Below are 55,778 nucleotides of genomic sequence, written 5' to 3' on the forward strand. Positions count from 1 at the left end.
GGCCAGCGGCCAAAGTACCAACCTCAATGAGCCGGAAATCTCTACTTCTGATCCGGACTAATTCGGGGTTAGGGTCATGAGCCGGAAATCTCTACTTCTGATCCGGACTAATTCGGGGTTAGGGTCACTCACTCCTTGAGAATTTCATTGAGCGGTACTAAAAACACACATATACATTGCTAGTGGCGTTCACACACTCGACGACACTCCATTGGGTGGGAGGCTCTAGTGCCCTCCTCAGCCCGCCCTTCGGGCGAATTCAACTCACAAGCACCGATTCCGCTGTTACCCGCAGCGGCATACCTTCGCACGTCTACTAGTCATCAACGCTACTCCCTTGTGAGTCAGGCAGCAGCGATCAGCACCTATGCGAAAGCGCACGGAATGCTTATCATCAAGATCTTCGTGGATGAAGGCAAAAGCGGGTTGGATGTGAAGGGACGTGGCGGCCTGCGGGATCTTCTGCAGGTAGTTCAAAGCGGTGACGCCGAATTTCAGACTATTCTTGTACATGACGTCAGTCGCTGGGGCAGATTTCAGAACATCGATGAGGGTGCGTACTATGAACATTTGTGCACGCTCGCGGGCATCAATGTAGTCTACTGTCAAGAACCCTTCCAAAACGACAGTTCACCGCTGACAGGCCTATTCAGAAGCGTCAAGCGCGCAATGGCCAGCGAGTCTAGCCGTGAACTTTCAGCGAAAATCTTTGCCGGGCAATGCCACTTGGTCAAACTTGGCTACCGTCAAGGTGGTACGGCAGGATACGGTCTACGGCGAGTACTCATCAACCGTCATCACGAGGTTAAAGCTACGCTCCACCCCGGTGAACGCAAGAGTCTACTAACCGATCGGGTGATCCTCGCACCAGGCCCTCCGGATGAAATTTCCGTTGTCGAGAGGATCTACCGTGACTTCGTCGAACGGCGCTTGTCTGAGTCCGAAATCGCTACAGTTCTAACAATGGAAGGCAGGGTAACTGATCTGAATCGACCCTGGACGCGTGGCACGGTTCATCAAGTTTTGACCAACGAGAAGTACATAGGCAACAACGTCTATAACCGGACCTCTTCCAAGTTGCGGCAACGGGCTCGATGCAATAGCCCCGACGAATGGATCCGATGTGATCACGCGTTTCGAGAGATAGTTCCAACACCTTTATTCATGGCCGCCCGCGCCATCATCCAGGAGCGTTCATTACGCTTAAGCGACGCAGAGATGCTGAGTCTCTTGAGAAAACTCCTTACCCGCGTTGGCACGCTGTCAGGTCTGCTCATTGATGAACAAGAGAGCATGCCTTCGAGTTCTAGCTATCAAAGCCGTTTCGGAGGATTGCTCAGAGCCTATGAGTTGGTTGGTTACAAGCCAGAGCGCGACTACCGCTTTGTCGCGGTAAACAGAGCGCTTCGCGCGTGGCGCCCAACGGTTGTAGAGGATATTGCCAACCGGCTAAGGAGTGTGGGAGCCGACGTTTTTCATGATAAGCCCACAGGAATGCTCACAGTAAACGGCGAGTGGACTGCATCGGTGATCATTGCACGTTGCATTCATATCAGCCCCAACTGTTCTCGATGGCGATTACGCTTCGAAGCTCAACGCATCACAGACCTTGTGATAGCCGTTCGCATGGACAGAGAGAATGCAATTGCACACGACTACTATATCTTCCCAAAGATAGATATAGGTGCTTGGCCACGCCAATTAGCGGATGAAAATGTGCCGTTAATTGACAGCTACCGATTTGAAACGTTGAAGGTCCTGGAAGACTTAGCCGAGCGTGCGCTCATCAAGGAGGCCGCCTGATGAAAGATGAAACAGAGAACCTAGAGGTTCAAATCGTCCCAATATCGGCGATTCATATTCTTAATCCGCGATCGCGCAACAAGCGGGTGCACGCGGACTTGATCGACAACATCAAATTGGTAGGGCTGAAACGTCCCATCACCGTAAGTAAGAAAGCACGATCCATTGATGGACAAATTTACGACCTAGTATGTGGACAAGGACGCATCGAAGCATATCTTGCCCTCGGACAGACGGAAATCCCCGCCCATGTTATTTCCGCATCGGAGGAGGACAGCCTGGTCATGAGCCTAGTGGAAAATGTCGCACGTCGTCAGCACCGACCAATAGACCTAATGAGAGAAGTGGGCCGCCTAAGAGAACGGGGTCACACTGACGGCGAGATCGCCTCGCGAATCGGTGTTACAGCCTCATGGATCAACATGATCGGTGGCCTGCTCGAGCGCGGCGAGGAAAAACTTCTGGCCGCAGTCGAGACTGGATTGATCCCGCTGAGTCTCGCAACCGATATAGCACGCAGTAGTGAGACCGAAATTCAGGCACTGCTGACAGAAGCGTATGAGCTAGGGTTCCGAGGCAAAAAACTCAGCACCCTTCGTCGACTGCTTGAGGCCAGAGCCAAACGCGACCGCTTGGTACGAACGAACCCGATGGGAACCGCTCGCTCCAAAAAGAAAAAACTCACTATGTTGGAGATGCGGCAGCTCTTCGAACAAGAAGCCGAAAAACACCGGCTAATGGTCAAGCAAGCGGCATTCGTACATGAACGCCTTACAGTGGCAACCCAAGCACTGAAAGAACTTTTGATACTGCCAGAGTTTGGAACAATTCTTCGGGAGCAAAAACTCAATGCTCTACCAAAGGTGCTTGCTAGCCGTGTGTATGAGAGGTCATTGCCATGAACTCCTCGCCACAAGAGCGATCACCCTTCCCGGAATCCGGTAATTCCGTGAAAAAGGCCTTCGCCGATAGGTGCGTGCTGCTCGACCTATCACGAATCCTTCCGCTGAAGAAGTCCAGAAGCACCGTCAAGCAGAGCTTCAAGTATCAACAAATCGCAGCCTCCATTCGAGAAGTTGGCATAGTGGAGCCTCTAATCGTGACCCCCGCGCCGGGGAAATCAGGGGAGTATCTGCTTTTAGACGGCCATCTGCGTATAGAAGCGTTAAAAGATCTCGGAGAGAGTACAGCTAAGTGCTTGGTGGCAACCGACGACGACACCTACACCTACAACAAGCGAATCAATCGTCTTTCTGCCGTACAAGACCATAAGATGATAGTACGAGCAATGGAGCGAGGAGTCTCAGCAGAGCGGTTGGCTTCGACGTTCAATCTATCTCCAAATACTATTCGACATCGTTTCCGTTTACTGAATGGCATATGTGAGGAAGCAGTGGAACTGCTCGCCGACACGCCTGCGCCCGCAAAAGTATTTGGGATTCTGCGCCAAATGAAGCCCCTCAGGCAAATCGAGGCGGCCGAACTCATGGTGGGCAACAAGAACTTCTCTGTCATGTTCGCAACCGCGTTGCTGGTGGCAACTCCGGCTTCCCAATTGACGAACGATGCTCGGGCACAGGAAAAAGAAGGAGCATCCTCGGAATCTATGGCAAGGATGGAACGTGAATTAGCAGCGCTACAAATGCAAAGCAATGCCGTGCGAGACTCGTATGGCCCCGACGTATTACAGCTTTCCATCATTCAACGATATCTAGCCGCGCTGCTCTCTAATGCGGCCATCGTACAGTGGTTGACGCAACAACACCCTGAATATCTAAAGGAATTCCAGGAAATTGTAGATCGCGCCGAGATTCCGTCCGGTCTTGACCCGTCCCGAATCGACGTGTCTTAACTTCCAAGGACGACAGACTCTAGACCTTATAGGCAATGCGATCCCGGCCCTAGTCGATAGGGATGCAACATCCATTAGTTTTTGACTTGAGGAACCGGTTCATGCTTCGAACGCGAAATCAAACTGCGCTAGGTCGAGCCTTCCGGGCTCTCACAGGCGCAAGAAATATTTGAAGGAGGTGTCCCATGGGCACATCCAAGCCCGACGGCCAGAAGAACCGCACTAAGCGCCAGTACTATAGCCCCGAGTTAAAAATAAAGGTGGTGCGTGAGTTGGAGCGAGGCCAAATGACTTGCGCTCAATTGGCGCTCGTTCTAGGGGTGACTCGGTCCAATCTCTACCGTTGGAGGAGAGAACTGGCCATTGATACGCCACGCATTCCCCCTCCGGATCACCGCAAGATGCACGTCACTGCACGGGGCGAGGTACAACGTCTGAAGCGCGCGTTGGCTCAAGCCATCGAAGAAAGAGATATTTTAAAAAAAGCGGCTATGTATTTTGTACTGGAGCTGTCGCAAGGCACACCGTTATATGAGCTCTCCAACAGGAGAGTACGGTGACCGGCAATACAAGAAACGAGACAAATCTATATGCTCTAGGGAATGTTCAGCGATACGCAATTTTGACCGCACTCACCCGCCAGCATAGCTCTCGCGAGCCTTTGTTTAATGACTCTTGCAACAGGATCACAGGCACAGCTCTGCAATTCCAAGCCCCCTTCCCGTCAGATCCACACGTCATTCGGCGCCGTCCGCTCGCCGCCCTGGTCGCCGGTATTGACGACGCCTCGCGGCTCGATCAGCAGCATCTGCACTTCCTGCGCCGCATAGGGCTTGTGTTCCACGCCCTTGGGCACAACGTACATCTCGCCGGGATTGACCAGCACGTGGCCGTCGCGGAAATCGATGCGCAACTGCCCATGCAGCACGATGAATGTTTCGTCGGTGTCGGCATGCGAATGCATGACGAAATCACCCGCGATCTTCACCAGCTTGAACTGGTAGTCGTTCATCTCGGCGACGACGCGCGGCTGCCAATGGTCGGCGATCAGGGAGAGCTTCTGCCCGAAGTTGATCGGGTGCGGGGCGCGTTGCGCGCAGGCAGCGGATTGATGGGTCGGCATGATCGGTTCCTTGTGCGGGCGAATGCATATAGTGTCCCGCGAATCCTCCCGCAAGGTCTTGTACGATCGTGCAAGGTCAAGCGGCGTTGGGCGCGCCCTTCAAGGCGCGCAGCCAGCGGCCCGGGGAATGCCCGTAAGCCCGGCGGAAATGCCGCGTCATATGGCTTTGGTCGGTGAAGCCGGCCCATACCGCGGCCTGGGCCAGGGACTGGCCCGCCGCGGCCAGGCGGCGCACCTGCTCCAGCCGCCGCATCGTCAGGTAGCGGTAGGGGCTGGTTCCATACAGCGCGCGAAAGTCCCGCGACAGGCGCCAGCGATCGCGCGCGCTGGCCCGTTCCAGCTCGCTGAGCGTGACGGGATGCTCCAGCCGGTCCAGCAGGCAGGCCCGCGCCAGTTCGGCCGCGCGGTAGTCCACGGACTGCCGCGCGCGCCGGACGCCGGCCGCGGCGGCCAGCGCATGCGCAAGCTCGTAGATCGCATCGTCTTCCTCCAGCGGATCCGGGCTGTCCAGGGAGCGCAGCAAGGCGTCGGAGACCGCGTAGAGGCGCGGGTCCGCCGACACGCCGCCCGGGATGAAGGGCAGCGGTTTGCCGCCCAGGACGCGCTGGATGAGCGCGGGCTCGATGTAGGCCATGCGGTAGCGGAAGCCCGCGTCCGTCCCGGCATGTCCGTCGTGGGGCTCGTCGGGGTACAGGACGATCGTGCCGCCGGGCTGGCTATGCGCCATGCCGCTGCGGTAGTGGAAGCTCTGCACGCCGGCCAGGGTACGGCCGATGCCGTAGGTATCGTGCCGGTGCATATCGTAGCCATGCCCGCCGAAATAGGCCTCGATGCGCTCCACGTTCCGGGCGGAAGATGCGCGCTGCACCCAGTCGTGCTTGCCGGGCAATTCGATATCGGGTTTTTCCATGCCGCCGGGATAAAGTGTGAGACTACAATTCCGCTCGAAAATTCTAGCCTGATATTTTCTTCAAAGAATATTGAGCATCTCTACAAGGACGCGATGATGCGAAACGATCGCAGCACTATCACGATGTATCCGCTTGTCTGGCATTGGGCAGGAAGAGCGCTGATATATCTGATACTCCTCCTGGTGCCTGCTTTCGCCATTCAATGGCTGATCGAACAACTGCCCAAGAATGCCCAGTCGACGACCGCGATAGTGGCAAACGCCGTCGTCCTGCCGCTGATTTATATGGCGATCTATCTTGGCCTTCGCAAAATCGGCGCTCGCTCCCAGAAGTTCATTTACTTCGTCATCCTGCTCTTCATCGCACTGGGCTATGCAGAAGGAAAAAGAGCCTTCACAACTGGCCAGTTCCAGAGCTGGGCGGGTTTAGTGATGTCGATTTTCTATGTCGGCGCATTTTCGTGGATCGCCTTTCGCGGGGCGAAAGCAAACCGGAACGACACCATCGCTGCCTATGACGCTGCGCGAGAGGAACAGATTTCCATCCAGGCCGAAGCCATACTGCGCGCCCAACAACTGCAACAGCAACGGGCGGCCAGTGGGAAATAAGCGTGTGAGGCTACGATTTCGTTCGAAAATTGTAGCCTCACGCTTTAATTCACCCGCCTGGGCAACACGGCCCGCATCCAGCGCGAAAGCAAGGGCCGGATGCGCTGGTTGTGCAAGAGCACCGCGCCCAGGGCGCCGATGAACGCGCCGGTGACCGTATCCAGGAATCGCGCTTCGATGACGGCCGCGGGGTAGCCCTGCCCCAGATGCGGGGCTTCGGCGAGGAAGATCGTCAGGGGCGTGATCAGCACGACGGCGCTGGCATAGTGCCGCACGACCAGTGTTTCTATCCCGAACGACAGCGCCATCATCACCAGGCTCAGGGTCCAGACGTTCAACGGCAGGCTGAGCAAGGCCCACGCCACGACCAGGCCCACGGCCGTGCCCAGGATGCGGTGCATCTGCCGGCTCCAGGCCGCCCGCAGGCTCGCGCCCTGAATGATCGCCAGGCAACTGACGGGCACCCAGTAGGGACGCTGCAATTGCAGCAGTTCCGCCACCAGCAGAGACACGCCCACGAACAGGCCGATGATCACGGAGTCATAGACGACAAAATCGAAAGTGGGCTTGGGCAGCTGGGTTTCAGGCGGAGGCGGCGCCACCCGCGTCATGTGCAGCGAATACGCAAAAGCGACCAGACAGGCCACCAGGGCCCCCAATGCCACCATGCCCACGCGCAGGGGAACATCCTCCACGCGGCCCGGCGTATAGGCCGCGATCGCCGTCGCCATGATGAAGAACAGGCTGCCCGGCGGGCCCAGCCGGTAGCATCGGCAGATCATGTTCACCACCATGGCGATCAGGGTGAGCGCGGCGATCATCACGGCTGGCCAGAACTGCGTCAGCGCGCCCACGGCATAACACGCGACCATGCCGAAGGAGGCCGCCAGCAGCATCATCATCCGATGCTGCAACGAAGAATTGGGCAGGCTCAGAAACACCATGCCGCCCAGGCTGGACATCAGCCCGTAGTCCATGCGCCCGAAATAAGCGCCCACCATTAAAGGCAGGCCCGACGACAGGGCGGCGGCCAGGGGCATTTCCCAGGGCCGGTCGCTGGCATTGACGCGAATCAGGTCTCGCCATACCGCCAGCAGCCGGCTTTTTGCGAAGGCGAGCGAATACCATGGCTCATGGCTGCCGCCGCCGCTATTCGAGTCGTCATCTTTTTTCATGATTCCACTTTGCAGGCGGTTTCGCCCTTTGCGCCAGGTAAATTCCGATGGGCGAATTTAACGGGAATTCCCTGATATTCCCACCCATGGCCGATGGCTACCATTCCGCGCACCTACGCCTACCGGCCGACGGACACCCCACAGTATTGCGCCGATCGCGCGGAGACATCATGAAAGCACTGAAACTTGTTGCGGCAGGCACCGCGTTATTCATTTCGTCATGGGCCGCCAACGCCGGCGTGACGTTCGATAGCGTCAAGAGCAAAGGCTTCGTCCAGTGCGGCGTGTCCACTGGCGTCGCGGGATTCTCGGTGAACGACAGCAAGGGCGGCTGGATGGGCCTGGATGTGGACCTGTGCCGCGCGCTGGCTGTCACCATGTTCGGCGACGCTTCCAAAGCCAAGATCATGGCCATCAGCGCCTTGCAGCGCTTCACCGCCCTGCAATCGGGCGAAGTCGACGTGCTTCCCCGCAATACGACGCTCACGCTGACGCGCGACACCACCCTGGGCCTCATCGGCGTGGGAGTGAACTACTACGACAGCCAGGGCATCATGGTGAACAAGTCCCTGAACATCAAAAGCGCCAAGGAACTGGACGGCGCCACGGTCTGCGTCCAGCCCGGCACCACCACGGAGCTGAACCTCGCGGACTGGTTCCGTTCGAACAACATCACCTTCAAGCCCATCGTCGTCGACCGCATGGACGAAATCATCCGCGCCTTCGCCGTCGGCCGCTGCGACGCCTTCACCGGCGACAAGTCGCAGCTGGCCGCCGCCCGCAGCGGCCTGGAGAATCCGGAAAAGTACGACATCCTGCCGGAGGATTTCTCCAAGGAACCGCTGGGCCCGATGGTCCGCCAGGGCGACGAACAATGGTTCAACGTGGTCCGCTGGACGCTGAACGTCATGCTGGAAGCCGAGGAATACGGCATTACGTCCAAAAACGTCGATGAAATGCTCAAGAGCACCAACCCCAACATCCAGCGCATCCTGGGCACGACCCCGGGCATGGGCAAGAACCTGGGCGTGGACGACAAATGGGCCTACAACATCATCAAGCAGATCGGCAATTACGGCGAAAGCTTCGAGAAGAACCTGGGCCCCAGCAGCCCGCTGAAGCTGCCCCGCGGCCTGAACGCCTCGTATCGCGATGGCGGGCTGATGTACGGCTGGCCGGTGCGGTAAACAGTGCCCGGGCAGGTGGGTGCGCGCTGCCCACCTGTTCTGAAAATGACGATCACGGGCGCCCATTGGGTGAAAACGCCCGAATCAACCTCGATTGCGCTCACTCTTCCAATACTCTCCGGCCCATCGATGGCCCGGGACGTGCCATTCCCCTCACACGATTTTGACGTCCAACAATCGATCTAGGACGGAGTAACATGTGTCCCTGAGATCAATATAGGACTGAGGGAAGGCCGTGGCAGAGTCGAGTGAACAAAAACCAGACGAACCCCTGATTGACATCACGCGGCTTTGCGCTGAGCAAGACAAGTTCGCCCGGGAACGCGACTGGGAGCAATTCCACTCCCCCAAGAATCTGGTCATGGCACTGACTGGCGAAGTCGGCGAGTTGTCCGAGATCTTCCAATGGATGACAGAAGCGGACTCCAAAAACGCTGGAAGCGATCCGGCTACATCGCAAGCTGTCAAGGATGAACTCGCGGACGTCCTCCTTTATCTGGTCAGGCTGTCCTCCACCCTAGGCGTGGATCTGAATGAAGCCGTCGCCCAGAAACTCTTGAAAAACGCCCGGAAGTATCCAGCGGAGAAAGTCAAAGGCAAGTCCAAGAAGTATTCGGACTATTGACCCATGCGCCAGATTTTCATTTTTACGGCCGGCGACAAGAAAGCCCGCGCGCATTTGGACGAGTCCATCCTCAACCCCGTCCCCTTCGCGCGGATGCAGGAAGCGCTGGGCCATTCCCAAACCGAGTACTACCGCTCGCTTATTCCGGACGAAGAAGGCTTCCACGCATGGGGAGCCGTGCCTGGCCCCGTCAATCAGCGAACGTGGAATGCGATGCAAGTGGGAGACTTGGTGCTCACGGTATATGGCAACCAATACCACTTTCTCTCTTCTGTAATCGGCAAATTGGACAACCCGGGTCTTGCCAGTCGGATATGGGGTCAAGACGAAGATGGCAATACCTGGCAGTACATGTATCTGCTAAGCAGGCCGCAGCGGGTTGCCATCGATGTGATGCGTGAACCCGTAGTCAATTATCTGAATAAGGGCTATCGCGGCTTTACCCGCATCTCGGATGAAAAAGTACAAGCGATCCTGAAAGCCTACGGCAGTCTGGATCGCTTCGTTCAACAGGTGTTCGAGGCCAGTTTTCCTCAAACCCATGTCGAACGCGAGTTGGCACAGGCCGAGAAAGACGCCGACTCGACCGTAACCTTCGACCCCAAGGACATGCCCGATGGCCGCAGGAAAGTTATCCAGGAAATCGTACGTCGCCAAGGGCAACCAAAATTCCGGAAGGCCCTTCTCGCCGCCTATGCTGGAAAATGTGCCGTGACCGGGTGTGATGTTGGAGCCGTGCTTGAAGCGGCGCATATTGCACCCTACCTGGGAACGGACTCGAATGCTATACAGAACGGCCTGCTCCTGCGCGCCGACATTCATACGCTATTCGATCTCGGTCAGCTAAAAATAACCCCAGATAGGGAAATCCAGCTTCACGAAAGCCTGTTTGGCACCGTGTACGAACAATACCAAGGGCTTCTCCTTCGTCTTCCGTACGACAGGACTTGTTGGCCCAGCAGGGATGCCTTGGTACTGAAGTACAACCTGGTTCTCTGACGCTCATGACAGCGCTGGCGACGTTCTCCATCCAGGAATTCTGTGCGCGCGCAAACGATACCGAGCTGCCCGCCTGGCTTGAGCGGCGTTTTCGAGAAATCGTCGAAGCAGGGGAAATTTCCACTCAGGAAAGAATGTCCTGGGCAAACTCCCTTCCCGCGCTTGCTTCACTGCTGAGTACCCTGCCGATAGACGGCCATATCCTCCTCGAGTACGCCATGCCCCTGGGAAATCGGCGTGCCGATTGCGTGCTCATCGGGGTTGATGCCGCTGGCCAGACACACATCATCGTGGTTGAACTCAAACAATGGTCGCAAGGCAATATCCTACTGAACCACGAGTTCGATATGGGATGGCTGACTGTCCAAGCGCAAGAGCCCTATAGCGTCGACCACCCATGTGAACAGGCAAACGTGTATCGCACGGCGCTCGAACATCTTCTCGATTTTGGCGATGACGCCCCTCAAATCCACGCGTTGGCCTATCTGCACAGATATCGGGAAACGAGCAGTGAACTGCTCAGGCTTCCTCAATTCCGAGATCATCTTCGTAGCGCATATCTTCTCACCCTCAACAACGGTCTTGAAGAAGCCTCCCAGTTGCTTCGAAAGCTGCAATCGAAGGTTCCTGGTCCGATACTTGAGCGTCTCCAATCGCCCAAGTTGAAATACTCGGATTCGTTCATCGCCAATTTCAGCAATAAGCTCAACTGCAGCGCCCTCTTTGAACCGACAAAAGGGCAGTCGAATACCTTCAGGTCGATCGCTTCCGCCCTGGACAAGATATCCAAACCCAGTTGTGTAATCGTCAGAGGCATTGTTGGCACGGGAAAGACCGTGCTCGCCATGCTGCTCGTCAGGCATCTCATGGAGCGAGGAAAGCAGCCCAAATACCATGTCCGGTCTGCCGCCATCAGAGACTGCCTAAAGCAACTCGACTTTTGTTCTGGCGGCATGGCTGCTACCGAATATCTGATCGTCGACGAAGCACATCGCTTTCGCGCGGATCAGCTGCCCAGACTATTGAAAGGAAAGCGCCTCGCCGTCTTCTTCATCGACGACAATCAATGGCTTCATCCGGACGAAACGTGCCGCAGCCGTCATATCGAAGAAGCCTCTCGCCATCTGGGAATGCATGTCATCGAACATACACTTACGGAACAGTTGCGCTGCCGAGACGCAGCTGCATACATATCCTGGGTAGATGCTTTTCTGCATCATGGCGGTTTGAGCAAACTGGAGTCGGCAGACCGCTTTGAAGTCGGACTTGTTGAATCTCCTGAAGAAATGGTCCAGCTTCTTGATGCTCGGGCTCAAGGCGCGACTTGCCGCGTAGTCGCTGGATACTGCTGGGAGTGGCCAACGGCCAAAACACCTTCTGCGGCACACGACATTGCCATCGACGGCTGGCGGGCGCGATGGAACGCCCCTTCCTCCTATGCAAAATGGAACAAGAAACCAGGCCTGCATGAGGAAGTCGGAGCCATCTATACCGTGCAGGGTTTTGAATACGACTATGTCGGCGTACTGATAGGCACGGACCTCGTATTCACGGAGAAAGGGCTTGCCGTCCGGCCCTCCGCGCAGCAATATCCGCAGCTGAGGAACTCCTTGAACAGACCCGATGTGCCCAAAGAACGGAAGCTGAAAGAATTCTCGCTTGCCATTCGCAATATCTACTACGTGCTATTGACACGGGCCCGGAAAGGAGTATTCATCTACGCAGCCCATCCCGGCCTGCAGCAGGCGCTAAGGGGTATTCTTCCGAGAGCAGGCGCCGTCGTCCCCTTGCATGCCCATCAACCCAATAGTGCGTCAATCGCGCCCATAAGCAAGGCCGATCAAACGAGCACTAATTAATCGGCTCTATGCATCCTTCCTATACGCTGAAAGCGCTCATTCCCCTTGGAACAACGGCGACGCCTGGATCCGCGCCAGCATGCCGCGCACCGCGCTGGTCAGCGGCCGGTTGGCCCGCACGATCAGGCGCGTCTGCGCCGCCTCGAAGATGGGATTGGTGGTGCGCAGCGCCACCAGTTCGCCCCGGGCGACCTCCTTCACCACGGAATTCGCGGACGTGAAGGTCAGCCCCAGACGGCTCTCCACATAGCGCTTGAGCGTCAACACCGAGTTGGCGACGAAGCTGGGGGCCAGCACGATGTTCTCCGACAGCTCCGCCATTTCTATCAGCTGGCGCAGGCCGAAACCGGGCCCCATCAGCGCGACCGGGTAGCGCGCCACGTCCTTCAGCGCGGGGCGCTTGCGCTGCCGCGCCAGCGGGTGGTCGGGCCAGGCGATCACGCATAGCGGATGCGTGCGCCCGTGGACCACCTGTATGCCCGGATCCGCGGGCGCGCCGAACACCACGCCGATGTGCGCGTCGTCGTGCACCACGGCGCGCACCGCATCGGAAGCGCCGGCCACCTTCAGCGACACGCGGACGCCGGGGTGCCGCCGGCAGAATTCGTCCACCACGCCGCTCATCAGGATGTCCACAAAGCCTTCGCTGGCCACGATCTGGATATCGCCGCGCTGCAGGCCGTTCACTTCATCCAGCCGGGCCCGCAGGGCCTGTTCGCTGGCCTGGCGGTCACGGCAATGGTCCATGACGATGGCGGCCATGTCTGTGGGTACGATGCCCCGCCCCTTGCGCTCCAGCAGCGCCACGCCAAGTTCTTTTTCAAGCAGCTGGATCTGCCTGCTGACGATGGAGGGTTCGACGCCCAGGCGCTCGGCGGCCCCGCGCACCGATCCGGTCGTGACCGCTTCGAAGAAATACTGCAAGCGCCGCGCGCTCAACCCGCCGCCCATGCCCATTCCCATTTCCGATTTTCGTTATTTTTGAAAAATCGTTGCCTTTTAGGCAACAAAGTTCCCATGAGCTTACATTGATTTGAGGCCCGCCGATTGCGAATAATGCGCGTACTTCAAATCCGCTCGGTTGCGGTCGATGGCGGGATGCCGGCATCGGCGGCAATGCGAGGTAACGCCCATTTCGAGCCTTAAAGCATGAAACCCTTCGCTTCAATCCTCGCAGCCGCAACCCTGAGCGTATTCTGTCAACAGGCCGCGTTTGCCTCGCAAGACGCCGCCTACCCGAGCAAGCCGGTCAAGATCGTCGTCGGCTATGCGCCGGGCGGCTCGTCCGATGCCGTCGCCAGGCTGGTCGCCGGCCGCCTGTCGGAGAAGCTGGGCCAGACGTTCGTGGTCGAAAACCGCCCGGGCGCCGCCAGCAATATCGCGGCCGCCTCGGTGGCGCGCTCGCCCAATGATGGCTACACCATCCTGCTGGGCTCGAACGCCAGCGCCATCAATGTGTCGCTGTACAAGGAACTGTCCTTCGATTTTCAGAAGGACTTCGCGCCCGTGGCGCTACTGACGCGCTTCCCCAACATCATGGTGGTGAACAACACCGTGCCGGTGAAGTCGGTGCAGGAGTTCATCGGCTATGCCAAGGCCAATCCCAGGGGCATCTTCTTCGCGTCGTCCGGCGCCGGCTCGTCGACGCGTCTGTCGGCCGAACTGTTCAAGATGATGACGGGCGTGGACATGGAACATGTCCAGTACAAAGGCAGCGCGCCCGCCCTTACCGACCTGATGGCGGGCCGGATCCAGGTGATGTTCGATACCGCGCCGTCGGTCATGCCTCTCATCAAGGGCGACAAGCTGCGCGCGCTGGGCGTCACCAGCGCCAGCACGCAGCCCTTCGCGCCGGAGATCCCCACCATCGACGCCGGCGGGGTCAAGGGTTATGAGATGACGTCCTGGTACGCGCTGTTCGTGCCCGCCGGCACCCCGGCAGGCATCGTGGACAAGCTGAACAAGGAAGTCAACGCGATCCTGGAAGAGAAGGACACCCGGGAGAAACTCGCCGGCATGGTCGCGACGCCGGGCGGCGGCACGCCCGAAGAACTGCGCCAGCACGTGGCGGCGGAAATCACGAAGTACGCCGAAGTGGTCAAGGCCTCCGGCGCCACCGCGGACTAGGCGTTGACACCATGCGCGTTTTTACCGGTTCGCTGTCCACGGAAACCAATACTTTCGCTCCGCTGCCCACCTCGCTGGAAGATTTCGCCGACCGGGGCTACTACCCCGCCGGCACCCACCCTCCCGAGATGACGATCTTCAGCGGGCCGCTGTGGGCGGCGCGCCAACGCGGCGCGCAACACGGCTGGACCGTGATCGAAGGCATGGCCGCCGGCGCCCAGCCCAGCGGCATCACGACCCGCCACGCCTACGAAACCCTGCGCGACGAACTGCTGCGCGATCTGCGCCAGGCGCTGCCGGTGGATATGGTGGTCCTGGGCCTGCATGGCGCGATGGTGGCCGACGGCTACGAGGACTGCGAAGGCGACCTGCTCGGCCGCGTGCGCGGGATCGTCGGCCCCGATGTGGTGGTGGGCGCCGAACTAGACCCGCATTGCCATCTGTCGGACGCCATGGTGTCCCACGCCGACATGCTGGTGGCCTACAAGGAGTACCCCCACACCGACATCCGCGAGCGCGCGCTGGAACTGGTGGACTTCTGCGCGGCCGCGGCCGCGCGGCGCATCGCCCCGGTTGCGGCGGTGGTGGACTGCGAGATGGCGGTCACCATCCGCACGCCCCAAGAGCCGGCGCGCAGCTACATCGACCGGCTGAGCGCGCTGGAGGGCAGGGACGGCATCCTCTCCATCTCGGTGGTGCACGGTTTTCCCTGGGGCGACGTGCCCGACATGGGCACCAAGCTGCTGGTCTACGCGGATGGGGATGCGGTCGCCGCCCAGTCTCTCGCCCGGCGTCTCGCGGATGAGTTGATCGGCATGCGCGAGCGCCTCATGCCCGCCTGTCCGGATATGGACCAGGCCATCGACCAGGCGCTGGCCTGCGGCGTGACACCCGTGGTTATCGCGGACGCGGCCGACAACCCGGGCGGCGGCGGCGCGGGTGACGCCACCTTCATGCTGCGCCGCTTGCACGAACGCGGCATCCAGGACGCGGCGGTGGGTCCTCTGTGGGATCCCGTTGCCGTGCGCGTCGCTTTCAGCGCGGGCGTGGGCGCGCGCCTGCCGCTGCGCATCGGCGGCAAGATCGGACCCATGTCGGGCCAGCCCATCGATCTGCACTGCACCGTGAAGGCCCTGGTTCCGGACATGATCATGACAGGGCTTTCCGGTTCTCCCGCCGCCGTGGGAAATGCGGCGCTGGTCGAGGCGGACGGCATCGAAATCGTGCTGATCAGCGTGCGCGCGCAGGCCCTGCATACGGACGTGTTCACCCAACTGGGCTGCCTGCTGGATGAAAAGGCGTTGATCGTGGTCAAGTCCGCGCAGCACTTCCACGCGGCCTTTTCGCTGGTGGCCCGGCGCATCATCTACGCGGATGCGCCCGGCTCGGCGGCCCTCGATCTGCGCACCCTGCCCTACCGGCGCGCGCAACGGCCCAAATGGCCGATTGACGGCCGGGCAGGATAGGCGCGGGCTCCGGCCTGTATTGAAGGGATACGTAATAGTCGCCAGCGATCCGCCGGCCGCGGGTTACCCTAGCGGTTCCAGCGTCCGTCCGCTGAATGCGTTACTCTCCCCCTCCCCAAATCAAGTCAGCAAGGAGCCCCACATGGCACAAGCCTCCGCCCGTCACATCCTCGTCTCCACCGAAGCCAAGGCCAACGAACTCAAGACCGCCATCGAGAACGGCGCCGACTTCGCCCAACTGGCCAAGGAAAACTCCAGCTGCCCGTCCTCGCGCGACGGCGGCAATCTGGGTACGTTCGGCCCGGGCCAGATGGTCAAGGAATTCGACACCGTGGTGTTCAGCGCCCCGGTCGGCGTGGTTCAAGGCCCGGTGAAGACGCAGTTCGGCTACCACCTGGTCGAAGTGACCAGTCGCAAGGACTGAGTCCGCCGCCGGACATCCGAAGGCCGCCGCCAGGAAACTGGCGGCGGCCTTTTTCATGGGCCGTCGGCCTGCGCCGCGTTCCGCAGGCTCTCCACGAATGCGGTAAGTCCGGCGCTGTCGCGGCGGCCGCTGCGGGTGACGATGGCGTAGTCCAGCGCCACGCGGGGGACAAGCGCCCTGAGGTGCACGCGCCAACGCGCTCCTGTCAGCGCCGCGAACGAGGGAACGACCGCCTGGCCCAGGCCGGCCTCGACCATGGCCAGTATGGTTTCCAAATGGCTGTAGACGCGGCGCGGCGGGCTTGCCGCGCTGTCGGGCGGACGCGGGACGTGCCGGTCTATCAGTTGCTGGATAGGGTTGCTGGCCGGCAGAACGATAAGGCTGCCGGGATCCAGGCGCTGCCATGACAAGGGAGCGCGGCGGGTCTTGGCAGCATGTTCCGCCGATTGCGCCAACACGAGTTCGGCTGGGAACAAGCTGCGCCGGCGCAGGCCGGCGGCTTTCTGGAAGAAGGCGCCGAAGCCCGCGTCCAGCGAACCATCCTCCACGCCTTGCTGGATCAGGCTGCGGTCCATGTCCGCCACCTCGACACGCCATTCCGGCTGCGCCGCGGAACACGCGCGCAATACTTGCGGCAGGATGCTGCTGGCGATGAGCGGCGTAACACCTACACGGAGCACGGGCGCCTGCGGCGTGCTGGCGGCGGCCAGTTGGCGCAGGACGCCGCCCAGTTCGTCGACCATGCGCTGGGCTACGGGCAGCAAGCTGCGGCCCGCTTCCGTCAGGAGCACGGCCCGGGTGCTGCGTTCGAACAGACGGCTGCCGATGCTTTGCTCGAACTCCCGCACCATGGCGCTCAGCCCCGCCTGCGTCAGATGCAGCTGGGCGGCGGCTTTGGTGAAGCTGGCGTGCTCGGCGACGGCGAGGAAGCCGCGCAATTGGCGTAACGAGCAGTTCATACGGGACCTAGCAGAAAATTCATAACAAGTCTTTGTTAATGAACAAAATATCGTAGTTTTACTTGTTTATCCGTTTGCGTTGCAATTGCGGAATGCGCCGCCTTCCAAGCGAGAAGGCTCACAACAACAAGCGCACTTGCCCTTCAGGAGACAAGCATGTTCCGTCATTCCCTGCGGTTTGCCGCCGCATTCAGTCTTGCGTGCGCGGCGGTCGTCCCCGCCTTTGCAGCCCAGACCGGCTTTCCCGACAAGCCCATCACACTGGTGGTGCCATTTCCGCCTGGCGGGCCGACGGACACGAGCGCGCGCCTGTTCGGCAAGACGATGTCCGAGCAGTTGGGCCAACCCGTCATCGTGGAGAACCGGGCGGGCGCGGGCGGCTCCGTTGGCACCACGTCGGTGACGCGCGAGCAGCCCGATGGCTATACGCTGCTGTGGGGCGGCACCAGCAGCATGGTGGTTGCGCCGGCGCTGTACCCCAAGCTGGACTACGACCCGGTCAGCTCGTTCACGCCGATCGGCATGGCTGTGCGCGGTCCGCTCATCCTGGTGAGCCGCCCCGGCCTCCCCAGCGCCGATCTCAAGTCGCTGCTGGACCTGGCGCGGCGCCAACCGTTGACGGTGGCATCCGCGGGCACCGGTTCGGTCGGCCATCTGACCGCCGAGTTGTTCGATCGCAGCGCCGCGGTGGATATCCTGCACATTCCTTATCGCGGCGGCGCGCCGGCCCTGAGTGACGTGCTGGGCGGCCAGGTGGATCTGTTGTTCGACACGGTAACGCTGCTGTATCCCCAGATCACGGCGAACAAGCTGCGCGCCTATGCCGTCACCGGCGCACAGCGTTACCCGCGACTTCCAGACGTGCCCACGGTGGCGGAAGCGCTGGGCAAACCCTTTGAAGCGTACTCCTGGTTCGGCCTGATGGCCCCGGCACATACGCCGCAACCGGTTATCGAGCGCCTGACCAAGGCGCTGGCCGCGGCGGCGCGCGATCCCGAGGTCAAGCGCCAACTTGCGGACCTGGGCCTGGAGCCGGTTGGCGACACGCCAGAGCAATTCGCACAAGCCATCCGAACCGATCTGGCCAAATGGACCCAGGTCGTCAAACAAGCTGGCATCAAGCCGGACTAATTCTTCCCGAAGCAACGCTATGTCCCATCACTCGACGTCCTCCCCTCTGTTCCTTATCGCGGGCGCCGGCCTGGGCGGGCTGACCGCCGCGCTGGCCTTGCAGCGGCGCGGCCTGCGCGTGCGCGTGCTGGAGCAGGCGCAGGAGTTGCGCGAAGTCGGCGCCGGCATCCAGCTCAGCGCCAACGCCAATCGCGTGCTCTATCGGCTAGGCCTGGAAGCGGCGTTGATGGACGTGGCGCGTCCGACCGCCGGCAAGCGCATCCGGCTGTGGTCCAGCGGAAGGACCTGGCCGCTCTTCGATCTGGGCGCGGAGTCCGTGGCCCGCTACGGCTATCCCTACCTGACGATTTATCGCGCCGACCTGCATCGGATTCTGGCGCAGGCGGTGCGCGCCAATGATCCGGAAGCCGTCTCGCTCGGCGCGAAAGTGACGCAGTTCACGCAGGATGACAAGGGCGTCGCGGCCGTGCTGGCATCGGGCGAGCGCCTCGAAGGCAGCGCGCTCATCGGCGCCGACGGCGTGCACTCGCGCGTACGCGCCGCGTTGTTCGGCGCGGATGCGGCAGCGTTTTCCGGAACCGTCGCCTGGCGCGGCGTGATCCCGGCCGAAAAGCTGCCCGCGCACCTGCGCGAGCCCTACGCCTGCAACTGGGTGGGGCCCGGCGCGCACGTGATCCACTATCCCTTGCGGCACGGGAAGCTGGTGAACTTCGTGGGCATTCTGGAACGCGACGACTGGCAGGTCGAATCCTGGACCGAACGTGGCAGCGTGGAAGAATGCGCGCGGGATTTCGCGGGCTGGCATGAAGACGTGCAGACGCTGATACGCGCCTTGGACGAGCCCTACAAATGGGCGTTGATGTTGCGCGAGCCACTGCCGATTTGGTCCCAGGGCCGCGTGACGCTGCTTGGCGACGCCTGCCATCCCACCTTGCCCATGCTGGCGTCGGGCGCGGCGATGGCGATCGAGGACGGGTACGTGCTGGCGCGCGCGCTGGCGGCTCACCCGGACGATATTGCGCTGGCCTTCAAGCGCTACGAAGCCGCTCGCGTGGAACGCGCTTCGCGCGTGGTGCGCGGATCGGCAGAAAACGCCAGGCGCTTCCACAACCCGGCGCTGGAACACGCGCAAGGCGCCGCCGACTACGTGGACCGCGAATGGAACGAAGCGCGCGTGCGCGAACGCTATGAATGGCTGTTCAGCTACAACGCGGACGAAGCGCCGGTCTGACAGGGGCGGGAAAAAGCGTTACTCCTTGCCCGTCATCACCATGTGCGCCAGCGCGTCGGCATCCAGCCCCGCCACGTCGCGCTCGATCACCTTCGCGCCGCTCTTCAGGATCGCCACGCGATCGGCAAGCGCCACCACGTCCGCCATGTTGTGGCTGATGAGGATGACGGTGCGGCCCTCTTCCCGCAGCTTGCGCACCAGGTTCAGCACCAGCGCCGTTTCCTTGACGCCCAGCGCGGCCGTGGGTTCGTCCATGATGACCACGCGGGCATCCCAGCGCAGCGCGCGGGCGATGGCGACGGCCTGGCGCTGGCCGCCCGACATGCGTTCGACGGGGCGGTCCATGTCGTCGATGGGCACGGACAGGCGCTGCAGGTAGCCGCGCGCGTCCCGGGCCATGCGGCGCTTGTCCAGGATGCTGAGCGGGCCCACCCGGCGCACCAGCTCGGCGCCCATGAAGATGTTCTCCCAGATCGACAGGCGGGGGGCCAGGGCCAGGTCCTGGTAGATGGTGGCGATGCCTTGCACCAGGGCGTCGTGGGGCGAACGGAACACGACCGGCCTGCCATTGAGGCTCAGCCCGCCGGCGCTGGGCTCCTGCGCGCCGGAAATGATGCGGATCAGCGTGGATTTGCCCGCGCCGTTGTCGCCGCAGATGGCCATGACCTTGCCTTCCGGCACATCCAGGTCTATGCCTTTCAGGGCCTCGACGGCGCCATAGGATTTCTTGATCTGGCGTAGCGACAACGCGGCGGACATGAGGCGGGGCCCTTACTTGGCGGGTTGCAGGAATTTCTGGACGTTGGAGGCGTCGACCAACACCGAATCCATGAAGAGGTAGGGGCCCGCCGCCACGTTTTCCTTGGGCTCTTTCTTGACGACGATGCGGTCGATGGCGTCGACGGCAGTAGCGCCCATCTGCTCGAAGGGAATCATCATGGTGGCGGTGACGAGGCTGTTGGGGTCGGCGATGCGGCGGTAGGTTTCCGGACTGCCGTCTACGGACACCAGGGTGATGTCGCCCTTCTTCAGGCCCTGGGCCTGCAGCAGGTCGTCGATGACGTAGGCCTGGCCGTCGAACGAGGCCCAGACGCCCTTGAACTGGCCCTGGTGGCGCAGGAACAGGGCCTGCATGCCGTTGCGCACGTCGTCGCGCCAGCTTTGCGTGCGGGCCATGCTGAACTTGGCCAGGTCCTTGACGGCGGTGTTCTCGCTCAGCACCGCATCCAGCATCTTGCCGCGGATGCGGGTGCCGGAGTTGCCGTCGAAACGGGCCGACAGGAGGTTGCCCTGGTAGCCCATCTTGCCAAGCAGGTACAGCACCGACTGGGCGCCGGTAGCGTACTCGTTGACTTCCACGTCGAACAGCATGTGGGGGCTGGCGCCGGACATCACGCCGACCACGGGTATGCCCTTCTCCTTGGCGGCCTGGAGCTGGGCATCGGTTTCGACGGGCTTGCCCATGGCGATGACGATGGCGTCGACCTTTTTGTTGACCAGGGTGTCGAGCTGTTCTGCCAGCTTGGGAAGCGAACCTTCGGCGTTCAGCTGGGTGACGGTCCAGCCCTTGGCGCGGGCGGCTTCGGCCGCGGCGTTGGCCACGCGGGCATGGGTTTCCGAAGACATCTGGAAAGCGACTACGCCGACGTCGAAGGCGTGCGCGGCGGCGCCCAGGGCCAGCGCCTGCACGGAAAACGCGGCCAACAGCAAGTGGCGCATCAAGGATTTACGCATGGATCTTTCCCCTTCCGGTCAGAATTTGAAGGCCGCTTTCTCCAGCACGGCCGATGACACCGCGACGGACGCGATGATGATGAAGCCCAGCACGATGTCCTGCACGTAGTACGGCGCGCCCATCAGCACCAGGCCGTTGCCCAGCACCTTCAGGATCAGCGCGGCGACGAGCGTGCCGGGGATATTGGCGTGGCCGGGGTTGAACATGGTCATGCCCAGCAGCACGGCCGCGATCGCGTACAGGAAATAGTCGCCGGCCATATTGGGCGCCGCGGACGACAGGCTGGACGTGAGCAGGATGGCGGCCAGGCCCGCGCAAAGCCCGGACAGGGCCAGGCCGATGCTTTTCATGGCGCGGATATTGATGCCGGCCAGGCGGGCGGACTCGCCGGCTTCGCCGGTGGCGGTCATGCGGGCGCCGGTGCGGGTCCATTTGACCAGGAAGAAGGCAAGCAACACCGCGCCGAGCATCCACAGCACCAGGGCGGGAATGCCGAAAGGCTTGCCGCGGGCGAGGTCCGTGAACGCCGCCGGCCAGCGGCCCACATAGGACACGCCGTCGGTCAGCATGAAGGCAAAGCCGCGCGCCATGGCGGCCATGCCCAGCGTGGCGATCAGCGAGGGAACCCGCAGCCGCGTGACGGCGATGCCGTTGACCAGGCCGCAGAGCAGCCCCACGCCCAGTCCCGCGCCAACCGCGAGCAGCACGGGCTGGCCGGTGTGGACCAGCGCGCCGGTAACGACGGCGGCCAGACTGGCCACGTCGGCCACCGACAGGTCCAGTTCGGCCGTGACCAGCGCGAGGGTGAAGCCGAGCGCGATGATGGCCAGGAAGCTGGTTTCCTTGGCGATGTTCAAAAGGTTGTTGGGCGCCGCGAAGTTCGGCGCGGCCAATGCGAAGAAGCCGACCAGAACCAGTCCCGCTATTGCCGTGCCGTACTTTTCCAGGATGCCGCGCATCGACTCGACCCTTGCTGCGTTTGATTATTGTGCGGATGCCGTCGCCGGCATGCGGATGCCGGGCCGGCGGCCCGTGCTGATGGCGTCGTAGTTTATACCCCGGTGCGCCGGACGGGGACCGGCCGCGCTACATGCTGATGCCGGCAAGCGCCCGCGACACCGGCGCCAGCGCGGCTTCGGCCGCGCGGAATTGCGCGTACATGCGGCGGTAGGCGCGCGACCGGTCGGGCTGCGGTTCGTAGCGCTGCGCCACGCGCACCAACCGCTCCTGCGCGGCCGCGAAGTTGTCGTAGCGTCCCAGGCCAGTCCAGGCGGCGACCGCCGCGCCCAGCACGCCGGGCTGTTCGGCCTGCCCGACGACCAGGGCGCGCTCACAGATGTCCGCCTTGACCTGGCACCACTGCGCGTTGGACGCCGCGCCGCCGCCGAAGCGGATTTCTCCTACCGGGCTGCCCAGGGCGGCCTCGGCGCGTTCCAGCACGATGCGGTTCAGGAAGGCCACGCCCTCCAGCACGGCCCAGGCCAGGTCGCCCGGGCCATGGCGCCGGTTCAGCCCCAGAAAGGCCCCGCGCAGGTGCGGATCCCAGTACGGCACGCGCTCGCCCTGCAGGTAGGGCAGGAACAGCGCTGGCTGCGGATCGCGCGGCGCGTCCAGCAAGGCGTCCATGGCCTCGCCGACCCCCGCCATGCCTTCATCGCCCAGGCGGCCCAGCAGGGGCAGCAGCCAGGCGACGGTGTCCGCGCCGTTCTGGCCCGGCCCGCCGATCTGGTGATGGCCGCCGCCCCAATCCACCGTCATCAGGCCCTGCGCCTGCACCGGTTCGGCGCCCACGGCGCCGAAGACCTCGGTGGTGCCGGAGATGTTGTAGGCATAGCCCGGGCGCAAAGCGCCCAGGCCCGCCACGGCGGCCCAGGTGTCGTTGGCGCAGGCCACCACCGGGCGCCCCGCCAACCGGGCCAAGGCGCCCGGCAGGCCGGCCTGCACGGGGCCGACGACAGCCAGCGGATCCAGCAAGGGCGGCACCCAGGCCGGATCGGCGCCCACGGCGGTCAACAGGTCCGGCCCGCTCTCGCACGCTGCCGCGGCGGCGGCCAGCCTGGCCATCGACACCGTGTCGCTGGCCGCGCGGCCGGTGAGGCGGAAATTCAGGTAGTCCTTGGGCTCCAGCACCGCGCGCACGCGGGCCGCCTGCTGCGGCTCGGCTCGCAGCAGCCATGCCACGCGGGCCCAGGGGTGGAAGGCGTTGATCAGGCCGTGTTCGGGATGGGAGGCCGGCATGGACGCCAGCCAGGCGCCCACGTCCGCGGCGGCGCGGGTGTCGCGCCAGGTGATGGCTGGCCGGACGGCTGCCCCCTGGGCATCGAGGAACACCTGCGTGCGGGTCACCCCGCAGATCGCAACGGCCTCGACCGCGCCGAACGCGGGGCCGGCCTGCGCGGCCAGCGCGTCGGCCAGCGAGCGCAGGCCGCGCCACCACGCGTCCGGGTCGATCTCGTCCCAGCCATGGCCGGCCGCGGCGCCCGCCGGGCTATCGATAAAACAGGCATGGGCGATGCCGCCGCTGCCGTCCACCAGCGCGGCGCGGAATCGCGTGCCGCCCAGGTCCACCGCCAGCACGTAGCTCATGTTGGCGTCCCGGGGCGGCGAATCTGGCCGCGCGCGGGCGGCATGGCCCGCGGGAGGCGGGAAGTCGGACGATCGAGCATGAGAGGCGGGTTCCGCGTAATCCGGTCAGGTCGTCGAAACCGCGTTTCGACCTTGAGAAGATTGTATGGCAGCCGCGCGGGGCCGGCGGCGCCTATCCAAGCCCGTTGGCCGCTTCTCGCTGCACCGCAGCACCGGAAATCCTATCAATTGATTATTTCTGTTCAGGTGACAGGGGCCGAAGGCCTGCGACAGAATGAGCCACGCCCGGAGGAGACGCCCGGGGCCACGAAAACCCATCAACCGCGCGCGCGGCGCGCACGCCCAAGCCCCATGAAAAAATCCAGGAACAAGGTCATCATCACCTGCGCGATCACCGGCTCGGTCCACACGCCGTCCATGTCGCCCCATCTTCCCGTAACGCCAGACGAAATCGCCCAGTCCGCGCTGGACGCCGCCGCGGCCGGCGCCGCCATCGTGCACTTGCACGCGCGCAGGCCCGACACGGGCCAGCCTACCCAGGATCCCGCGCTTTACGCGCAGTTTTTGCCGCGCATCAAGCAGGCCTCGGACGTGGTGATCAACATCACGACGGGCGGCTCGCCGGTGCTGCCGCTGGCCGACCGCATGGCGCCCGCGCTGCAGTTCAAGCCCGAAGTGGCCTCGCTGAACATGGGATCCATGAATTTCGGCATGTACGAGCTGCTGGAACGCTTCAAGGAATTCAAGCATGCCTGGGAACGTCCCTATCTCGAAGGCAGCGGCGACCTGATCTTCAAGAACACGTTCAAGGACATCGAGAACATCCTGACCTCGTGCAGCGACAACGGCACGCGCTTCGAGATCGAGTGCTACGACATCGGCCACCTGTACACGGCGGCGCATTTCGTGGACCGCAAGCTGCTGAAACCGCCTTTCCTGATCCAGTCGGTATTCGGCATACGCGGCGGGATCGGCACGCATCCCGAAGACGTGATGATGATGAAGCGCACGGCGGACCGCTTGTTCGGAGACGACTACATCTGGTCGGTGCTGGCCGCCGGCCGCAAGCAGACGCCGCTGGCGACGATGGCCGCTACCATGGGCGGCAACGTGCGGGTGGGGCTCGAGGACTCGTTGTGGGACGGCCCCGGCGAGCTGGCTCGGTCGAACGCGGACCAGGTGCGGCGGATCCGGCGCATCCTGGAGGACCTGTCTCTGCAGATCGCCACGCCCGACGATGCGCGCGAGACGCTGCAGCTCAAGGGCCGCGACAACGTCGCGTTCTGACGAAAAACATCATCCAGTGGGGAGACCAACCATGAAAAAGACACTTTGCGCGGCCGCCTTGGCCGCTCTGTTCGGCATCGCCGGAGCGGCCCAGGCCGACGACGGCGTCATCCGCATCGGCTTCATCACGGACATGTCGGGGCTGTCGGCGGACGCGGACGGCCCCGGCGGCGCCGAGGCGATCAAGATGGCCGTGGCGGACCTGGGCGGCGCGGTGGCGGGCAAGAAGGTGGAAGTCCTGGTGGCCGACCACCAGAACCGCGCCGACATCGCTTCTTCGCGCGCGCGGGAATGGCTGGACCAGAAGGGCGTGAACATGCTGATCGCCGGCGCCAACTCCGCGGCCGCGCTCGCCATGGCGAAAGTGGCCGAAGAAAAGAAGACGCCGTTCTTCGTCGTGAGCGCCGGCGCCTCCGAGCTGACCAATGCGCAATGCACGCCCTATACCGTGCATTACGTGTACGACACGGTGTCGCTCGCCCGCGGCACAGCGCGGGCCATGATGAAGGAAGGCAACAAGGACTGGTACTTCCTGACGGTGGACCATGCCTTCGGCCACGCGCTGGAGCGCGACGCGTCGGCCGTGGTGCAGGCCGACGGCGGCAACGTGAAGGGCCGCGTCCGGCATCCGCTGAACGCCGCGGATTTCTCCTCGTTCATCCTGCAGGCGCAGGCATCGGGCGCCTCGGTGCTGGGCCTGGCGAATTCCGCCAGCGATACCAGCAACGCCGTGAAGGCGGCCGCCGAGTTCGGTCTGACGCCGGCGATGAAGATCGCGGGCCTGCTGGTGATCATCACGGACGTCCATGCGCTGGGCCTGCAGGCCGCCCAGGACATGTACCTGACGACGGCCTGGTACTGGGACCAGGACGAGCCCTCCCGGCAATGGGCGGCGCGTTTCGAAGCGCGCATGAAGAAGAAGCCGTCCATGCTGCAGGCCGGGGACTATTCCGCGACGTCGACCTACCTGAAGGCGGTCGCGGCCACCAACAGCACCGATGGCGACACGATCATGAAGTGGCTGAAGGCCAACCCCGTGAACGACTTCTTCGCCAAGGACGGCAAGATCCGCGCCGACGGGTTGATGGTGCACGACATGTTCCTGATGCAGGTCAAGAAGCCGTCGGAGTCCAAGGGCCCGTGGGATTACTACAAGCTCGTGGCGCGCGTGCCCGGCGACCAGATCTACACCTCGCCCCAGGAATCGGCCTGCCGCCTGATGAAACCCTGACCCCGCACGGCCCGTACGCAACTAGAAGGAATAGCCATGACCATCAAGAGCCACGTCCCGGGCGATATTTCCGCGCTGCCCGTGGACCTTTCCGGCAAGCGCGTCATCGTGACCGCGGGCGCGGCGGGGATCGGCGCGGCGATCGCCGCCGCATTCGCGGAGCGCGGCGCCCGCGTGCATATCTGCGACGTCGACGAACAGGCCCTGGCGTCCTGCCCCCACCCGAAGTCGCGGGCCGACGTGAGCCGGCGCGAGGAAGTGGACCGCTACATGCAGGAAGCGCTGGCGCACCTGGGCGGGCTGGACGTGCTGGTGAACAACGCCGGCATTGCCGGGCCGACGGCAGGCATCGCCGACATCGCGCCGCAGGAGCTGGACGCGACGCTGGACATCAACCTGGCCTCGCAGTTCCACACGGTGCGGCACGCGCTGCCCGCGCTGCGCGCGTCCGGCGGCGGCAGCATCATCAATATCAGTTCCGTGGCGGGCCGCATGGGCGTGCCGATGCGCACGCCCTACGCGGCGACCAAATGGGGCGTCGTGGGCCTGACGCGCTCGCTGGCGGTGGAGCTGGGAGGCTATGGCATACGCGTCAACGCGCTGCTGCCGGGGCTGGTGGCGGGCCCGCGGATCGAACGGGTGATCGAGGCGCGGGCGAAGAACATGGGGCTGACCGTCGACGAAGAAACCCGGCTGGAGCTTTCCGGCGTCAGCCTGCGGCAGTTCGTGCGAGCGGCGGACATCGCCAACATGGCGCTGTTCCTGGCCAGCCCGTTCGGCGCGATGGTCAGCGGGCAGGCGATCAGCATCGACGGCGACCTGCAATCCCTGCCCTGGCAGCCGCCGGCGGACTGAGGCCGGGCGGCTCAGCCGAGCAGCTCGATGGCCTGGGCGTAGATGCCGCCGCGGCGTTCCTCGGCGGTGGCGCGCAACGCGTCCAGCAGCCGCTCGGCCAAGTCCTGGTTCTGCGCCTCCCGGCGCGTGATGAGCAGGAAGTCGAACCACTGGCGCGACGCTAGCGGCCGCACCGCCAGGTCGGGATAGGCGGCCGCGATGTCCCAGGCGGACAGCGCGTTGACCAGGCTGATGCCCTTCACGGCGCGGACGGTGCCCGGCACGAGCGACATGTGCGCCCGCATGCCCGAACGCAGGATGAGCGAATCCGCGATATCGCCCTGCGCGACGACGTAGTCGGACCATAAGGGCTTGACGTAGGTTTCGGGCGGGATGTCTCCCACCGCGACCACGTCGCGGGCCGCCAGGGGGTGGTCGCGATGCGCGATGGCCACAACGTCGGTGCGCAGGAATGGCGTGAAGTTCAGGCGCGCGCTGTCGCGGCTGACCGCCCCCAGGCCGAAATCCGCCCGCATGGTCTCGACGGCGCTGATTGCCTGCACGGACGATTCGATGTCGATGGAAAACGGCCGGGTGCCGTTCGCGTCCAGATACCGGCGCACGGCATCGGGCGCGTAGCCCAGGGCCAGCGCGGGCGACGAGGCGATCCTGAGGCCCCGGCCGCCGAACTGTTCGATGCTGTGCAGCGCCTCGTCGATGCGCACCAGTTCGTCCAGCACGAACTTCGCCTCGCTGTAGAGGTACTGCCCGGCCTCCGTCGGCCGCAGCGTCTTGTGGGAGCGGTCGAACAGCTGCACGCCCGTGGCCCCCTCCAGGCGCGAAATGGCGTGGCTGATGGCGGGCTGCGTCAGGTGCATGACCTGCGCGGCCTGCCGGGTCGAGCCGGTCATGACCACCGTATAGAAGATACGCAGGTCGTGGATATTGAAATTGCGCTTCATGCCGCTATCTTGCCACCCGCCTGATTTCCGGCTGTGTCCACTTGCCGTCCAGCATGGCGGGCTTGGGCCAGTAATACCGCATCGCCACCATGAACGGCCCCTGCGGGGCGGGCAGCCAATTGGACTCCTTGGATTTCCCCGGCGACTCCGGCTGGATGTAGATCGTCACCCCGCCATCCGCATCCCGCTTCAACGACCGCAACGTGGATGAGTTGATCAGATAGCGCTTGATGGGATTGGGCACCAGTTGCTGGTCGGGAAGCCGGTACATGGTCATGGACCAGAATGCCCTGACGGGCGGCAGGCCGCGCGGCGGGAAGCGCAGGGTGTATGAGTTGCGCCCATCCAGCAGCTGGCCGTAGGCGTCCTTCTCCAGCACGGGCGCCAGGACTTCCTCGCGGCTGCCGCCGCCGAGGGCGACCTGCGCGCCGGTGGCGCGCGCCAGGTAATTGTTGTTCAGCGCCTTGCGGTCGCCGTACAGCCCGTCGGTCCGGCCATTCAGGGCCTCGCGCTTCTTGTCGATATCGTTCTGGCCGTCGTGCATGCCTTCCTGCAAGGCGCGGCGCAGCGCGGGGTGGATATTGTCGGTCTGGAAGGGTTCGCCGGGCCGCAGGCCGATGCTGGCGAAGCGCTCGCGCAGCGGCGCCTCGGAGGCATGCGCGGGCGCGAACTGCAACAGGAACGCCAGCTGGTTGTAGAACTCCAGCGAACTGCGCAACTGCGCCGGCGGCTCGGCGGGGACCCAGTGCACTTCCGCCGCGGGCGCGGGCGGACGCTGCCTGCGGAAGGAAGACAGCGTCTGGATCTTGTAGCGCGATTGGATGCGCTTGACGTTGTTCAGGTCGGCGGCATTGAAGAGCTGCGTGCGGCCCACCAGGTTGACCAGTTCCGTTTCCGACTTGAAGACCTTGGTGATGCCCGCGGGTGTCTTGCCATTCCAGCGCGGGCCGGCCACCAGAAACCTGCCGCCGCCGTTGCCGGTGCTGCGGCTGCCGATATAGGCGAAGTTATGCGTGTACAGATCCATCAACTGCAGCGCGAAGTAGCGCCCCGGCTCCATCGGGGGCACGCTGATGACGACGGGCTCCGCCCGCAGGTCCAGCACCGCGAACGAATACGGCGTGTCGGAATTGGGCGTTGCAGAGGCCTTGTCCTCGGGCGTGAAGAGGCGCGCCACGCTGTTGACGGTATTGAACGGCCCCTTGTACTGCGGGCTGCTCTTGTCGATGCTGAAGGCGTACATGGCCTGATAGCTGGCAACCATGGGGGTGCCGTACAGATAGGCTTCGCGGGCGATGGCGCGCGCCTGCTGCGCGCTGACGCCGTCGATGCCCACCGATTGCGAACCGGAGGCGGCATCGGGCGAGTTGAAGCTGCATCCGGCCAGGGCGCCTGCCAGCATGGCCGCGGCGGCCAGCCGGAAGGCGGCCCGCGCAAAGCGGTGGCGACTGCCCGCAAGAATGGATCCGGTGCTGATGTGACGGTCGCGCATTCGAGGCTCCAACGCTTGAACTGGACGGCGCCCGGGCGGCGGCGTCCCGCGCACGGCGTGAATTCCCCGGGGATTCTGTCACATTTCCCGAAGATGTAGAAGAATAGGCGTCTCCCGCACGGGAACGCGCGCGCCCGCTCTTATATCCGGATGCAGGCGGCACGCGGCGGCGGCGCCGCGATCCAGGCGCGCGAACCGCAGGCGCCCTTCGACGCATTCCGCGCCCTGTTCCGGACGGATAGCGACTGCGGCAAATGGCCGCCTTTCGCGCGGCTGGGGTACGAATCCGACGGGGCGGGCCGAGGGGGCCGCCACTGGCCGGGCGCTGGAACGCGGCCTCAGGCCGCCTGGCTCACGCCTTCGAGCTGCTGCGCGGGGATGGACGCGATCGCGCTTTCGCTGGCGGCGGCGTCCGTGGTCAGGTGCTGGATCAGGTCCAGGGTGGTGGAGCGGCGCGTCAGCATCAGGCAGGTGACCTCGGCATCGGCAACGCGCGTGGCGTGCCAGCAGCCGGGCCGCATGCAGACGCCCTGCCCCTGCGGCACCCGGAACGCCGCCAGGGTGGACAGGTCGGGGCTGCCGTCCGCCGCGCTGCGCGCCACGACCTGGATGATTTCGCCCGTCAGGGGGACGATGGCCTGCTGGGTCAGCAGGTGCTTTTCCAGGCTCGCGATTTCCCGGGACTGGCTGCGATAGTTGACCCACAGCAGCTCGGCGTCGCCGCCCGCGCCGGTATTGAACAGGTGTTCCTGCCAGAAGTCGGTGGCCGGGTTGGAATACAGCGGCACGCCGTTGCCGTCCGGCATGGGTTTGCCCAGCATCCAGCCGTAGGCACGGAAGGCCTCGGGCGTCAGGTCATTGATTTCCAGATGTTCGTTGCTCGTCATGCGGAACCCTGTGATGGCTTGGCCGCGCGGCCGCGTTTCGGAAATTCGGCATCGTAGTCGAACTCGCCTCGCGCGATGGCTTCCAGGATGGCGGCCCGCCGCTCGGCCGCGCGTTTCAGATTGGCGGCGGTGGGCTTGGCCCGGATGCGCTCGACGCAATGCCGGCCGTCATGGAAGAAGCCGATCTCGATGGACGACTCGGACGCGGGCCTGACGCCGTCGAATCCCTGGCTCATCGCCCTCTCCTGTGTTGCCGATGACCGACATGATATCGCTTTACACTGGCCCGACGCCCCTCACCCAAGGAAGCGCATCATGGCTACCGATCTGTCATCGCACTATGTCCTGCTGGACGCCTCGGGCGCCAGCTCCACCGTGGAAGGCGGGGACGCATTCTGGTCCCGGCCGCCCGATGAACTCGACCGGTTCGGACGCGGCTGGCTGCTGTCCGAATACACATTTTCCTCGGACTGGCCGCAATGGGAAATGCATCCGGAGGCCGACGAGGTCGTGCGCCTGATGTCCGGCGCGGCCGAGTTGCAGCTGGAATGGCCCACCGGCATCCAGGCCATCAGGCTGCAGGCGGGCGACGCCTATGTGATTCCGCGGGGCGCGTGGCACACGGTCAAGGTCCTCGCCCCCTGCCGCATGCTGCACGTCACCATGGGCGCGGGCACGCAGCACCGGCCGCTCTAGCCCGCCGCGCCGGCCGCGCCGCGGGCGCGCCGGATCTCGCGATCGTCGATCGGCCAGTGCAGCGCGGCCGACAGCACGCCCAGCGCCATGGCGCCAAGCCAGATCAAGTCGTAGGACCGGGTCGCCTCGAATACGATGCCGCCCAGCCATACTCCCAGGAACGATCCCAGCTGGTGGCCGAAGAACACGAAGCCGAACAGCGTCGTGATGTAGCGCACGCCGAACACCTGCGAGATCAGCCCGTTGGTCAGCGGCACGGTGCCCAGCCAGATGAAGCCCATGACGGCCGCGAAAGCGTATACGCTCCACGTCGACAACGGCAGCAGCACGAACAGGGCGATGGCCGCCGCGCGGATCAGGTAGATGCCCGCCAGCAGATACTTGCGGCGATGGTGCCCGCCCAGCAGGCCGCAGACATACGTGCCCATGACGTTGGCCAGGGCGATGATGGCCAGCGCGGCCACCCCGTCGGACGCGCGCAGGCCCTTGTCCATCAGGTAGGCCGGCAGGTGCGTGCCGATGAAGGCGAGCTGGAAGCCGCAGGCCAGGAACCCCAGGTTCAGCAGCCAGAACCCCGGCTGGGAGAAGGCCTCGCGGATGGCCGCCGGCAGCGACAGGCCGGCGTCCGGGGCGTTCGCGTCCTGCGGCCGGTTGTCCGGCTCCCTCAGCGGAAACGCCAGGGGCAGCAGCATGGCGCAAACCACCGCGAACGACAGCAGGGCCGCGACCCAGCCCCAGCCCCCGATCAGCCACTGCGCGGCCGGCACCATGGTGAACTGGCCCAATCCGCCCACCGCTCCCGCCACGCCCAGCGCCCAGCTGCGCCGCTCCGGCGCCACCAGGCGGTTCAGCGCGCCGTAGACCACGGCAAACGCCGTGCCGGACAGGGCCACGCCGATGCATACGCCCGCCGTCCACAGAAAGGCCGCGGGCGTCGCGGCATGGGCCATGCCGGCCAGCCCCAGCGCGTAGCACGCCAGGCCGCCCGCAATGACCTTGGCCGACCCGTAGCGGTCCGCGATCATGCCGGTGAAGGGCTGGACAATGCCCCAGGTAAGGTTTTGCACCGCCATGGCCATGGCGAAGGTTTCCCGGCTCCAGCCCCGGTCCATGGTGACGGGCAGCAGGAACAGACCCTGCACGTGGCGCGCGCCCAGGGCCAGGCCCATGACGACGCCGCCGGCCAGGACCAGCAGCCAGAGTTGAGGGGCATCCAGGGAAGACTTGCGTACGGCGGGCATGGCGGACCTCTGCATAAGACTTCGCCCCCCTTCGGGCGGGCACCGTGCCTATTACAGGGGGGCCGCGCCCGGGATTCAACGGATTATTTTTTGCCCGCTGCATGCCTTGCGGGAATGTCAGCGGCCGCCGGCGCCCAGATCGAAAACACCGACCCGCGCTCGGGCCGGGACCGCAGGGTGGCCTCGTAGCCCAGCAACCCCGACAGCCGGCGGACGATGGCCAGCCCCAGGCCCAGCCCCTGGCCGCCGGGCGCCCCCGCGCCGCGCGTGAATTCGGCGAACACCGTCTCCTGCGCCTGCGGCGCGATCCCGACGCCGGTATCCCACACCTGGATCAGCGTACCGCCGCGCCGGGGCCGGGCGCAGAGGAGCACGCGGCCCCTCGGCGTGTACGACAGCGCGTTGCCCAGCAGATTGTCCAGGATGCGGCGCAACAGCGCCGGGTCGGTGTCCAGTTCGACGTCCGTGGGCAGGACGGTCAGCCTGAGCCCATGCGCAAGCGCCTGCGGTTCGTAGTCCTGCCGCAGGCTTTCGAACAGATCGTCCAGCCGTAGCCGGCGCCGCTCCACGCGCAGCAGGTGCGCGTCCATGCGGGAGACGTCCAGCAAGCCGTCCAGCAGCCGGTTCAGTCCCTCCAGTACGGTTTGCTGGCGCCGCGCCACGTGCAGCGTGTCCTGCGGGCTGAGGTGGCCCTGCTCGGCCCGGCTGGCCAGGATGTCGGTGAACAGGCCCAGCGCGTGGACGGGCTGGCGCAGATCGTGCCCGGCGGCGGCCAGGAAACGCGTCTTGGCCTGGTCCGCGGCGGCGACGCGATCGCGCTCGCGTTCCAAATTCCGGATCAGGGCCATGTTCTCGAAACGCAGCGCTACGGTGGTCTTGAGGCTGCGGTAGGTGATCGCGCTGAAATAGAGATTGACGCCGAACAGGCACACGGCAAAGGCCGCGTACACCAGGTGCACGCCGTCCCCTTCGGCGAGGCAGGCCACGGTGAAAGGCGCCAGCATGGCCAGCGCCGAGCCCGCGTAGGCCGGCGGATAGGCCGATAGCGATGGCACGGCGCCGCTGCACATGCCCGCCAGCATGACGCAGCCGAACGCCAGCATCGTGTCGTCCTGCGAAAGCACGGCAGCCAGGCCAGCCAGCCCCCACAGCAGGCCGGACAGCCAGGACAGCGCGCTGAAGCCGCCCACCCAGCGCCCGAGCGCCTCGGCCGGGACCTGGCGCCGCAGGAAGGCGCGGTTGACCAGCGCCCTGAGCCCGGTAAGCACGTAGATGGCGCCGGCCCAGGCCAGCAGCAGCCATGCCGGGACGCTGGTCCGCATCACGTAGGCAACGGGCACCACTACCGCGAAATTGGCGAACAGCACGCCGTAGGACTGCCGGTACAACAGGCCGGCCAGCGCGGCAGCCGTTGAAGCGGTCTCCGTGAGCACGGGCGGGGACGGCGCCGGGATGGCGCGGGAATACTCGGAGGAAGGGGCCGGGGGCTGCGCGGCGGAGGCGGCGGAGGGAGTCATGGGCCTGGCAGGGATGGGTCCCTATAATGACGCATCATTCTGACACATTTCGTGGTCGATTCCGCCCGTCCCCCCGATGATCTTCCCCGCCCCTCGCGCGCCCCTGCGCATCCTGCTGGCCGATGACCACGGGATCGTGCTCGAAGGCCTGAAGATGGTGCTGGCCGGCATGCCCGCCGCCATCGGCGCGATCGACGAGGCCGCGACGGGCGAACAGGTGCTGGCCCTGCTGGCGGCGCATGGCGCGGACCTGCTGGTGCTGGACCTGGGAATGCCCGGCGTATCGGGGTCGGGCTGGGTGCGCGCCTTGCGCGCGAGCCACCCGGCATTGCGCATCATCGTGCTGACCGCGAACACCGACGCGCGCACGCGCGCGGCGGTGCTGGAGGCAGGCGCCGACGCATACCTGGCCAAGACGGGCAATGCCCAGGCGCTGCTCGACGCCATCGCGCGGCTGACGGACGGGCCGGCCCGCGCCCGCGCGCCGCAGGCCCCTCTGCCCGCGGTCCCCGCTGAAACCCTCACACCGCGCGAGCAGCAAGTGCTGGCGCTGGCGGCGCTCGGCGCCACGGCGGCGCAGATCGCGCAGGCGCTGCACATCAGCCCCTTCACGGCACGCAAGCACCGCGAGAACCTGATGCGCAAACTCGCCCTGCACAACACCGCCGAACTGGTCGCCTACGCAGTGCGCCTGGGCCTGCCCACGGCCTGACGCCCGCGCGCGGCGGGCCGGAAGAATACGGCATGCGCCGTATTTGCTACTGAATCTTCCAACACTAGACTGGCTCCGCAGCGCCCCGCCATCCCTTCCGCAAAGGCCACGGGGGATCGAGCAATCCGTCCATGAACCGCTGCACCGTCGCCATGCACCCTGCTCCCACCGCCGTTCTCCATCATGCCCCCCAGCCCGCCTCGCCGCGCCCGGCGCCCTCCGATCTCATCGGGCAACTGGTGCGCGAACAGCGCGTTCCGCTGCGGCGCTTCGTGGGCAGGCACATAGGCAACCACACGGAAGCGGACGACATCACGCAACAGGCGTTCGTGGAAATGTCGCTGTCGTATGCGCATTTTCGCGGCGACAGCAAACCGTCGACCTGGCTGTACGGCATTGCCCTGAACCTGATCCGCAATTATCTTTCGCGGGCAGCCGAGCGGCGCTACACCTTCGTGGACGAGAGCCTGCTCGAACCCGAAGCCTGTCCGCGCCCCGACCCATCCGCGCAGGCGGAATTGCGGCAGACGATAAGCGTGCTGGACCTGTCCATGGAGGAAATTCCCCGGGGCTCGCGCCAGGTCCTGTTGCTGATCTGCGTGGAACACCTCTCCTACGAGGACGCCGCGGCCCGCCTGGGCGTGCCCGTCGGCACGGTGCGCAGCCGCCTGTCGCGCGCCCGCGCCCTGTTGCGCACGCGCATGCAGGCTCACGGCTTGCGGCGGGACGACTGAATCCGCCAGGCCAATCGTCCTTCCAATCGGGCCGTTTGCGCCGCCGGTGAATGCCCCGTTAACGCTTCGTTTTCTATCGTTACATTTATCGAGCCATTGCTTGCTACGCGTCGTTACAGTGCTGCCTTCCCTTCTCCTTCTGGCAGACCTATGACCATGTGGCACGCTCCGCTCGGCCCTTTTGCTTCGGCGGCCCGACTCCGCCTCGCCGCGCAATGAAGGCCCGGCTCGCTCTCAAACCGCTGGCGCTCACCCTGGCGCTGAGCGGCCTGGCCATCTTCCAGGGCCCGGCTCAGGCGCAATCCGACTGGATGAGCCGCTGCAGCAGCGGATTCCTCGACCAGGGCTCGCGCCCGGACTGCCAACAGCCCTACCAGGAAGGCCTGGCAGCGGTGCTGACGGGATCGGCCGGCGACAACGCGGGCACGTGGGGCTACATCGACAAGCAAGGCCGCATGGCGATCACGCCCGCCTACACCGAAGCCGAATCGTTCCAGAACGGCCTGGCCGCCGTGAGCCAGGGCGATCGCTGGGGTTATATCGATCGCAAGGGCAAGTGGGCCATCGAACCCCGCTACACGCGCGCCACCGGCTTTAACGCCGAAGGCACGGCGCTGGTCGAGGACGACGGCCGCGACGTGCTGATCGACCGGCAAGGCAAGGTGATCAAGGTCTTCCCGCTGGGCACCCGCAGCTGGGGCTTCCGGCCCGGCCAGAAATTGGCGTCGATGGAAATGCCCCAGCCGCCGAAACTGTTCAACGCCGAGACCCGCAAGGCGGTCACGCTGCCCGCAGGCGTGATGAGGCTGGCGGCCCCCACCGACGGCTACCTGCCAGCCCAATTGCGCGACACCCGCTATAGCGGCTGGTGGGGCCTGCTGAATACGGACGGCAGCTGGGCGATCGAACCGCACACGCTCAGGTCCGAGGAAACGCCGGTGCGCGACGGCAATATGCTAGCCGTCAGGCGCGACGGGCGCTGGCAGTTCGTGGACGCGCGCGGCCAGGAGCTCGCGCCCGAACGCTACACGCACCTGCAATTCGTGGCGTCCGGCCTGTGGCTGGCCAAGCCCGGCGACCGCGACAAGGCGCTCCTGCTGAACGGCAAGCGCGAGGTGCTGCATCGCTTCGCCTCCGACTACGCGAGAACGCAGGAAAAGGACGGTTGGCATTTCTTGGTCGACGACGAGGCGGTGCTGCTGGTCGATCCCGCCGGCAAGCTTCAGAAGGTCGCGGTCGGCCAGGGCCAAGTGGACGTGCGCGACGGCCTGGCCTGGGTTTTCGGCAACCTGCCCGGCAACGCCGCGCAGGCGGAGGCGCCGGCCGCGGGCGCCGAAGCCACCGCGCAAGACGGAGTCGGCGTGGATGCCGGTCCGGAAACGCCGGGCGTAGCGGTGGACGCCGCGATGCCGGCCGAAGCCGCGGCCGGGGCCGATGCCGAGACCGCAGTGACGAACCATGCGCTAACGGCGGATGCCGCCGCGGATGCTGCAGACGCCGCGGCCGACGCCGCCCTGGCCCCGCCCGACGTGCCGTCGCCTCCCATGGTGGCCGTCGCGCCCGCGCCTCCCGCCCCTCCTGCCGCCGCGGCCAGCGCGGCGGCCGAGGCGGCCGAGGCGGCCAGCGGCGCCGAAGTCAGCGAAGGCGGCCTGGTACAGATCTACACGCGCGACGGCAAGCCGCTGCTGGACGCCGCCACGCTCGCGCAACTCCGTGCCTATCGCGTCCGCGCCTTCGACCCCAGCGACCGCGCGCGCGGCGACAGCGCCCGGGCCCGGCTGCCCCTGGCGCTGCTGAACCCGCTCGACTATTCGCTGCCCATGGGCATCCTGACCCCCACGGGCAGGATCGTCACGAATGCGGAGTGGGAAGATATCTCGGCCTATGACGCCGCCATGCCCCTGCCCGTCCGCACCCGCGCCAACAAGACCGGCGCAATCGACGCCGAAGGCAACTGGACGATTCCGCCCCGCTTCCTCGATATCCGCTCCTTCCGCGGCCCTTACGCCTGGGCCCGCCCTCAAGAGGCGGCGAAGCGGCGCGGCAGCGTGCTAATCGACGCGCGCGGCAAGACCGCCGCCGTTCCCGCCGCGATCCTGGACAGCGCCGCGGAATTCGATGGCGAGCTGATCCTCTATCGCGAGCCGGACGAGAACCGTGAGCAGCGCTGGGGCGCCTGGAGCGTGCGCGACGGCGCGCCCGTGCTCAAGCCGGTGTACGACCAGATCGAGAAATTCGAGGATGGCTGGGCCAAGGTCCAGGACAAGCGCCGCTGGGGCGTCGTCGACCGCAAGGGCCAGTGGGTGCTGCCCGCCACCTACGAAAGCGCGTATGACCTGGAGTACCTGGGCAATGGCCTGATGCTGGTCCGCGACGCCGAATCCAAATCTCGCCGCGGCGGCTACTCCGACCGCGCCTACCGGCTGGTCAACCTGCGCGACGGCAAGTCCAGCGAACTGCTGTCGGAGAAGCCGGAAAAGCTGAAGGGCGGACGCTACATCGCCAAGCTGGCGGATACCGGCACCGTGCTCTTCGATGCGCAAGGCCGCGCCCTGCGCCTCTCCGACGGCCCGCCCGCGCGCCGGGAGCAATACGAGGACTGGATCTACGTCGAGAACGAAGAACGCAAAGGCGCGATCGACGCCCGGGGCGAATTGAAAGTGCCTGCCCTCTACGGCGAGTTCAATCCCTTCTTCGTGCAGCCCGAAGGCCTTGCCCGCGCCTATGACGGATCGCGCTACCGCGTGATCGACCAGGATGGCAAGCCGATGCTCGGCAAGCGCGGCGACGGGACGCCGCTGGCCACCATGAAGCGCATCGTCTTCGAGGACGACGAAACGTCCAGCACCATCATGACGGACCTGCAGGGCAAGGAGATCACGCGCATCCCCGGCGCGTACAGCGTGGAAACGCGGAGCGCCAGCGAAGGCGTCGTGCCCTATCGCGGCGGCGGGGGCAACGGCAAGTACGGGTTCCTCGACACCAGCGGCAAGCGGGTGGTCGGGCCGCATTTCGACTCGCTGGGACCGCTGAAAAACGGACTTGCCGCGGCGCAGCGCAAGCAGCGCACCGGCAAGTTCTACGGCTACATCGACCTGACCGGCCGCTATGCCATCCCGCCCCTGTTCACCTGGGCCGCGAACTTCCAGGAAGAACGCGCGCTGGTGCGCCAGGACGGATTCATGCAGTTCATCGATACCAAGGGAGAGCCCCTCGCGACGTTTGCCGTGGTGTGCGACACGGTGACGATATTGGACAACGTCGGCCGCATCACTTGGCCGCAGGAGAAGATGAGCTGCCCCACGGCCGACAAGTTCGAACTCGCCCCCGTCAACGCCAAAGCGGAACAATCATGAAGTCACGCGCACTACGCATCACCCGCCTTGCCTGCGCCCTGGGCGCGCTGGGCGTGTCCCTGTCCGCCCATGCGCAATACGGCGGACATGACGCATGCCTGGAAAATGCCCCCTACGACAGCAATGCCACGCCGGATTCGGGCCTGGGGAGCCCCTACATCAACGGCTGCATCCGGGCGCTGTCCGACCAGCGCGCGGCGGTGCTGCTGCCGTCCGCCCTGGAAGGCGCCGGCCCGGCCCCTGGCGACAATTCGCTGCGCCGCCACGCATGGGGTTTCCTGGACCAGAATGGCCGGCTGGCCATCCCGCCGATCTTCGAAGCGGTACGCGATTTCCGCCACGGCCTGGCCGCCGTCAAATGGCAAGGCCTGTGGGGCTTCATCGATACGCGCGGCCGGATGGCCGTGCGGCCGCAATTCCACGCGGTGCAGGACTTCGCGGAGATCGGCCTGGCCGTGGCCACGATCGACGGCCGCAAGGAACTGATAGACCGCCAGGGCAAGCGCGTGGGCGAACCGCTGGACGAGAGCGTGGCGTCCCTCCATCTGCAGGACGGCGTGCCGGCCCTGGCCACGGTGGAATACAAACTGGAATATCGCTCCAACACCGGCGAGCGCCGCTACGGCGATTCCCGCACGCAGCTGACCACGGCCTTCGGGAAGGGCCTGTACGTCGCGATGTCGGACGAGGGCCGGTATGGGTTGGTGGACCAGAAATGGAACTGGGTGCTGGAACCCGTCTACGAAGACATCTCGACCTCCCGCGACGAGGGCGTGCTGGCCACGGCCTACGGCCCGCGCGGCGCGGTACTGCTGGACGCGGAAGGCAAGCCGATCGGCGAAGACCAGGGCTACCGGAACCTGTCGCCCCTGGGCAAGGCCTTCTGGAGCGCGGAACTGGGCCGCGGCAACTATGTTGTCCTGAATGCCGCGGGCGAGCCCGTGGCCAAACTGAAATCGGATGAGGCCTACGGATCCCAGCGCTACGGCGATATCCTCCTCTACCCCTCCGGCGGCAGGCTCATGGCGCTGGCTCCGGGCCGCGGCGAGCCATTGGAGCTGGGCGCGGGCCTGTCCGTCGCCGCCGACGATGAAGGCTACGTGCTGTTCTCGAACGCGGAGCGCGTCCCCGTCGGCCTGCTGACCCCCACGGGCGCCTGGCTCCATGGCGACACGGCGCCCGCCGGGCTGGACGAGGTCGGCCGGATGGAAGTACGGCAAGGCAAGCTATGGCTCTTCAAGGAGGGCGGGCTGCTGAACGTGCTGGATGCCGAAGGGCGAGCGCTGCTCAAGCCGGAAGCCGTCGCGGCCGCGCAGGAAATGGCGCTGAAGCAACTGCCCCTGGACATCGCCGGCGGCCCGCTTGGCCTGCTCGCGCATGGCTACTGCCATTGCGGCAGCGAGACCGGCGCCGGCCTGGTGCTGGCCGACGGCAGCATCGCGGCGGATCCTTCCTGGACGGCGGTGATCCCGCTGGACGGCGCCGACGGCTACGACGACTACCTTGTTCCGCAGCAAAGCGACCTGAAGGCGGCGCAGCTGCGCTATGCCGCGGAAACGGCGGACGGCATGCGGCTGCTGGATGCCGCCGGCAAGCCCATGGACCTGCCCGTGCAACAGCACATCGGGGCGTTCCGCCACGGCTATGCGCTGGCCTACGCAGGCGGCGTGAGCCGCATGATCGACCGCGACGGCAAGACCTACGCGCTGCCCGACTACTTCGAGACGGAAGTCGTCGCGCCCGGCGTGGTCCGCTTCCTGAAGACCGCGGCCGAGGACGCGCGCTGGGGCCTGTACGACTTCGTGGCGGGCAAGGAACTGTCGCCCCCCCTCTACCAGCACATCGGCGACTTCCAGGATGGCCAGGCCATCGCGTCGCTGGGGCCGGACCGCGTGGGCGTCGTCGACCGCCAGGGCCAATGGATCGTGCCGGCCAGCCACCATGCCGCGGAACGCGTCAACGCGCAGCTGTGGAAGGTGCAGCAGGCCGGCCCCCAAGAGGACGAATACGAGCGTCCCGCAGCCCTGTTCAATGCCCGGGGCCGCGCGCTGACCGCCTTCCTGCCCAGGCTGCAGACGGGCGTGGACGAAGACGGCGCCATCATGGCCGGCGACGGCACGCACCGCTGGATCGTCTCGCCCGATGGATCCGACACCCTGGACATGGAAGACGCCAGCTATAGCCGCCTCGGGGACTGGATGGCGATCCGCCGCGCCGCGCGCAGCGGCTACCTGAACGCGCAGGGCCAGTGGCAGATCGCGCCCGGCTCCGCCGTCGGCGGCACGTTCCGGGGCTCGCCCGCGCGCGCGCTGCTGACGGACACCGACGGCGCGCGCGTGATCGACGCGCAGGGCAAGACCGTTACCGCGCTGCCTTCCGGGGAATGGAGCTGGCCCCTCGGCTCTACCACGCTGCTGCGTCGCTACTACGCCAACGACAGGCAGAAGACGGACTATACGGGGCTCGACGGCAAGGCCCGCCTCACCGTCGACGGATACGCATCCGGATATTCGGAAGGGTTCGCGGTGTCGCGCCTGTCGAGCAACGCCATGCGCGCGATCGACGGCAAGGGCGCGCTGACCGGTCCTGCGTTCGACGTGCTGGGGCCGCTGAGCGAAGGCCTGGCGCCTGTCTACACGGACAGCGCCTACGGCTACGCGAACAACGAAGGCCAGTTGGCCATCCTGCCCGCGTACGACGTCGTGTCGCGCTTCCAGGGCCAGCGCGCCGTCGTGTCCACGATGGACATGTCGATGATCATCGACCCCACCGGCCGACAGGTCGCGCGGGTGGCCATGGAATGCGGCGTGCGCGCGCTGTATGGCTCGCACAACCAGCGGCTGTGGCCGCTGACCCTGCCCAAGCGCTGCCGCAAATGACGCCCGCCCCGGCGCTGGACGCCTATTGCGCGTCCAGCGCCAGGTAGCGGCGGGTCTGCACGATTTCCTCGCGTTCCTTGAAGCTGGTCAGCCTGTCGGCCATCTCGCTGCTGTCGCCCGTCCGCCGGATGGCGGCCAGCGTGTCCTGCATGGCGTGGATGGCCGCGCGCTGCAGATCCGACGGAATGATGACCAGGCGGTAGCCCATGGCCGCGAGCTCGGGCAGCGGCACCAGCGGCGTCTTGCCGCCATAGAACATATTGATGAGCTTCAGGCCAGGCAGGCGCTGCGCGATGGCCTGGATCTGCTGCGGCGTCTCGGGCGCTTCCACGAAGAGCATGTCGGCGCCCGCCTTCAGATAGCGCTCCGCGCGGACCAGCGCCGCGTCGAAGCCCTCCACCGCGATGGCGTCGGTGCGGGCGATCACCAGCGCATCGGCGTCGCTCAGGGTCTGGCGCGCGATGCGCACCTTGCGGCACATCTCTTCCACGTCGACCAGGCTCTTGTCGTCCAGGTGGCCGCAGCGCTTGGGAAAGGATTGATCCTCGATGTGGAAAGCCGCCACGCCGGCACGCTCCATGATGCGCACGGTGCGCTCCACGTTGGCCGATCCGCCGAAGCCCGTATCGGCGTCCGCCACCACGGGCAGGCCGCTGGCGTCCACGATCTTCTCCACCCGGTCCATCACTTCGGTAAAGCTCAGCAGGCCTATGTCCGGGTAGCCGGCCGCGCGCGCAATGGCCCCGCCGCTGGCGTAGACGGCTGGAAAGCCGGCCGCGGCCACCAGCCGGGCCGACATGCCGTCGTAGGCGCCGGGCGCAACGACGATGTCCTCGGCCAGGCGCTGGCGCAACAGGGTACTGGGTTTGGGAGGGGCGTTCATGCGGATTCCTTGCGGGAGTGGAGCGATGCCGCCATGATCGGCCCGCCGGAATAGAATGTCCAATATATGGAAAATTGATAATTGGTATTTTCTACATACTGATATGGAACTGCGCCATCTACGCTACTTCGTCGCCACCGCCGAGGCCCAACACTTCACTCGGGCGGCGGAACAGCTGGGCATGGCGCAGCCGCCTCTGTCCCAGCAGATCCGCCAGCTGGAGCAGGAAGTGGGCACGCCGCTCTTCGACCGCACCGGCCGCGGCGTGGCCCTGAACGACGCGGGCCGCGCCTTCCTCGCATGCGCGCAGGACATCCTGCAGCGCGCGCAGGCCGCCGTCCTGGCGGCGCAGCGCGCCGCGCGCGGCGAGATCGGGGAACTGACTCTGGGGTTCACGGAGTCCGCGTCGTTCAATGGCGTCGTGACCGAGCTGATCCGTCTGTACCGGCAGCGCTACCCGGACGTGGAGATGACGCTATCGCAAGGCGACAGCGAAACGCTGGTGGCGCAACTGCGCGGCGGCGCGATCGATGCGGCTTTCGTGCGGCCGCCCTTCGCGCTGGACGGCGGCCTGGCGTTCATCGAGCTGGCGCAGGAGCCCCTGGTGGTGGCGCTGCCTCTCGGCCACCCGCTGGCGCGGCGCAAGCGGCTGGCGCCCGCCGACCTGGCGAGGGAACGCTTCATCCTGTATTCCCGCAAGTCCGGCTACGGGCTTAGCGCCGACATCATGGCGGCATGCCGGCAACACGGCCTGAGCCCGCAGATCGGGCAGCGCGCGCCGCAATTGTCGTCCGCGGTGAACCTGGTGGCCGCGGGCATGGGCGTGGCGGTCGTGCCGGCGTCCCTGCGCCACTTGCGGCCCGATGGCGTCGTGTACCGCCCTTTCGCGCTGGACTGGCCGCGCGCGGTGCTGGGGCTGGCGGTGCGAGAGCAAGGCGCCGGCGGGCGCGTGCGGAACCTGCTGGCGCTGACCGGGGCTTGACGCCCGCGCTCAGCCTTCGTGCGACTCATGCACGGCGACGGCGCCGCGCTTCCAATAGCTGGCGGCGCGGATGCGGCTCTTGTCGACGCCATGCCCCGCAACCATGATTTCCCGCAGCGCCTTGGCCACGGCCGACTCCGCCGCTACCCAGACATAGCCTTCGCCGGGCGGCAGGCGCAACTCGCGCGCGGCCTCCAGCAACAGGACGCTATGGCCTGGCGCGGTGCCATTGCGATGCAGCCAGCGGATGGAAGCCCGGGCCGCGGTGGGCAGCGGGATCTCGTTCGATTCGGCCGGCACTTCGATCAGCACCAGCGCCTGCGCGGCCGCGGGCAGCTCTTCCAGGCGGCGCGCGATGGCGGGCAAGGCGGTTTCGTCGCCGATCAGCACATGCCAGTCGAAGCCCGTGGGCACCACGAAAGAGCCGCGCGGCCCGCCGATGCCCAACTGCTGGCCCGGCGCGGCCTGCGCGGCCCAGGTCGAGGCCGGGCCGTCGCCATGCAGCACGAAATCGATGACGAGCTCCTTGCTCGCCGTGTCGTAGCGGCGCGGCGTGTAGTCGCGCGCGGCGGGCTTGGGCGCGCCCTCAGGAAATTTGACGCCCTCCGGCCCGACGGCGGGCAGCGCCGGGGGCTGCGATGGGTCGGCGGGAAAGAACAGCTTCACATGGTCGTCGAACGAGGCCGACACGAAGTCGTGCAGATCGTCGCCGGTAAAGGTGACGCGGGCCAGCAGGCCGGCGATGCGTTCGACGCTTGCCACGGTCAGCGCGCGCATCTTCAGGTCGTGGCGGACGCGTTCGACGTTGAGGTCGGTACGGGTCATGGGAACTCCGGGAATGAGGTCTGAAATCAGGAACAGGAGCCCGTGATGTCTTCCGTTGCGCGCGCCAGGATGGCCGCGATGCGGCGCTGCTCCTTCGGCGTGGCGTCGGTGCGTTCCAGCAGCGCGCGCTTGAGCGCCTGGCGGGCCTCCACGAATTCCGGCAGCCATCCGGTCGCGGTGTCCTCGCCTTCGGGGCCCGTGCTGCGCGGCTCGCCGCTCCACGCCTGGCGCATCCAGTCCATCTTGCGCGCGACGTGCTTGAGCTTGTTGAACATGAGGGACAGGCGTTCGCGGTTGCCCTCCAGGTGCGCGCGGCCGGGCTCCGCCAGGTGGTAGCGTTTTTTCGCGCCGGCCTGCTCGACGGTGGCGTAGCCCAGTTCTTCCAGATAGGTCAGCGCGGGATAGACCATGCCGGGGCTGGGCGTGTAGAAGCCGTTGCTGAGCGCGCCCAGCGCCTTGATGAGCTCATAGCCGTGGCTGGGGTTCTGCTCCAGCAGGCCCAGCAGCATGAGCTGGAGGTCGTCGCTGCTGACCTTGCGGCCGCGCGCCCAGCCGCGCCCGTCTCCGCCGAAGCCGTCGGCGTCTGCGCGGCCATCGGGCGAGCCCGAGAACCAGTCGCCCCCCGCGCCGGCATGGCGCTGGTGAAGGGCGTGCCGGCCGTCATGATCGTGCTGCGACGCGTGGCCATGGCCGTGAGGCTTGTTCCGGGTGCGGCGCGGGCCGCGGGGGAATGCGGTCAGGAATTGGGGATGGCGCATGAGAATCTCCTTTCCTTGTATCTTAAGATATATATCTTACGATATACGCGCGGCGGCCTGCCCGTCAAGCCCGGCGTTCGCTCACCCCCGCCGCGATGCCGCCCACGATCAGCGCCATGCCCGCCAGCAGCGAGGCGCCGACCGGTTCGTGCAGGATCGCCGCTGAGCACAGCAGGCCGAACACCGGCACGCCGAGCAGGCCGATGGACGTAACGCCAGCGGGCAAGGCGCGGTTCACGGTCACGGCCGCCCAGTACGCCACGGCGATGCCGAAGATGCCGCCGTATCCCAGCAGCCATGCCAGGTCCGCGCTCCACGCCACGACGGGCGCGCCCTCTGCCGCGTACGCCGCCGCCGATAGCGCCGCCGACGCCAGCAAAGCCTGCCAGAACGCGAGTTCGAAGGGCGGCGTGACCCAGCGATGGGCGCGCACGTAGACGATATTGGCCGCCCAGCACAGGGCCGCCAGCAGGATCAGGCCGTTGCCGGCCAGGGCCTCGCGGCTGTGCCAGTCGAAGGCGAGCGGATTGAATATGACGATCAGCCCCAGCATGCCCAGCGCCAATCCGGCCCGCCTGGCCCGGCCGATGGGTTCGCCCAGGAACAGCCAGGCTGCGGGAATCACCCATAGCGGCGTGGTATACGCCAGCACGACGGATCTGCCCGCGGACACGTATTGCAGGCCCAGGCTGACCAGGGCCGCGAAGGCGCCCATGTGCAGCAGCCCGACGCTGAGAATGACGGGAATATCGGCCTTCACCGGCCAGGACACGCGGCGCAAGCCCAGCCCAAGCGCCAGCAGCGCGGCGGTGCCTGCGATGCTGCGCGCGGCGGCGGCCCAGATGGGCGTCATGTGTTGCAGCAACAGCTTGTTGACGACCCAGGTGAATCCCCAGGCCAGCACCACCACGCCCAGGAGCGACAGCGCCTTGCGGCGGGAAAGCACGGCGTCGGACATGATCGCGATGATCGGCGGAATCCGCGGAAAGGTCGGAAGGAAAAACCGACTATAGGAGCCGTCCGCGGACAGCGCGTAGACCCACGCGCCGCCTATTCTCTGGAGCCACGCATGCCCGGCGCATCCGGGCCCGGAGCCTCTTGCAGCCAGCGCGCGAACTCGCCCGCCCGCGGCTCGCCGGGCGCGGGGGCATAGACCACCAGGCGCAGGTGCCGGCTCTCGTCGACGGAAAGCGTCGCATGTTCGAACGCCAGTTCGCCCAGCGGCTCGATCCTGAGGCTGCGCAGGCCCATGCACGCGCCATGCACGTCGTGTTCGCGCCACCATGCCTTGAAATCCGGCGACACCCGCTCCAGTTCGTCCACGAGTTCCGCGACGTCGGGCTCGCCGGCGGCGCTGGCGAAATCGCGCCGGAAGGTGGACAGCATCGCGGGCGCCTGCGCGGACCAGTCCACGAACAATTGCCGCATCGCGGGGGCCGCGAACAGCATCCACAGCAGATTGCGGCGGCCCGCCGGCTGCGCCGAGAAGCCGAACACGCGGTCCGCCGCGGCGTTCCACGCCACCACGTCCCAGCGCAGGTTCAGGATATAGGCCGGGCGCGCGGGCAGATCGTCCATCAGGCGGCGCACCTGTGCCGGCACCGTGCACCAGGTGCGGCCCGGTTCGGACGGCGGGCGCTGGTGCGCCAGCAGGTACAGGTGGCGGCGTTCGGCGGCATCCAGCTTCAGCACGCGGGCGAGGTTTTCGAGAAAGCCGGCCGACACGCTGATGTTGCGGCCTTGCTCGAACCAGGTGTACCAGGCCAGCCCCACGCCGGCCAGCGCGGCCACCTCCTCGCGGCGCAGGCCCGGCGTGCGCCGGCGCCCGCCTGCGGGCAGGCCGAGTTCGGCGGGGCCGAGCCGCGCTCGACGCAGGCGCAGAAATTCGGACAGATCGGAGCGGGTACGCGCCAGGCGCCGGGACGCCGCGGTTTCAGTCATGGTCGTATTGCAGGCAGTAATAGCATAAACAGCTAAATTGTATAAGGCTAAAAGCCTCACCAGAATAGCGTCCATCTTCACTCGATGGCGCTTTCCATGACTTCCACCACGCTTTCCCGCCCAGCCGTTCCAACGGCCGCATCCGCGGCCATGGGCCGTCTGGGCCTGGCCGTCCTGCTGTCGGGCGGCTTCATCACGATCTTCGACCTGTTCGTGGTCAACGTCGCCATTCCCAGCATGCAGACCACGCTGTCCGCCAGCTTCGCGCAGGTCGGATTCATCATCGCCGCCTACGAACTGGCCTACGGCGTGCTGCTGATCGCAGGCAGCCGCCTGGGAGACCGCCACGGAAGACGGCGCGTCTTCATGCTGGGCATGGCGGGCTTCGCCTTCGCCTCGGCCTTGTGCGGCCTGGCCCCCACGGCCGACACGCTGATCGCGGCGCGCATCCTCCAGGGCATGGCGGCGGCCATGCTGTTTCCGCAGGTGTATGCGCTGATCCGCGTCAGCTACGATGGGCACGCGCGGCGGCGCGCCTTCGGATTGCTGGGCATGACGCTGGGGCTGGCCGCGATCGCCGGGCAGGTGCTGGGCGGCTGGATCGTGCATGCCGACCTGTTCGGCCTGGCGTGGCGCAGCATCTTTCTCATCAACGTGCCGTTGGGCCTGCTGGCCTGGCGCCTGGCGCGCCACATTCCCGAATCCCGCGAGCCTTCCGGCGCGGCCATGGACTGGCCCGGCGCCGCGCTGGTGGGCGCGGGGCTGGCCTTGTTGCTGCTGGCCCTGATCGAAGGCCCGCAGCGGCATTGGCCCGCGTGGACCGCGGCTTGCGGCGCGGCGTCCGTGGCCGTGCTGGCGCTGTTCGCGCGGAGGCAGCGCCGCATGCGCGCCCGGGGCGGCGCGCCGCTCGTCGACCTGGGATTGCTGGCGCAACCGCGGTTCGCGGCGGGCTGCCTGCTGGTCATGCTGGTGTTCTCGACCACCAGCGCGCTATTCCTCTGCTACGCGCTGCTGGTGCAGACTGGGTTCGGGCTGGACGCCCTGACGGCCGGTCTGATCTTCGCGCCGGCCAGCGCGGGTTTCGTGGCGGGCTCCATGGCGGCGCCGCGGCTGGTCGCGCGCTTCGGCGCGTCCGCCATCGCGCTTTCCGCCCTGCTGTACGGCGGAGCGACGGCGGCGCTCATGATGCGCGTGGGCGCCGCGGGCGCCAGCCTCGATCCCTGGTCGCTGCTGCCGCTGCTGGTGTGGCTGGGCGCGGCGCAGGGCGCGGTCAACACGCCGCTGGTGAACCTGGCGCTGGGTTTCGTGGACGATCGCCAGGCCGGGATGGCCGCGGGCATCGTTTCGACGCTGCAGCAGATCGGCGCGGCGCTGGGCGTATCCGCCGTGGGCATGCTGTTTGGCGGCGCGCTGCGCGCCTGCGGCGGCGCGGGCATCGCCGAATGCCATGCCCAGGCGTTTGCCAGCGCCCTGCGGTTCAACGTGGCGGCGATCCTGGCGGCCGCGGCGCTGCTGTGGTGGCTGGGCCGCCACGCCCGCGGCAGCCGGAGCCGGTGAGCGGGCGTCAGCCCGCCGACAGTTCCCGCGCCCGCCGCCGCGCCTCGTGCACGGCTTGGGTGATCGCGTCGCCCACGCCCTCCGTCTGCAGGTGCGACAGCGCGGCATGGGTGGTGCCGCCCCGGGACGTGACCCTGTCCTGCAGCTCGGCCAGCGGCACGTCCTCGCTGGCGGCCAGCGCGGCCGCGCCGCGGAAGGCGGACACCGCCAGCCGGCGCGCCTCGGCGGGCGTGAAGCCCAGTTGCTCGGCGCCCTTCGCCAGCGCCGCCATGAAATGGAACACATAGCCGGGCCCGCTGCCCGTCACCGCGGTGACGGCGTCGATCATGGCTTCGCTGGCGGTCCAGATGCGCTCGCCCACGGCGGCGAACAGCGCGTCGGCCTGCCCGCGCTCCGCCGGGCCGCAGGCCTGCGTGGCATACAGGCCGGTCATGCCCAGCCCCACCTTGGCCGGCGTATTGGGCATGGCGCGCACGATGCGCGCATGGCCGCCAAGCCAATCGGACAACGAGGCCAGTTCCACGCCGGCCGCGATACTCACCACCGTGGCGCCGGAAGGCAGATACGGCCGGACCTGGCCGCAAGCCTCGCGCAGGACCTGCGGCTTGGTGGCCAGCACGCACAGCGCGGCGTCCGCCAGCTCGGCGCCAGCGGCCTCGCGGCAGGCCAGGCCGCGCGCGGCCAGCGCCTCGCGCGCGGGGGAGTAGGGCTCCACCACCAGGAAATCGGCCAATGGCCGGCCCTGGCCAAGCAGGCCGTCGATGATGGCGCTGGCCATATTGCCTCCGCCGATGAAAACGATTTTTTCGCGCATGTCGTTCCGATGAAAGTTGCAATGAGGCTCAACGGCGGCGCACCGCCGCGGCGTCCAGCGCGGCGATGCTGCCGCGGCCCAGCAGCCTGAGGGTGTTTTCGAGTTCGGTGCGCAGGATGGCCAGCACTTCGTCCACGCCAGCCGGACCCCGCCCCGCCAGCCCGTACAAGGGCGCGCGGCCCAGCAGCACGGCGCGCGCGCCCAGCGCCGCCGCCTTGGCGATGTCGCTGCCGCGGCGCACCCCGCCGTCCACCAGGATCTCCAGCGAGCGCCCCAGTTCCGCCGCCACTTCCGGCAGGACTTCCAAGGGGCAAGGCGCGCTCTCCAGCTGGCGGCCGCCGTGGTTGGACAGGACGATGCCGTCCACGCCGTGCGACTGCGCGCGCCGCGCGTCGGCCAGGCCCTGGATGCCCTTGATGACGATGCGCCCGCGCCAGGCCCGCCGCAACCACGCGACGTCGTCCCACGTCAGGGCCAGATCCATCTGGCGGCTGAGGGCCGAGGCCTGTTCGGTGATGTTCTCGCGCGCGTTCGAGCTGACCGCCAGGTTTTTCAATTGCGGCCCGCCATGGCGCAGCATGCGCCAGCACCAGCCGGGATGCGCGGCCAGATCCAGCAGCAGCCGGCGCGAGGCCCGCAAGGGCAGCTTGAAGCCGTTGCGCTTGTCGTGATCGCGGTTGCCGTGCACCGGCACGTCCACGGTCAGGAACAGCACGGTGTAGCCGCTCTGCCAGGCGCGGTCCATCAGGTGTTCGGCAATGCGGCGGTCGCGCTGCACATAGAGCTGCAACCAGAGTTCGCCGGAGGTAGCCGCCCGCACGTCCTCCAGCAGGGACGTGGACGCCGTCGACAACACGAACGGCAGGCCGGCCTTGTGCGCCGCGCGCGCCAGGTGGATGTCGGCCTCGGGCCAGAACAGGCCGTTCAGGCCGGTAGGCCCCACGACGGCGGGCATCGCGGCCGTGGCGCCCAGCACGGGCGCCTCCAGCCGGCACTCCGACACATCCACCAGCACATCGGGACGGAACTCGAGGTCGGAATAGGCCGAAGCGTTGCGGGCCATTGCGATGCCGTCCTCGGCGCCGCCCTCGAGGTAATCGAACGCCAGCCGGGGCAGGCGCTTCTGCGCTCGCAGCCGGTAATCCATTACGTTGGGCAGCATGTCTCTTCCTTGTTCCCAAATGGCGGTCGGGTGTTTTATATTAAATTGCATACAGAACGATATGATTGTATTTCGATCATTTTAAAAATCGCAATACGGAAGCCCGCCGAATCGCTTGCAATGGCGGGCCCGCCCTAGACAGTCCCTCGCCGCACATGGCTGAAGCGCCTAAGGACATACCCTAAATTCAATCGTATGGAGATTATTTAAATCGAAAAGCAATTTAAGTAATCGTATGCTGTGCCCGAATGAGCTCGGGGCTCCGTCCATCCCGAGGCTCCATCCGGGATTACAGACATGACCAACGGCAACACCTTGCTAGACGCGCTGACCCAGGCCCTGGGCGCGGACGCCATCCTCCATTCCGAGGCCGACACGGCCGGGTACACCGAAGATTGGCGCGGCCGATACAAGGGACCCGCGCTATGCGTCGCGCTGCCCGGCGATACGCGGCAGGTGTCGGAAGTCGTGCGCCTCTGCCATGCGCATGGCGCGCCCGTGCTGCCCCAGGGCGGCAACACCAGCCTGTGCGGCGGCGCGGTGCCGGCCGACGCCGGCCAGCCGCCGGTCATCGTGAACCTGTCGCGCATGCGCCGTATCCGCCGCGTGGACGCGGCCAACAATTCCATGGAGGTCGAGGCCGGCTGCGTCCTGGCCGCGGTGCAGGAAGCGGCCGCCGCCGAAGGCCGGCTGTACCCGATCAGCCTGGGCGCGGAAGGCTCGTGCCAGATCGGCGGCACCATCGCCACCAACGCCGGCGGCACCGGCGTGCTGCGTTATGGCAACACGCGCGACAACGTGCTGGGCCTGGAGGCGGTGCTGCCCGACGGCTCCATCTGGAACGGCCTGACCGCGCTGCGCAAGAACAACACGGGCTACGACCTCAAGCATCTGTTCATCGGGGCCGAAGGCACGATGGGCATCGTCACGGCCGCCGTGCTCAAGCTGCATCCGCTGCCCACCGCGCACGCGGTGGCCTGGCTGGCTCCCGACAGTCCGCAAGCCGCCCTGGACATCCTGGGCCTGTTCCAACGCGCCTGCGGTTCGCGCCTGTCGGCCTTCGAAATGATCGACCGCAACCAGCTGGACGTGGTGATGGCGCACGTGCCGGGCCGCAAGAATCCGCTGGCTGGCGCGCACCCCTGGCACGTGCTGGTGGAACTGTCCGACACGGGCGGCGACGCCGAGCTCCAGGATCTGCTGCAGCAGATCCTGGAACAGGCCGCCGCAAAAGGGCTGCTGCACGACGCCGTCGTCGCCAGCAATGGCGCCCAGCGCGCCGCGCTCTGGGAAGTCCGGCACAGCGTGTCGGAAGGGAACAAGAAGGCCGGCGTCGGCCTCACCACCGACACGGCGGTGCCCGTGTCCGCTGTGCCGCGCTTCATCGACGAGGCCACGCAGGCCGTGCGCGGACTGGTGCCCGGCCAGCCCGTGCTGATCGTGGCCCACCTGGGCGACGGCAACGTGCATTTCATTCCTTTCTTCACCTTCGATGCCTGGAACGCGCTGCCCGATCGCGACGCCATGGCCGCCGCGATCCGCCGCGCGGTCAACGACGTGGCCGCCGCCCTGGGCGGCACCTTCAGCGCCGAACACGGCGTGGGCCGCAGCTCCCTCGCCGAAATGGAGCACTACAAGTCGCCCGTCGAACTGGCGATGATGCGCGCCGTGAAACAGGCTTTCGATCCCGCCCATCTTTTCAACCCCGGCCGCTTGTTGCCTTGAGCCGTCGTTCTCGATCCGCAGGAGTCCTCAATGAAACCGACCTCCCATAACGCCTCGCGCCGCAACGCGCTCAAAACCGTGGCCGCCGGCGCCGCCGCCCTGGCCATGCCCATGATCTGGACGCCGTCGCGCGCGGCCTCCAAGCGCATCGTCGTGCGCGACGACGGCGGCATCTACAGCAAGGCCTATGGCGCCGTGTTCTACAAGCCGTTCTCGGAAGCCACCGGCATCCAGGTGGTGGGTGTGCAGGCCAACGCCGAGCCCACCGCGCAGATCCGCAGCATGGTGGACACCGGCAACTACACCTGGGACATGGCCAAGATCAGCCAGCCCGCCATCCTGATGCTGACCGAAGGCGGCAAGGTGTACCTGGAAAAGCACGGGCTGGAGTCCGATCCCGTCGTGGCCACCATACCCAAGCAGTACATGTCGCCCTATGGCGTCGGCAACAACGTCTACTCCACGGTGCTGGCCTACCGCACGGACGCCTTCAAGGGCCGGCGCGCGCCGGCCTCGTGGGCGGACTTCTGGGACGTGAAGAACATCCCCGGCCGCCGCGGCCTGCGCAAGCATCCGTTCGACACCATCGAGGAAGCGCTGATGGCCGACGGCGTGCCGACCGACAAGGTCTATCCCTGCGACATCGACCGGGCGCTGGCCAGCCTGGACAAGATCAAGCCGTCGGTCGATGTGTGGTGGAACACCGGCGCCCAGGTCGAGCAGATGCTGGGCTCCGGCGAGGTCGACATGATCGCGACCTGGGTCTCGCGCGCGCAGTCCGCGATCGCCAACGGCGCGCCCGTGCAGATCGTGTGGGACCAGAACATCTGGGGCTGCGATAACTGGTCCATCCTCAAGGGCACGCCGAACGCGGACGCCTGCCGCGAATTCATCAAGTTCGCGTCCGACCCCAAGCGCCAGGCCGCGCTGGTCGAGTACTTCGCCGCCGGCGTCACCCAGCCCGCCGCCTTCGACCACATCAAGGCCGACGTGGCCCGCAATTGCCCGACCCATCCCGACAACATCAAGACGGGCCTGCACATCAACGCCGCCTACTGGCTGGAAAAGCAGCGCGACGTGCTCGAGCGCTTCAACGGCTGGGTCCTGAAGTAATCCTTATCTAGTTGAACACCATGTCTTCCTCCAATCTGCAAATCTCGGGCCTGGGCAAACGCTACGGAGACTTCGTCGCCCTGGCGCCCACGCACCTGGACGTCGCCCGCGGCGAATTCCTGACCCTGCTGGGGCCTTCCGGCTCGGGCAAGACCACCCTGCTGAGCCTGATCGCGGGGCTGGCCCAGCCCGACGAGGGCCGCGTGCTGATCGACGGCGCCGACGTGACCTATGGCGCCCCGTATGAACGCGACATCGGCATGGTGTTCCAGAACTACGCGCTGTTCCCTCACATGAGCATCGAGGAGAACATCGCGTTTCCGTTGAAGATGCGCAAGGTGCCGGCGACCGAAGCGCGCCGCCGCGCGATGGAGGCGCTGGAAATGGTGCGCCTGCCCCACGTGGCGGCCCGGCTGCCGCGCGAACTCTCCGGCGGCCAGCAGCAGCGCATCGCGCTGGCCCGCTGCATGGTGTACCGCCCCGCCATCATCCTGATGGACGAACCGCTGGGCGCCCTGGACAAGAAGCTGCGCGACCAGATGCAGCTGGAGATCAAGCGCATCCACCGCGAGCTGGGCACCACCATCGTCTACGTGACGCACGACCAGGAAGAGGCCATGACCATGTCCGACCGTATCTGCCTGATGAACGGCGGCGCGATCGAACAGCTGGGCACGCCGGCGGACCTGTATTTCCGCCCGCGCACCCTGTTCGTGGCCGACTTCCTGGGCGAATCGAACCTGCTTCGGGGCGTGGTCGATTCGGTCGATGGAGAGACCCTGTCGGTCAAGCTGGAGCGCCAGGGCGCGACCGGCCTGGCCTTGTCCAACGGCGCGCCCATGCGGGCCGGCCAGAAGGTCACGCTGATGCTGCGCCCTCAGAACCTGCGCATTAGCGCGGCCGGCGCCGGCGGCGGCCAGCTGACGGGCAAGCTGCTGGACGTCATGGTGACCGGCAGCCTGACCAAGCTCTACCTGGATCCCGGCGTCGCCGACGCCGAACCCATCGTGGTGGCCTACCCCACGCGGCGCCAGGCCGAACACTACGCCATCGGCCAGCCCCTGTCGGTCGGCTGGCAGGCGGCCGACGCCGTCGCCATCCCGGAGTAAGCGCATGACGACCCTTGCCACTCCCCGCAAGCGCATGAGCCAGGGGCGGCGCCACTTCCTGATGGCGGCGCCCCTGGTCGTGCTGCTGCTGGTGCTGCTCATCTACCCGGTGGGCCAGCTGCTGCTGTTGAGCGTGTTCGGCGACCAGGGCTTCTCGCTGACGCAGTACCACCGGCTGTTCGAGTCGAGCGTGTACGTGAACGTGCTGCTGATCACGCTGAAGATCTCGCTGTGGACGACGTTCTTCTCGGTGGTCGCGGGCTATCCCGTGGCCTACCTGATCTCCAGTCTCTCGGCCCGGCGCAAGACCTCGCTGCTGTTCTGGGTGCTGCTGTCGTTCTGGACGAGCTTCCTGGTGCGCACCTTCGCGTGGGTGGTGCTGCTGGGCCGCAACGGCGTGGTCAACCAGCTGCTGCAGGCGCTGGGCATCCTGGACGCGCCGGCCAACCTGCTCTACCACTTCGGCAGCGTGCTGGTGGGCATGGTGCATGCGCTGATGCCGCTGGCCGTGCTGACGATGCTGTCGGTCATGGAGAACATCGACCGCAACCTGCCGCGGGCGGCCTCCACCCTGGGCGCGCGGCCCGGCACGGCGTTCTGGAAGATCTACTTCCCCCTGTCGATGCCCGGCGTGGCCGCCGCCGCCATCATGGTGTTCGTGACCGCCATCGGCTTCTTCATCACGCCCGCGCTGCTGGGCGGACGCAAGGAGACGATGATCACCCAGATCATCATCGACCAGGTCCAGCAGACCATGAACTGGGAATTCGCCGGCGCAGTGTCGGTGCTGCTGCTGGTGGTGGTGCTGGCGGTCTTCGCCATCTACGACAAGGTGCTGGGGCTGTCCACGATGACGGGCGCCGCCTCCACCCGGGTGCGCGCCTCGGGCAAGGAAAGCCTGACCCGCCGGGCCGGCGACGCGGTGCTGACGCTGCTGGCCGGCATCTCGGACCGCCTGTTCGCCCTGCTGCCCAAGCGCCTGCGGCGTTCGGTGTCGGGCACCGGGCAGTCGCGCACGCTGTGGTGGATCGTGTTGCTGGTGCTGGCTTTCCTATCGGCGCCCGCCTTCCTGATGATCCCGCTGTCGTTCGACGCCGGCTCGGGCCTGACCTGGCCGCCCAAGGGCTTCTCGCTGCAATGGTACGAGCAGATGTTCACCTCGCCGGTGTGGATGCAGGCGATCACGCGCTCGCTCGTCGTCGGCGTGGGCACCGGCCTGCTGGCGATGCTGATCGGCACGCCGGCGGCGTTCCTGCTGGTGCGCGCCGACATGCGGGGCA

The 55,778-nt window shown here is 66.0% G+C and carries 50 protein-coding genes (1 of these 50 running past the window's edge); 28 read left to right on the plus strand and 22 right to left on the minus strand.

Going from position 1 to position 55,778, the window contains the following annotated elements; genetic code table 11:
- Positions 1 to 228 precede the first annotated feature (228 nt).
- From ACN6PJ_RS18715 to ACN6PJ_RS18730, 4 genes are all read left to right on the plus strand, one after another.
- Positions 229 to 1,803, plus strand: a complete 1,575-nt coding sequence (locus tag ACN6PJ_RS18715; RefSeq protein ID WP_427997335.1) for a recombinase family protein — start codon at positions 229 to 231, stop codon at positions 1,801 to 1,803.
- The gene (locus tag ACN6PJ_RS18720; protein ID WP_427997336.1) at positions 1,803 to 2,705 is read left to right on the plus strand and encodes a plasmid partitioning protein RepB C-terminal domain-containing protein; all 903 of its coding nucleotides are present in this window, start codon (positions 1,803 to 1,805) and stop codon (positions 2,703 to 2,705) included. Before ACN6PJ_RS18715 ends, ACN6PJ_RS18720 begins: the two co-directional genes overlap by 1 nt.
- Positions 2,702 to 3,655 (plus strand): plasmid partitioning protein RepB C-terminal domain-containing protein, encoded by a 954-nt coding sequence (locus ACN6PJ_RS18725; RefSeq protein WP_427997337.1) that lies wholly within the window; start codon positions 2,702 to 2,704, stop codon positions 3,653 to 3,655. The genes ACN6PJ_RS18720 and ACN6PJ_RS18725 overlap by 4 nt, the downstream gene beginning before the upstream one ends.
- Before the next feature lie 185 nt (positions 3,656 to 3,840).
- The gene (locus tag ACN6PJ_RS18730) at positions 3,841 to 4,215 is read left to right on the plus strand and encodes a transposase (RefSeq protein WP_427997338.1); all 375 of its coding nucleotides are present in this window, start codon (positions 3,841 to 3,843) and stop codon (positions 4,213 to 4,215) included.
- A gap of 164 nt (positions 4,216 to 4,379) precedes the next feature.
- On the opposite strand, the gene ACN6PJ_RS18735 is transcribed toward ACN6PJ_RS18730, so the two are convergent.
- Entirely contained in the window at positions 4,380 to 4,778 is a 399-nt protein-coding gene (locus ACN6PJ_RS18735; RefSeq protein ID WP_427997339.1) for a cupin domain-containing protein, read from the minus strand.
- Between the two features lie 76 nt (positions 4,779 to 4,854).
- Positions 4,855 to 5,688: an AraC family transcriptional regulator gene (locus tag ACN6PJ_RS18740; protein ID WP_427997340.1), complete on the minus strand. Its 834-nt coding sequence runs from the start codon at positions 5,686 to 5,688 to the stop codon at positions 4,855 to 4,857.
- On the opposite strand from ACN6PJ_RS18740, the gene ACN6PJ_RS18745 reads away from it, so the two are divergent.
- A complete protein-coding gene (locus ACN6PJ_RS18745) occupies positions 5,653 to 6,297 on the plus strand; it encodes a hypothetical protein (protein WP_427997341.1) in 645 nt (214 codons plus the stop codon). The genes ACN6PJ_RS18740 and ACN6PJ_RS18745 overlap by 36 nt on opposite strands.
- A 44-nt stretch (positions 6,298 to 6,341) precedes the next feature.
- Here the strand turns inward: ACN6PJ_RS18745 and ACN6PJ_RS18750 are convergent, their stop codons facing one another.
- Positions 6,342 to 7,472 carry an FUSC family protein gene (locus ACN6PJ_RS18750; RefSeq protein ID WP_427997342.1) on the minus strand — a complete coding sequence of 377 codons (1,131 nt, stop codon included), beginning with the start codon at positions 7,470 to 7,472 and terminating at the stop codon, positions 6,342 to 6,344.
- A 170-nt stretch (positions 7,473 to 7,642) separates the two neighbouring features.
- Between ACN6PJ_RS18750 and ACN6PJ_RS18755 the strand changes: the two genes are divergently transcribed.
- The 4 genes from ACN6PJ_RS18755 to ACN6PJ_RS18770 all read left to right on the plus strand — a co-directional run bounded on the left by ACN6PJ_RS18755 (position 7,643) and on the right by ACN6PJ_RS18770 (position 12,142).
- Positions 7,643 to 8,659: an amino acid ABC transporter substrate-binding protein gene (locus ACN6PJ_RS18755; protein ID WP_427997343.1), complete on the plus strand. Its 1,017-nt coding sequence runs from the start codon at positions 7,643 to 7,645 to the stop codon at positions 8,657 to 8,659.
- Between the two features lie 235 nt (positions 8,660 to 8,894).
- On the plus strand, positions 8,895 to 9,284 hold the full coding sequence (locus tag ACN6PJ_RS18760; protein ID WP_427997344.1) for a nucleotide pyrophosphohydrolase: 390 nt from the start codon (positions 8,895 to 8,897) through the stop codon (positions 9,282 to 9,284).
- Between the two features lie 3 nt (positions 9,285 to 9,287).
- On the plus strand, positions 9,288 to 10,283 hold the full coding sequence (locus ACN6PJ_RS18765) for an HNH endonuclease (RefSeq protein ID WP_427997345.1): 996 nt from the start codon (positions 9,288 to 9,290) through the stop codon (positions 10,281 to 10,283).
- Positions 10,232 to 12,142: a DNA/RNA helicase domain-containing protein gene (locus ACN6PJ_RS18770; protein ID WP_427997346.1), complete on the plus strand. Its 1,911-nt coding sequence runs from the start codon at positions 10,232 to 10,234 to the stop codon at positions 12,140 to 12,142. The genes ACN6PJ_RS18765 and ACN6PJ_RS18770 overlap by 52 nt, the downstream gene beginning before the upstream one ends.
- A gap of 36 nt (positions 12,143 to 12,178) precedes the next feature.
- Here ACN6PJ_RS18770 and ACN6PJ_RS18775 read toward each other — a convergent pair whose 3' ends face one another.
- A complete protein-coding gene (locus ACN6PJ_RS18775) occupies positions 12,179 to 13,105 on the minus strand; it encodes a LysR family transcriptional regulator (RefSeq protein ID WP_427997347.1) in 927 nt (308 codons plus the stop codon).
- Positions 13,106 to 13,291: 186 nt separating this feature from the next.
- Here ACN6PJ_RS18775 and ACN6PJ_RS18780 point away from each other — a divergent pair, with 186 nt between their 5' ends.
- The 3 genes from ACN6PJ_RS18780 (at position 13,292) to ACN6PJ_RS18790 (ending at position 16,159) form a co-directional block, all read left to right on the plus strand.
- Positions 13,292 to 14,269, plus strand: a complete 978-nt coding sequence (locus tag ACN6PJ_RS18780) for a Bug family tripartite tricarboxylate transporter substrate binding protein (protein ID WP_427997348.1) — start codon at positions 13,292 to 13,294, stop codon at positions 14,267 to 14,269.
- A gap of 11 nt (positions 14,270 to 14,280) precedes the next feature.
- Complete coding sequence (locus tag ACN6PJ_RS18785; protein ID WP_427997349.1) at positions 14,281 to 15,735, plus strand: M81 family metallopeptidase; 1,455 nt, start codon at positions 14,281 to 14,283, stop codon at positions 15,733 to 15,735.
- 142 nt (positions 15,736 to 15,877) lie between these two features.
- Complete coding sequence (locus ACN6PJ_RS18790; protein WP_008158133.1) at positions 15,878 to 16,159, plus strand: peptidylprolyl isomerase; 282 nt, start codon at positions 15,878 to 15,880, stop codon at positions 16,157 to 16,159.
- A 53-nt stretch (positions 16,160 to 16,212) separates the two neighbouring features.
- Here ACN6PJ_RS18790 and ACN6PJ_RS18795 read toward each other — a convergent pair whose 3' ends face one another.
- Entirely contained in the window at positions 16,213 to 17,118 is a 906-nt protein-coding gene (locus tag ACN6PJ_RS18795) for a LysR family transcriptional regulator (protein ID WP_427997350.1), read from the minus strand.
- Positions 17,119 to 17,274: 156 nt separating this feature from the next.
- Here ACN6PJ_RS18795 and ACN6PJ_RS18800 point away from each other — a divergent pair, with 156 nt between their 5' ends.
- Together ACN6PJ_RS18800 and ACN6PJ_RS18805 are read left to right on the plus strand one after the other, a co-directional pair.
- Positions 17,275 to 18,249: a Bug family tripartite tricarboxylate transporter substrate binding protein gene (locus ACN6PJ_RS18800; RefSeq protein WP_427997351.1), complete on the plus strand. Its 975-nt coding sequence runs from the start codon at positions 17,275 to 17,277 to the stop codon at positions 18,247 to 18,249.
- 19 nt (positions 18,250 to 18,268) lie between these two features.
- On the plus strand, positions 18,269 to 19,480 hold the full coding sequence (locus tag ACN6PJ_RS18805; RefSeq protein WP_427997352.1) for an FAD-dependent monooxygenase: 1,212 nt from the start codon (positions 18,269 to 18,271) through the stop codon (positions 19,478 to 19,480).
- Positions 19,481 to 19,498: 18 nt separating this feature from the next.
- On the opposite strand, the gene ACN6PJ_RS18810 is transcribed toward ACN6PJ_RS18805, so the two are convergent.
- From ACN6PJ_RS18810 to ACN6PJ_RS18825, 4 genes are all read right to left on the minus strand, one after another.
- Positions 19,499 to 20,239, minus strand: coding sequence for an ATP-binding cassette domain-containing protein (locus ACN6PJ_RS18810; protein WP_427997353.1), 741 nt, complete (start codon positions 20,237 to 20,239; stop codon positions 19,499 to 19,501).
- 12 nt (positions 20,240 to 20,251) lie between these two features.
- Positions 20,252 to 21,214, minus strand: coding sequence for a sugar ABC transporter substrate-binding protein (locus ACN6PJ_RS18815; protein WP_427997354.1), 963 nt, complete (start codon positions 21,212 to 21,214; stop codon positions 20,252 to 20,254).
- An 18-nt stretch (positions 21,215 to 21,232) separates the two neighbouring features.
- A complete protein-coding gene (locus ACN6PJ_RS18820; protein ID WP_427997355.1) occupies positions 21,233 to 22,174 on the minus strand; it encodes an ABC transporter permease in 942 nt (313 codons plus the stop codon).
- Between the two features lie 127 nt (positions 22,175 to 22,301).
- Positions 22,302 to 23,801 (minus strand): xylulokinase, encoded by a 1,500-nt coding sequence (locus ACN6PJ_RS18825; RefSeq protein WP_427997356.1) that lies wholly within the window; start codon positions 23,799 to 23,801, stop codon positions 22,302 to 22,304.
- A 351-nt stretch (positions 23,802 to 24,152) separates the two neighbouring features.
- Here ACN6PJ_RS18825 and ACN6PJ_RS18830 point away from each other — a divergent pair, with 351 nt between their 5' ends.
- From ACN6PJ_RS18830 to ACN6PJ_RS18840, 3 genes are read left to right on the plus strand one after another with little or no spacing between them, the layout of a single operon-like run.
- Positions 24,153 to 25,088 (plus strand): 3-keto-5-aminohexanoate cleavage protein, encoded by a 936-nt coding sequence (locus ACN6PJ_RS18830; RefSeq protein WP_427997357.1) that lies wholly within the window; start codon positions 24,153 to 24,155, stop codon positions 25,086 to 25,088.
- 31 nt (positions 25,089 to 25,119) lie between these two features.
- Positions 25,120 to 26,319 (plus strand): ABC transporter substrate-binding protein, encoded by a 1,200-nt coding sequence (locus tag ACN6PJ_RS18835; RefSeq protein WP_427997358.1) that lies wholly within the window; start codon positions 25,120 to 25,122, stop codon positions 26,317 to 26,319.
- A gap of 36 nt (positions 26,320 to 26,355) precedes the next feature.
- Positions 26,356 to 27,174, plus strand: coding sequence for an SDR family oxidoreductase (locus ACN6PJ_RS18840; protein WP_427997359.1), 819 nt, complete (start codon positions 26,356 to 26,358; stop codon positions 27,172 to 27,174).
- Between the two features lie 11 nt (positions 27,175 to 27,185).
- Here the strand turns inward: ACN6PJ_RS18840 and ACN6PJ_RS18845 are convergent, their stop codons facing one another.
- The 4 genes from ACN6PJ_RS18845 to ACN6PJ_RS18860 form a co-directional block, all read right to left on the minus strand.
- Positions 27,186 to 28,115, minus strand: a complete 930-nt coding sequence (locus ACN6PJ_RS18845; RefSeq protein ID WP_427997360.1) for a LysR family transcriptional regulator — start codon at positions 28,113 to 28,115, stop codon at positions 27,186 to 27,188.
- A gap of 4 nt (positions 28,116 to 28,119) precedes the next feature.
- Positions 28,120 to 29,607 (minus strand): DUF1254 domain-containing protein, encoded by a 1,488-nt coding sequence (locus ACN6PJ_RS18850; protein ID WP_427997361.1) that lies wholly within the window; start codon positions 29,605 to 29,607, stop codon positions 28,120 to 28,122.
- 338 nt (positions 29,608 to 29,945) lie between these two features.
- Positions 29,946 to 30,494 carry an ureidoglycolate lyase gene (locus ACN6PJ_RS18855; RefSeq protein ID WP_427997362.1) on the minus strand — a complete coding sequence of 183 codons (549 nt, stop codon included), beginning with the start codon at positions 30,492 to 30,494 and terminating at the stop codon, positions 29,946 to 29,948.
- Complete coding sequence (locus ACN6PJ_RS18860; protein ID WP_129526979.1) at positions 30,491 to 30,730, minus strand: Arm DNA-binding domain-containing protein; 240 nt, start codon at positions 30,728 to 30,730, stop codon at positions 30,491 to 30,493. The genes ACN6PJ_RS18855 and ACN6PJ_RS18860 overlap by 4 nt, the downstream gene beginning before the upstream one ends.
- Positions 30,731 to 30,809: 79 nt before the next feature.
- Between ACN6PJ_RS18860 and ACN6PJ_RS18865 the strand changes: the two genes are divergently transcribed.
- Positions 30,810 to 31,190 (plus strand): cupin domain-containing protein, encoded by a 381-nt coding sequence (locus tag ACN6PJ_RS18865; RefSeq protein ID WP_427997363.1) that lies wholly within the window; start codon positions 30,810 to 30,812, stop codon positions 31,188 to 31,190.
- Here the strand turns inward: ACN6PJ_RS18865 and ACN6PJ_RS18870 are convergent.
- Both ACN6PJ_RS18870 and ACN6PJ_RS18875 read right to left on the minus strand, forming a co-directional pair.
- Positions 31,187 to 32,431: an MFS transporter gene (locus ACN6PJ_RS18870; RefSeq protein WP_427997364.1), complete on the minus strand. Its 1,245-nt coding sequence runs from the start codon at positions 32,429 to 32,431 to the stop codon at positions 31,187 to 31,189. The two genes, ACN6PJ_RS18865 and ACN6PJ_RS18870, sit on opposite strands and share 4 nt — an antisense overlap.
- Before the next feature lie 83 nt (positions 32,432 to 32,514).
- Complete coding sequence (locus tag ACN6PJ_RS18875; protein ID WP_427997365.1) at positions 32,515 to 33,948, minus strand: sensor histidine kinase; 1,434 nt, start codon at positions 33,946 to 33,948, stop codon at positions 32,515 to 32,517.
- A gap of 76 nt (positions 33,949 to 34,024) precedes the next feature.
- On the opposite strand from ACN6PJ_RS18875, the gene ACN6PJ_RS18880 reads away from it, so the two are divergent.
- The 4 genes from ACN6PJ_RS18880 to ACN6PJ_RS18895 all read left to right on the plus strand — a co-directional run bounded on the left by ACN6PJ_RS18880 (position 34,025) and on the right by ACN6PJ_RS18895 (position 41,629).
- A complete protein-coding gene (locus tag ACN6PJ_RS18880) occupies positions 34,025 to 34,660 on the plus strand; it encodes a response regulator (protein ID WP_427997366.1) in 636 nt (211 codons plus the stop codon).
- A gap of 131 nt (positions 34,661 to 34,791) precedes the next feature.
- The gene (locus ACN6PJ_RS18885; protein WP_427997367.1) at positions 34,792 to 35,394 is read left to right on the plus strand and encodes an RNA polymerase sigma factor; all 603 of its coding nucleotides are present in this window, start codon (positions 34,792 to 34,794) and stop codon (positions 35,392 to 35,394) included.
- 215 nt (positions 35,395 to 35,609) lie between these two features.
- Positions 35,610 to 38,750 (plus strand): WG repeat-containing protein, encoded by a 3,141-nt coding sequence (locus ACN6PJ_RS18890; protein WP_427997368.1) that lies wholly within the window; start codon positions 35,610 to 35,612, stop codon positions 38,748 to 38,750.
- The gene (locus ACN6PJ_RS18895; RefSeq protein WP_427997369.1) at positions 38,747 to 41,629 is read left to right on the plus strand and encodes a WG repeat-containing protein; all 2,883 of its coding nucleotides are present in this window, start codon (positions 38,747 to 38,749) and stop codon (positions 41,627 to 41,629) included. The genes ACN6PJ_RS18890 and ACN6PJ_RS18895 overlap by 4 nt, the downstream gene beginning before the upstream one ends.
- Before the next feature lie 22 nt (positions 41,630 to 41,651).
- On the opposite strand, the gene ACN6PJ_RS18900 is transcribed toward ACN6PJ_RS18895, so the two are convergent.
- The gene (locus ACN6PJ_RS18900; protein WP_427997370.1) at positions 41,652 to 42,512 is read right to left on the minus strand and encodes an isocitrate lyase/PEP mutase family protein; all 861 of its coding nucleotides are present in this window, start codon (positions 42,510 to 42,512) and stop codon (positions 41,652 to 41,654) included.
- A 103-nt stretch (positions 42,513 to 42,615) separates the two neighbouring features.
- Between ACN6PJ_RS18900 and ACN6PJ_RS18905 the strand changes: the two genes are divergently transcribed.
- The gene (locus tag ACN6PJ_RS18905; RefSeq protein ID WP_427997371.1) at positions 42,616 to 43,494 is read left to right on the plus strand and encodes a LysR family transcriptional regulator; all 879 of its coding nucleotides are present in this window, start codon (positions 42,616 to 42,618) and stop codon (positions 43,492 to 43,494) included.
- 9 nt (positions 43,495 to 43,503) lie between these two features.
- Here ACN6PJ_RS18905 and ACN6PJ_RS18910 read toward each other — a convergent pair whose 3' ends face one another.
- The 4 genes from ACN6PJ_RS18910 to ACN6PJ_RS18925 form a co-directional block, all read right to left on the minus strand.
- The gene (locus ACN6PJ_RS18910; protein WP_427997372.1) at positions 43,504 to 44,319 is read right to left on the minus strand and encodes a siderophore-interacting protein; all 816 of its coding nucleotides are present in this window, start codon (positions 44,317 to 44,319) and stop codon (positions 43,504 to 43,506) included.
- 26 nt (positions 44,320 to 44,345) lie between these two features.
- Positions 44,346 to 45,077, minus strand: coding sequence for a PadR family transcriptional regulator (locus tag ACN6PJ_RS18915; RefSeq protein ID WP_427997373.1), 732 nt, complete (start codon positions 45,075 to 45,077; stop codon positions 44,346 to 44,348).
- A gap of 64 nt (positions 45,078 to 45,141) precedes the next feature.
- The gene (locus tag ACN6PJ_RS18920; RefSeq protein WP_427997374.1) at positions 45,142 to 46,035 is read right to left on the minus strand and encodes a DMT family transporter; all 894 of its coding nucleotides are present in this window, start codon (positions 46,033 to 46,035) and stop codon (positions 45,142 to 45,144) included.
- Positions 46,036 to 46,127: 92 nt separating this feature from the next.
- Positions 46,128 to 47,018, minus strand: a complete 891-nt coding sequence (locus tag ACN6PJ_RS18925) for a helix-turn-helix transcriptional regulator (RefSeq protein ID WP_427997375.1) — start codon at positions 47,016 to 47,018, stop codon at positions 46,128 to 46,130.
- Positions 47,019 to 47,114: 96 nt separating this feature from the next.
- Between ACN6PJ_RS18925 and ACN6PJ_RS18930 the strand changes: the two genes are divergently transcribed.
- A complete protein-coding gene (locus ACN6PJ_RS18930) occupies positions 47,115 to 48,575 on the plus strand; it encodes an MFS transporter (RefSeq protein ID WP_427997376.1) in 1,461 nt (486 codons plus the stop codon).
- A 7-nt stretch (positions 48,576 to 48,582) separates the two neighbouring features.
- On the opposite strand, the gene proC is transcribed toward ACN6PJ_RS18930, so the two are convergent.
- A complete protein-coding gene (gene proC / locus ACN6PJ_RS18935; RefSeq protein WP_427997377.1) occupies positions 48,583 to 49,389 on the minus strand; it encodes a pyrroline-5-carboxylate reductase in 807 nt (268 codons plus the stop codon).
- A gap of 28 nt (positions 49,390 to 49,417) precedes the next feature.
- Positions 49,418 to 50,551: an alpha-hydroxy acid oxidase gene (locus tag ACN6PJ_RS18940; protein ID WP_427997378.1), complete on the minus strand. Its 1,134-nt coding sequence runs from the start codon at positions 50,549 to 50,551 to the stop codon at positions 49,418 to 49,420.
- A gap of 297 nt (positions 50,552 to 50,848) precedes the next feature.
- On the opposite strand from ACN6PJ_RS18940, the gene ACN6PJ_RS18945 reads away from it, so the two are divergent.
- The 4 genes in view from ACN6PJ_RS18945 to ACN6PJ_RS18960 are tightly spaced (at most 30 nt apart) and all read left to right on the plus strand, a layout consistent with a single transcriptional unit that may run on beyond the window.
- Positions 50,849 to 52,276, plus strand: a complete 1,428-nt coding sequence (locus ACN6PJ_RS18945; RefSeq protein ID WP_427997379.1) for an FAD-binding oxidoreductase — start codon at positions 50,849 to 50,851, stop codon at positions 52,274 to 52,276.
- Between the two features lie 30 nt (positions 52,277 to 52,306).
- A complete protein-coding gene (locus ACN6PJ_RS18950; RefSeq protein WP_427997380.1) occupies positions 52,307 to 53,389 on the plus strand; it encodes an ABC transporter substrate-binding protein in 1,083 nt (360 codons plus the stop codon).
- Positions 53,390 to 53,409: 20 nt separating this feature from the next.
- Positions 53,410 to 54,498 (plus strand): ABC transporter ATP-binding protein, encoded by a 1,089-nt coding sequence (locus ACN6PJ_RS18955; protein WP_427997381.1) that lies wholly within the window; start codon positions 53,410 to 53,412, stop codon positions 54,496 to 54,498.
- A 4-nt stretch (positions 54,499 to 54,502) separates the two neighbouring features.
- Positions 54,503 to 55,778: the 5' portion of an ABC transporter permease subunit gene (locus ACN6PJ_RS18960; protein ID WP_427997382.1), read on the plus strand. It continues 500 nt past the right edge of the window; only the first 1,276 of its 1,776 coding nucleotides appear in the window; the start codon lies at positions 54,503 to 54,505; the stop codon falls past the right edge of the window.

Source organism: Achromobacter sp. (assembly GCF_050285585.1).
GTDB lineage: Bacteria > Pseudomonadota > Gammaproteobacteria > Burkholderiales > Burkholderiaceae_B > Achromobacter.

Coding starts and splice junctions, on each gene's coding strand:
- ACN6PJ_RS18920 (WP_427997374.1), bottom strand. CDS start 46,035: ATGTCCGACGCCGTGCTTTCCCGCCGCAAGGCGCTGTCGCTCCTGGGC.
- ACN6PJ_RS18780 (WP_427997348.1), top strand. CDS start 13,292: ATGAAACCCTTCGCTTCAATCCTCGCAGCCGCAACCCTGAGCGTATTC.
- ACN6PJ_RS18840 (WP_427997359.1), top strand. CDS start 26,356: ATGACCATCAAGAGCCACGTCCCGGGCGATATTTCCGCGCTGCCCGTG.
- ACN6PJ_RS18890 (WP_427997368.1), top strand. CDS start 35,610: ATGAAGGCCCGGCTCGCTCTCAAACCGCTGGCGCTCACCCTGGCGCTG.
- ACN6PJ_RS18885 (WP_427997367.1), top strand. CDS start 34,792: ATGAACCGCTGCACCGTCGCCATGCACCCTGCTCCCACCGCCGTTCTC.
- ACN6PJ_RS18730 (WP_427997338.1), top strand. CDS start 3,841: ATGGGCACATCCAAGCCCGACGGCCAGAAGAACCGCACTAAGCGCCAG.
- ACN6PJ_RS18900 (WP_427997370.1), bottom strand. CDS start 42,512: ATGAACGCCCCTCCCAAACCCAGTACCCTGTTGCGCCAGCGCCTGGCC.
- ACN6PJ_RS18800 (WP_427997351.1), top strand. CDS start 17,275: ATGTTCCGTCATTCCCTGCGGTTTGCCGCCGCATTCAGTCTTGCGTGC.
- ACN6PJ_RS18775 (WP_427997347.1), bottom strand. CDS start 13,105: ATGGGAATGGGCATGGGCGGCGGGTTGAGCGCGCGGCGCTTGCAGTAT.
- ACN6PJ_RS18815 (WP_427997354.1), bottom strand. CDS start 21,214: ATGCGTAAATCCTTGATGCGCCACTTGCTGTTGGCCGCGTTTTCCGTG.
- ACN6PJ_RS18915 (WP_427997373.1), bottom strand. CDS start 45,077: ATGCGCCATCCCCAATTCCTGACCGCATTCCCCCGCGGCCCGCGCCGC.
- ACN6PJ_RS18855 (WP_427997362.1), bottom strand. CDS start 30,494: ATGACGAGCAACGAACATCTGGAAATCAATGACCTGACGCCCGAGGCC.
- ACN6PJ_RS18850 (WP_427997361.1), bottom strand. CDS start 29,607: ATGCGCGACCGTCACATCAGCACCGGATCCATTCTTGCGGGCAGTCGC.
- ACN6PJ_RS18895 (WP_427997369.1), top strand. CDS start 38,747: ATGAAGTCACGCGCACTACGCATCACCCGCCTTGCCTGCGCCCTGGGC.
- ACN6PJ_RS18810 (WP_427997353.1), bottom strand. CDS start 20,239: ATGTCCGCCGCGTTGTCGCTACGCCAGATCAAGAAATCCTATGGCGCC.
- ACN6PJ_RS18910 (WP_427997372.1), bottom strand. CDS start 44,319: ATGACCCGTACCGACCTCAACGTCGAACGCGTCCGCCACGACCTGAAG.
- ACN6PJ_RS18765 (WP_427997345.1), top strand. CDS start 9,288: ATGCGCCAGATTTTCATTTTTACGGCCGGCGACAAGAAAGCCCGCGCG.
- ACN6PJ_RS18865 (WP_427997363.1), top strand. CDS start 30,810: ATGGCTACCGATCTGTCATCGCACTATGTCCTGCTGGACGCCTCGGGC.
- ACN6PJ_RS18870 (WP_427997364.1), bottom strand. CDS start 32,431: ATGCCCGCCGTACGCAAGTCTTCCCTGGATGCCCCTCAACTCTGGCTG.
- ACN6PJ_RS18755 (WP_427997343.1), top strand. CDS start 7,643: ATGAAAGCACTGAAACTTGTTGCGGCAGGCACCGCGTTATTCATTTCG.
- ACN6PJ_RS18725 (WP_427997337.1), top strand. CDS start 2,702: ATGAACTCCTCGCCACAAGAGCGATCACCCTTCCCGGAATCCGGTAAT.
- ACN6PJ_RS18805 (WP_427997352.1), top strand. CDS start 18,269: ATGTCCCATCACTCGACGTCCTCCCCTCTGTTCCTTATCGCGGGCGCC.
- ACN6PJ_RS18875 (WP_427997365.1), bottom strand. CDS start 33,948: ATGACTCCCTCCGCCGCCTCCGCCGCGCAGCCCCCGGCCCCTTCCTCC.
- ACN6PJ_RS18930 (WP_427997376.1), top strand. CDS start 47,115: ATGACTTCCACCACGCTTTCCCGCCCAGCCGTTCCAACGGCCGCATCC.
- ACN6PJ_RS18790 (WP_008158133.1), top strand. CDS start 15,878: ATGGCACAAGCCTCCGCCCGTCACATCCTCGTCTCCACCGAAGCCAAG.
- ACN6PJ_RS18905 (WP_427997371.1), top strand. CDS start 42,616: ATGGAACTGCGCCATCTACGCTACTTCGTCGCCACCGCCGAGGCCCAA.
- ACN6PJ_RS18820 (WP_427997355.1), bottom strand. CDS start 22,174: ATGCGCGGCATCCTGGAAAAGTACGGCACGGCAATAGCGGGACTGGTT.
- ACN6PJ_RS18750 (WP_427997342.1), bottom strand. CDS start 7,472: ATGAAAAAAGATGACGACTCGAATAGCGGCGGCGGCAGCCATGAGCCA.
- ACN6PJ_RS18830 (WP_427997357.1), top strand. CDS start 24,153: ATGAAAAAATCCAGGAACAAGGTCATCATCACCTGCGCGATCACCGGC.
- ACN6PJ_RS18925 (WP_427997375.1), bottom strand. CDS start 47,018: ATGACTGAAACCGCGGCGTCCCGGCGCCTGGCGCGTACCCGCTCCGAT.
- ACN6PJ_RS18955 (WP_427997381.1), top strand. CDS start 53,410: ATGTCTTCCTCCAATCTGCAAATCTCGGGCCTGGGCAAACGCTACGGA.
- ACN6PJ_RS18880 (WP_427997366.1), top strand. CDS start 34,025: ATGATCTTCCCCGCCCCTCGCGCGCCCCTGCGCATCCTGCTGGCCGAT.
- ACN6PJ_RS18785 (WP_427997349.1), top strand. CDS start 14,281: ATGCGCGTTTTTACCGGTTCGCTGTCCACGGAAACCAATACTTTCGCT.
- ACN6PJ_RS18795 (WP_427997350.1), bottom strand. CDS start 17,118: ATGAACTGCTCGTTACGCCAATTGCGCGGCTTCCTCGCCGTCGCCGAG.
- ACN6PJ_RS18740 (WP_427997340.1), bottom strand. CDS start 5,688: ATGGAAAAACCCGATATCGAATTGCCCGGCAAGCACGACTGGGTGCAG.
- ACN6PJ_RS18825 (WP_427997356.1), bottom strand. CDS start 23,801: ATGAGCTACGTGCTGGCGGTGGACCTGGGCGGCACGCGATTCCGCGCC.
- ACN6PJ_RS18720 (WP_427997336.1), top strand. CDS start 1,803: ATGAAAGATGAAACAGAGAACCTAGAGGTTCAAATCGTCCCAATATCG.
- ACN6PJ_RS18860 (WP_129526979.1), bottom strand. CDS start 30,730: ATGAGCCAGGGATTCGACGGCGTCAGGCCCGCGTCCGAGTCGTCCATC.
- proC (WP_427997377.1), bottom strand. CDS start 49,389: ATGCGCGAAAAAATCGTTTTCATCGGCGGAGGCAATATGGCCAGCGCC.
- ACN6PJ_RS18945 (WP_427997379.1), top strand. CDS start 50,849: ATGACCAACGGCAACACCTTGCTAGACGCGCTGACCCAGGCCCTGGGC.
- ACN6PJ_RS18845 (WP_427997360.1), bottom strand. CDS start 28,115: ATGAAGCGCAATTTCAATATCCACGACCTGCGTATCTTCTATACGGTG.
- ACN6PJ_RS18940 (WP_427997378.1), bottom strand. CDS start 50,551: ATGCTGCCCAACGTAATGGATTACCGGCTGCGAGCGCAGAAGCGCCTG.
- ACN6PJ_RS18835 (WP_427997358.1), top strand. CDS start 25,120: ATGAAAAAGACACTTTGCGCGGCCGCCTTGGCCGCTCTGTTCGGCATC.
- ACN6PJ_RS18735 (WP_427997339.1), bottom strand. CDS start 4,778: ATGCCGACCCATCAATCCGCTGCCTGCGCGCAACGCGCCCCGCACCCG.
- ACN6PJ_RS18950 (WP_427997380.1), top strand. CDS start 52,307: ATGAAACCGACCTCCCATAACGCCTCGCGCCGCAACGCGCTCAAAACC.